Consider the following 57,194-nt stretch of genomic DNA (forward strand, 5'->3'; position numbering starts at 1 on the left):
TCCGCGAAGACGCCCGCGCCCACGCCCGCCAGCAGCGCCGCGCCCCAACATGCCGCATCGGTCACGCGCGGCACGCTGACCGGAATACCCGTAATGTCCGCTTTGAGCTGCACCCATAAGTCCGAACGCGCCCCGCCGCCGATAGCACGCAACTCCTCGATCGGCACGTCGCCGTCGCGAAGCAGGTCCAGGTTGAGGCGCAGCTCGTAGGTCAACCCTTCCAACAGTGCCTTGGCGACTTCGGTCTTGGTCGTGCCGAAGGTCAGGCCGAGGATCGCGCCCTTCGACGCCGTGTCAAAGGTGGGCGTGCCGCTGCCCGCGAAGTGCGGCAGCACCAGCAGCGACGACGGATCGCACGAGGCGTCGGCCAGGATGAGGTCGTATGCGTCCGCGCCATCCGTCCGCGCCCGGTCGATCTCCTCGTTGCAGAAGGCGTCACGGAACCAGCGCAGCAGCAGCCCGCCGCTGTGATTGAGCGTCATCGCCACGTACAGGCCGGGCACGACGTGCGTATAGATCGAGATGTTGCCCTCGTACAACGCCGCGTTGAGCGCGGGCTCGTCCAATGCCACCTCGACCACTTCCGCCGTCCCGGTAGACACCATCGCCAGGCCGGGCCGCGTCAGCCCGACGCCCAGCGCGCCGCAGGCCTGATCGTGCCCGCCCGTGACGATCAGCGGCGGCGCGGCGAAGCCCAACGCCTCCGCCAGTGCGTCCGTCATCGGCGCGACAGCCGATCCGGATGGCAGCACCGGGGACAACCGCCCCGGGTCCAGGCCCAGCGCGTCGAGGATTGGCGCGGACCAGTCGCCCGTGCGGATATCCGCGACCTGCGTGCGAGACGCGAGGCAGCGGCTGATGGCGCGCTGCCCGGTCATTTTCGAGATCAGGAAATCTTCGTACAGCAGGAAGTGCGCCGCGTCGCGCCAGATCTCCGGCTCGTGTTCCTTCAGCCACAGCAGCTTGGGCAGCGTGTTGATCGTGTGCACCGGCATGCCCGTATGCTCGAACAGCCATTCCGCGCCGAACCGCTCGCGCAGCCACGCGTTTTGGGCATCCGTGCGGGTATCCATGCCCAGGATCGCCGGACGCAGCGCGCGCCCGTTCGCATCGACCGGGATCACCGCTTCGCCCTGCACGGAGAGGCCGATCGCCGCGACGTCCGCCGTACCCGCCTTGACGAGCACCTCGCGCAGCGACGCCTGCGCCAGCGTCCACACGCCTTCCGCGTCCTGCTCCGCCCACGACGGGTGCGGGATCTCCACCCGGTATTCGCGGCTGGCGCTGGCGATCAGCGCCCCGTCCGCGTCGAACAGCGCCGCCTTGCAGCCGGTCGTGCCGATATCAAGCCCGATGAGCCGCACGTCTCAATCTCCTGAGCTGCTGACGATGCCGTGCCGCGCCGAATCCACGCGCGGCGGCTGTGCGGCGGTCCGGTCGGTGGGGATGCGGATGTAGCGGCGGCGCAGCTTGGTAAGACGCATCCCGCGCAGGCTGTCGAAGAACACCGCCAGGAAGATCACCGTGGCCTGGATCATCGGCTGGAGGTACAGATTCACGTTGGTAAACACCAGCCCGTTCTGCACCATCTGGACCAGTACCGCGCCGATCACTGCGCCGAAGGCGTTGCCGACGCCCCCGAACAGGCTCGCGCCGCCCAGCACCGCCGCCGCGATCGCGTCGAACTCGTCGCCCTTGCCGAACGGCGCGTCCAGCCGCCCGATCTGGCTCACCAGGATGAAGCCCGACAACGCCGCGCATAGCCCGCTGATGACGTATACACCGGCCAGCACGCGGTCGGTCTTGATGCCCGCCTTCTTCGCGGCTTCCACGTCGTTGCCCACCGCGTACACCTGACGGCCAAATGCCGTGCGGGTCAGCACGATGTGCCCGACAGCAACCACCACCACGAACACGACGATCGGCAGCGGAATGCCCAGCACTTCGCTGCGGCCAAAGTTCAGCACCGGCTGCGGGAAGTCCAGCGAGCGCGATTTCGTGATCGCCGTGCCCAGCCCGCGCCCGCCGACCATCGTCGCCAGCGTGGTGATGAACGGCGCGATGCGCAGCTTGACGATGCAGAAGCCGTTGACCGCGCCGAACAGCATGCCGACGACCATCGCTAGCAGCAGCGCCGGAAATACGCCGATGCCCTGGTGGCGGATCGCCTGCCCGGCCACCAGCGGTGCGAGGTACATGATCGAGCCAATGGACAGGTCGATCCCGGCGGTCAGCAGCACGAACGTCATGCCTACGGCGGCCATGCCGATGAACGACGCCTGCTTGATGATGTTTTCGATGTTCTGCGGCTGCAGAAACTGCGACGACTGCACGCCGAAGAACAGGAAGATCGCCACGAACAAAATCGGCGTCGTGTTTTGCAGCAGTAAGAGCGTCAAACGCTCGCGGCTAGAGGCTTTCATGACCGTTCTCCTCGCGGAAGGCAGACCGTAATATGTTTTCTTTGTTGAAGTCGCGCCGGGCGAACTCGCCCCGGATCTCGCCCCGGCTCATCACCAGGATGCGGTCGCACATGCCCATCAGCTCTTCCAATTCGGACGAAATGAACAGGATGCCTGTGCCCTGCCCCGCCAAGTCGTTGATGATCGAGTAGATCTCGTACTTCGCGCCGACGTCGATACCGCGCGTCGGCTCGTCCATGATGAAAATCGACGGGCGCGACATCAGCCACTTGGCGATCACGACCTTCTGCTGGTTGCCGCCGCTCAAACTCTTGGCGGGCTGGCTGGCGATGTTGCCGCACTTGATTTGCAGCGTCGCGGTGACGTCCTGGGCGGCTTGCGCCAGATCGTCCTGGCGGATGAACTGTGTCATACGCTGCTTGAACTGCGACAGCGACACCAGCGCCAGGTTATCCGCGATGGGCATTTCCATGAGCAGTCCCTCTTCGCGCCGATTTTCGGTCACGAAGGCGATCTGGTTTTTGATGCTGTCGCTCACGCCGACGTTGTAGGTGCTGCCGCCGTTCAACCGCACTTCGCCCGTGCCGAACTCGTCCAAGCCGAAGAGCAGCCGCGCCAGCTCTGTGCGCCCCGATCCCATCAGACCGAAGACGCCCAGCACCTCGCCCTTACGCAGCGTGAAATTGATGTCTTCCACGATCCCGGTCTGGCACACGTTCTGCACGTCCATCAGCACGTCGTCGGACGGTTCCGTCTCGCGGATTGGGTAAAGCTGTTCCAGGTTGCGGCCGACCATCAGCGCGATCATGCGGCTGACGTCGAAGTCGTCCTTCGGCCCCTGCGCGACCAGTTCGCCGTCACGCAGCACGGCGATGTCGTCCGCGATGTCCATCACGTCGCCCAGAATATGCGAAATGTAGATCATCGTTTTGCCCGCCGCGCGCAGCCGCTCGATGATGCCAAAGAGCTGCTCCGTCTCGCGCGCCGTCAGGGAGGTCGTGGGCTCGTCGAAGATGATGATGTTCGCATCGATACTCAGCGCCTTCATGATCTCGACCAGTTGGCGCTCGCCCGGCGAGAGCTTCTCGACCATGGTGTTCGGTGCGACGGCCAGCCCTACCGAGTCCAGCAGTTCCTCGGTACGTCTGCGGATCGTGCCCCGGTCGATGAGCGGCAGCGGCTTGCGGCGCGGCAGCGCGTCGATAAACAGGTTTTCCGCGATGCTCAGGTTGGTGAACAGGTTCAGTTCCTGATGAATGAACGCGATCCGGGCGCGCGTCGCGTCGGACGCGCTGCGCGGCTGGTAAGGCGCGCCGTCGAGTAGCATTTCGCCGCCGTCGGGACGGATTACGCCGCCCAGAATATTCATCAGCGTGCTTTTGCCCGCACCGTTCTGCCCAATCAGCCCCAGGATATGCCCGCGTGGGACCACCAGTGAAATGTCGTGCAGCGCGTGAACGCCAAAGAACGTCTTGGTAATCTCTCGAAATTCCAAAATGGTATCGGTCATCACCTTAAGCCTCCCGTGCCAGCAGCCGGGTACGGGTCACGTCGGTCAGCGCGGCCAGCAGGATGATCCCGCCCTTCACCATGTCGATGTAAAACGCCGACAGGTTCAGCAGGTTGAGCGAATTGGACAGCAGCACGAAAAACAGCACGCCCATGAACGTCCAGTGGATCTTGCCCTTGCCGCCGAACAGGCTCGTGCCGCCGATCACCGCCGCGCCCACCACGTCGAGCAGCAGGTTTTCGCCCAGCGTCGGGCGGCCCGCTTCCAGTCGCGCCGTATACAAAATGCTGGCGACCGCCGCGCAGAACCCGCTGATCACGAACACCAGCACGATCACGCGCTTCACCGGCACGCCGGAAACGGCGGCGGCAGCGCGGTTCGCGCCCACGGCGTAGATCTGCCGCCCCAACACGGTGCGCGTCAGCAGGATGTGCCCGACGAACCCCAGCGCCATCGAGATCAGCGCCGGATAGGTGATAAACGACAGGATGTCGCGCCGCGTAATCTTCGACGCTTTTTCGCCCACATAGAGCGAGATAATGTCGCCGTTGCCGAGCTTGAGGAAGCTCTCAGGGATGCCGCGAATATTTTCGGATTGGGTCAGGTAGATGGCGACGGCGCTGAAGAACGTCATCGACACCAGCGTCACCATGAACGCGGGCATGTTGAAGCGCGCCACGGCGATCCCGTTCAGCAGGCCGATGAACATCCCGATCAGCAGCATCACCAGCACCGCCGCCGCGACCGCGTAGGCACTACCCGCCAGCACGCCGCCTTCTTCGGTGAGCAGATGGCCCCACAGCGGGCTGCGCTCCAACACGGTCGCGCTGGCCGATTCGACCATGACGACCGCCCCTGCAACGCTCGTCATCGCCATCACCGACGTCTGCGACAGGTCGATGCCGCCGATGAGCAGCACGAAGGTTTGCCCGGTCGCAATCGCAAACAGCGGCCACGCGTTCGCCAGCATATTGCTCAGGTTGGCGGGCTGGTACAACGCCGGTTTGAAGATCGCCAGGATGAGGAAATAGGCGATGCTGATGTAGAGAATGAAGTACTCGGAGAATAACAGCCGTCTCAGCATCCGGCGCGCATTCTGTCTCGTGCCGGACTGAGCCAACGCGCGGCGCTGGCTGTTCATCTTCGCTTCCACGCCTGAAAACTTTTCTGCCGTTGCCATGAACGTATCCTTAGCCAAACCAAACGCCAAGCCTCTGTATTGCCGTGCGCGTTCCGCGGTCGCGGGCGCGGGGCGGGTCCGGAGGGCGGCATCACTGCGCGCCCTCCGGTGTTCCGCATCACTACGTCGTGCGGCTTACTGGTCGAGGAAGCCCTCAGAGTAGAGCACGCAGCCCCACATGTCCATCTCTTCGAAGTCCAGCGTGCTCAACGTGAGCGCGAAGCCGGGGTCCGGGATGATCTCGTTCGGCTGGTAGTTCTCTTCCTGAATCGCCTGCAGCAGCGCGTCCATGCTGGCCTGCGCCTCGAAGTACACGTCCTGAACGCCGGTCGCGTCCACGTAACCGTCCTTCATCAGCATGCACGCGGTCGCGTCGCCGTCCAGGCCGCCCAGGATCACGTGGCCCGGCTGCCCGGCGGGAACCCACTTGCCCATCGGTTCCAGCACGGAGCGGATGGTCGGGTACAGGAAGTCCGACGACGTGAAGATGAAGTTGACGTCGGGGTTAGCCTGCATCGCGGCTTCCAGGTTCGCCAGCGCGGTCGCCGCGTCCCACTCGGTCGCCACTTCGATCGGGGTTTCGAACAGGTCCGGGTACTTCTCGATCACGTTGTAGAAGCCATCACGACGGCCCACCGCGTTGGGGTCACCCAGGTCACCGACCAGGATGAGCGGGACGACCTTTTCGCCAGTGGTTTCGATCTGGCGCATCGCACGCTGAGCCATGAACTCGACGGCCTTCTGCGCGATGATTTCGTTGTCGGCCACGATCACGAGCGCGTTATTGGGATTATCGTCCGAGGGCGGGCGGTTGAAGATAGCGATCGGCACGTCGTTATCGTTCGCTTCACCGATGATGGTCACGGCGCTTTCGCCGTCCTGCGGGATCATGATGATGCCATCGACGCCCTGGGCGATGCAGTCACGCACCTGCTCCAACTGGCGGTTGGCGTCCTGGTTGCCGTTGACTTCGATCACGTCAACGCCCAGATCGGCCAGCGTTTCGGTGATGGCGCGGTGACCGGCCACCCAGAATTCGGTTTCCAGGTCCTGGAACGCGAAGCAGATGGTCAGGCCTTCCTGGGCGTGCGCCACAGGAGCGGGCTTGGCAAACGGCGCCGCGAACGACGCAGCCAGAACGGCCACAACGAGGGCAGCCACGGTCAGGAAATGGGTAAACTTTTTCACTTCTGGTATCCTCTCTTTAGTAGTGCACCGTAAGCGGATCTGTTTTTGAGCACGCGCCCAACGCGAAGTCGATCTCGACTCAGCTTCGCGGTTGGGTGCGCGCCATTTGAATAACCATCATCGTGTTGCGCCGCACCTCCTTGTGTCACGGTATGCCCAGCAGCCAGCTTCACACAGCGGAAGAAATTGTCAACTTAACATCAGGTGTTCTGCGCAGCGATCTCGTTGAGCGTTTGCAGCAGCGTCGGCTCGTCGATCTCGCCCGCCATCCAGCGATCCTGTAGTTCCCGCAGGCGGATCGCCACCGACCCCGACGGCAGTTGCACGTCGTCGTAGGTGATAATCTCGCCCTTCTTCACGGGATGGGTAATCACCGCGCCCTTGGCGAGACCGACCGGCAGCGCACGTTGGGCGGCGGCGACTTCGTAACGATCGGTCATGCTGTAATGCGTGTGCCCGCCGATGCGTTCCAGCTCGCGGCCCGGTTCCAGGTCCGTCTTGGCGACGGCGACCACTTCGGCCACCAGCCGGCGGCCTGGGGCCATCGTCGAGCGGCCCTGTACCACGGCCTGCGCCACCGACAGCGGCACTTCCATGCTGCACAGGTGGAACGGGCGCAGCAGCACGTAGTTGGGGCCGTGGCCCATGTCGCGCAGCACGAGCGCTTCGCGCAGGCGGGGCTTGTCGGTGGTGAAGACCAGGAACACGCCCGGCGCGAGGTCGCCAATCACGTAATCGACCACGCCGTTCTGATTCAGCAGCCCGCCCTGCGACTTCAGCGCGAAGACGTCCTTGAACTCAGCGATGTTAACGTGCGGGCCGTGCAGACCAAAGACATCCGGCACGAGGCCCGTCGCGTTCGCCACGCACGCCATCTCGATCATGGTCTTAGAGCCGTCCACGAACTCGATCAGCATTTCGGGCGTCAGGCCGCGCCGCGCGGCTTCCTCGGCCAGATCTTCCGGCACGGCGTCGCGGTTGAGCGGGTTGTTCTTGCCCTTGCCCGCCGCGACGATGGTCAGGCCCAGCGCCGTGGCGAAGTCGTACAGCTCGTACAGCGCGCTCGGCTCGTCGCCCGCACCGATGGCGTAGATCACGCCGTGCTGGTCCGCGTACCACTTCAGCAGCGGGCCGACCGTGATGTCCATCTCGACGCTCATCGTGACGAGGTGCTTGCGCTGGAACAGCGTGCGCAGCGCCGCGCGCGCGCTCACTTCGGGATGCCCGGTTGATTCGATGATCGCGTCGATCTGCGGCGCGTCGGTTACGAGGCGATAGTCGCCCACCGCCACGAATTTGTCCTGCATCCGCGCGCGGTTCACATCGTCGAGCGTTTCGGCCACGGCGACGCACTCACGATTGTGGCCCGCAATGCCGTAGGCGTTCACGGCGCGGTCGAGGTCGATGTCCGCGATGATCACGACGTGCTGCGACGGCATCAGCGACACCTGACTCACGATGTCCGTGCCCATCTGCCCCGCGCCGATCAAGCCCGTGCGGATGAAGCGTTCAGAAGTTTCGAGTGCTTTGAGATCTTCGGATAAGCCAAACATGGCGCTCTCTCAATCCAGATTTTCGTTAGGGGCCAGCACAACTTTTAACTCGGTGGCATCCATCGCCGCCTGGAACGCCGCCTGGACTTCGGTCAGCGGATAGACGGCGGTGATAATCTTGTCGGCCTCGATCAGACCGCGATCCAGCAGGTCGAGCGCGACCTGATGCATGCTGGGGTGATACGAGAAATTCCCCACGATGCTGAGTTCGTTGTAGTGGATGCGGTTGCTGTCGAGCTGCGTGATCGGGTCCGCTTTCGGCAGGCCGCCGAACAGTCCCACGCGCCCACGCTTGCGCACGATCTCGACCGCCTGCGCCTGCGCCGACTTCACCGGGCAGGCCACGATCGCCACGTCCGCGCCGCGCCCCTCGGTCAGATCGCGCACGTCCGCCACGACGTCCGTCAGGTTGTTGTCGAACACTTTCCACGTGCCCATGTCGCGGTTCTTGAAGATGTCCAGCCGCCCGCCCGTCACGCCGACCATGATCGGCTTCGCGCCGCGCAGCTTCGCCACCTGGACGTGCAGCGCGCCGATCGGCCCGTCGCCGATGATCACGACGACCTCGCCGGGCTGCACGTTGAGCGTTTGCTGCGCCCACAGCACCGACGACGCAGGTTCGGCCAGGGCCGAACGCCGGTCGGAGAGCGTTTCGGGGATGCGATGAATGATGCCGTGCTGCAAAATCGTCGCCGGAAGCTGCATGTAGTCAGTCATGCCGCCTGCATAATCCAGGCCCAGCAGCTTCCAGTCTTCACACAGGTTGTAGAACCCGGCCTTACAGTAGTAGCACTTGCCGCACGACACGTCCGCCGCCACGGCGATGCGCTCGCCCACCTTATAATCCGTGACCTCCGGCCCCACTTCCGCGATCACGCCCGAAATCTCGTGGCCGAGAATCTGGAAGTCGCGGTCGGCGCGCAGCCCATGCTTGTAGGCGCGCAGGTCGCCGCCGCAGATGCCGCACGCGGTCACCTTGAGGATTGCGCCGTCGGTGGGCAGGTCGGGATAGGGCACTTCCTCGCAGGCAATCTGGCCCGCGCCACGAAAGACGACCGCGTTCACCGTGCGCCGTCCTCTCGCTCCGATGCCAGCGCGTGTCCCACCGCGCCGCCGGGATGCGTCTGCCCGAAGGCTTCTTTGGTGTAGCCGCGCAGCCCCAACAGCACCACGCTTAGCGCGTCGGCCATTGCGCACACTGTCAGCGAGCTTCCCGTGGCGATCATGCCGTAGGGGTCCACGTCCGGCGCGGGGTGAATTTCGAGCACGTGATCGCTCATCCTCCCCAGCGTCGAATCCGGCTTTTCGGTGAAGGCGATCACGGTCGCGCCGCGATCCTTCGCGTATCCGGCCAGATAATTGACTTCGACCGTTTCGCCGCCTTTGGAAATGGCGATCAGCGTGTCGTTGGCCGTCACTGCGCCCGCCAGCCCGTGCTGGCTGTCGCCGGGGTGAATGAACAGCGCCGGTGTGCCGCAGCAGGTCAGCAGGTGCGCCGTGCGCGCCGCGACCGCGTGCGACGTGCCCGATCCCGCCACCAGGACGTGCCCGGTGCAGTTGAGCAGCGCGTAAGCCACATCGATGAAACACTCGTCGAGCTGCGCGGCCAGGGCCGCCACACTCGCGCTCTCCTTTTGGAGAACGTCACGAGCCGTCTCGAATATCGTCTCCGGTAACACCACCCAGCTCCTTACTTCGTGCCTGCGCACGTACCGTCAGCGTTCGCTTGATGAATTATTGAACATATTCTCATTAATGATGATTTGCTCAATATCCCCATAATATGCGCACTCGATCGCTTTGTCAACGACTTAATCAGCCTGGTTTTGTAGGGTGCGTACGGGAAGTAACGATGTCAAAATGGCGTGGAGGCATTGGCCTCAACGCGGATCGGTTTACGTGCGCTAAACCGTGCGTGGCGGCTGAAAACTGCCTCAAGCCGCCGGTTGTCGATTGAAAAACAGGTCTGCGGTTACATAAGGCTCTACCGTACTGTCTCGCCCAACACACTCTCGCGCAGCGCGGCGGTGTTCGCCACGACGCTGCCGGACCCGCCATAAATCGCCGTGCCCGCCACCAGCACGCTCGCGCCGCTGGTGACCACGTCCGGCGCGGTCCCGGCATGGATGCCGCCATCGACTTCGATCTCGATTTCGCGGCCCAGCGATTCGATCCGCGCGCGCAGATCGCCGATCTTGCGCAGCGTGGTGTCCACGAACCGCTGCCCGCCGTAGCCCGGATTAACGGTCATCACCAGCACCATATCTACGAACGGCAGAATATCGTCCAACAGGCAGACCGGCGTCGCCGGGTTGATCGCCACCGACGGGTGCGCTCCGGCTTCGCGGATCTGCTGCACGACGCGGTGCAGGTGGGGGCACGTCTCGTAATGCACCGTCACCCACGCCGCGCCAGCATCGACCATCGCCTCGATATGCCGTTCGGGGTGCACGATCATCAGGTGCACGTCCAGCGGCAGCGCCGTCACCCTGCGCGCCGCCTGGATGATGGGCAAGCCAAACGAAATCGGCGGCACGAACGTGCCGTCCATGACATCGACGTGAATCCAGTCCACGCCCGCGCATTCCGCCTGCTCGATCTGCTGGCCGAGCCGCGTAAAATCGGCGGCAAGCAGAGAAGCGGAAATCCTAACCGGCAGTGTCATCAGCGAATCCTCTTATTCATCCGGCGAACGATCCAACAAGCAGGTCGCCAGCGCGCGATCCGTGATCAGCACATTGATCAGCCGCCCACGCAGCGCGGCATACACGGCGGGCGCTTTGTTCAGCCCGCCCGCGACGCCGATCACGCGCTCGATGCGCTGGAGCTGTTCCAGCGTGATTCCGATCACCAGATCGTCCAGCGCGGACCGGACCGGAACGCCTTCCGCATCAAAAAATCGCAGGCCGATGTCGCCCACTGCACCCAGCGCGAGCACGCTGTCCAACTGCGCCTGCGTCATGATCGAGCCATCGCACATCACCACCGACGTTGGTTCCGGCACGCCGATCCCCACGAACGCCATCGTGATCGAGGGAAACAGGCCAAACGCGCTCTGCACGTGACTGTCCGACAGCAGCGCGGACTTGGTGCGCAGGTCGGCCACGATGCCCGGCGCGGGAATCAGCGTCAGTTTTGCGCCCAACAGGTGCGCCAACCGGCTGCTGATGTCCGTCGCGTGAATCTCCGCCTCTGGCGCGCCCAATCCGCCGATCACCTGCACGATGTGCACCCGGCGCGTCTCGTAGGGGCGCAGCGCGTTCACCATCGCGTTGAGCGTCGTGCCCCACGTAATGCCGAGCACGTCGCCATCTTCGACCATGCGGTGCAGATAGGCCGCGCCTGCCGCGCCCAGCGAGGTCACCACCGCGGCGGACGAGGCGTTCTCGTCCACGTCCACGACGATCGCTTCCTTCAGGCCGAAGCGCGCTTCCAGTTCATTTTCGATGTGGGCAAAACCGCCGGAAGGCATCACGATGCTGATTTGCACGATGCCTTGTTGTTCGGCCTGTTGGAGCAGGCGCGACACTTTGGAGCGCGACAGGTGCAGCCGCTCGGCAATTTGCTGCTGGGTGAGATGCCGCTCATAGTAGAGCTTGCTCACCTTGCTGAGAAGGCGTAAATCGGCGGGTTGGGAGAGAGCGGGCACGCTGTTTAACCTGTCTTTATCAGCATTATTGAAATTTTGTTCAGTAATGAGCATTGGTTCACTTACGCATTATCGTAATGGAGAAAGGGGCGGCTGTCAAGCGGTTCGCGGTCCACACGCAACAAAAAAAGCCGCCCCTGAGGGCGGCTCGCTGAGCAGCAGTAAACGGTGCCGGAGCGGATCAGACCAGAAGCGCCTGCGCGCTGAGGTGGTCGGTGATCAGCACGTCGATCAGGTGCCCCCGCATGGCGGCGCGCACCACGTCCACCTTTTCCGGCCCGCCGACCATCCCCACCACGCGATCGATCTGTTTCAGCTCGTCCAGCGTGATCCCGAGGATGCGGTCATTCAACGGCGTCTCGACTGGCTGGCCCTGCGCGTCGAAGAAACGCAGCGCCGTCTCGCCCACCGCGCCCGCCGCCCGCAGATCGTTCAATTCGGCGGTACTCAGTACGTCATTGCGCATGATCCACGACGTCGGGGAGGCCGCGCCAATGCCCAGAAACGCGACGGTAATCCGCGAAAACATCTGGAACGCATTGCGCACGTAGCTGTCGGAGAGCAGCACTTCTTTGACCTGCGCGTTATCCACCAGCCCCGGCGCGGGCAGCAGCGTCAGTTTGCCGTTGAGAAGCTGCGCCATGCGGCGGCACAACCCGGTCGCGTGTTCTTCCGCTTCCGGCGGTCCCAACCCGCCGACCATCTGGACGACGTGCACGTTGCAGGCGTCGCAGCGCTGCAGGGCGCTCACCATGTTGTTGAGCGTCACGCCCCAGAAGACGCCGATCACGTCGCCGTCCTGGATCGTCTGCTGGAGGTAGTCCGCCGCCGCAATGCCGATCTGCCGTGACACCGCGTCCTGCGGGGCGCTGCCGTCCGTATCGATCACCACGACTTCCTGCAGCCCGTACTTCTCCTCAAGCTGCTGCTCGAGATCGGTATAGCTGCCGGGCGGTGACACGACTGTGATCTGCACGATGCCTTCTTTGTGCGCCTGCTGGATCAGGCGCGACACCTTCGGGCGCGAAAGGCGCAGGCGTTCGGAAATCTCCTGCTGCGTCAGGTTTTGCTCGTAATACAGCTTGCTGACTTTGCCGAGCAGCCGGAGATCGACGGGATTGGGTTTGCGCGCCATAAGAATTATCGCCAGTAACGTACCACTGCACGGTAAAAAAGCTATTTTCTCGCTGCGTCCAGTCTACCAGGGGGCTGCGTGTTTGTCTAAGTCTTCCGTGGCACCACAAAATTATCCGGGGAACTCAAGGAAATTAGCCGTAACATTTCAGAGATCCCCCTCCTTTTTCCTACACTATTCTCGATTTTTTGTTGTATGCTAAGGGTGCGACTTTCTGTATTGGGCTAGGAGATGAGTAGTATGAAGACCATGCTCATAAAGAACGCTCGTTTCATCGTCCAGTCACTTCCGTTCAACATCCTTGAAAATGGCGCCATTTATATTGAGGACAGCCACATTCAGGCAGTGGGTCCCACGGCTGACCTGGCGCACTACGAACCAATGGCGGATGTGGTCATCGACGCCAGCGACAAGCTGGTGATGCCCGGCCTGGTAGACGCCCACAATCACGTGGGTGAGTGCCACATGTTTACCCTGTTCGGCTTCCTCGCTTCGCCCCTCACCGGTATCGGTGACGCGCTGGACCGCGTGGTATGGCCCGCGTGGTGCTGGATCCCCGAAGAAGCGGCCTACGATCTGGAAATGTTGGGGTTCATGCACCTGCTGAAGTCCGGTACGACGACCGTGCAGGACTGCTTCATGTGGCCCGATGAAGCCGGGCGCGCCGCGGTCGATTCCGGCCTGCGTGTCGAAAACTCGCCCACCCTGGTCACCAGCCTGCGCCTGAAGGACAGCAAGGGGCCCGAAGACGATCTGGCGCGGACCGAAGCCGCCATCCAGAAGTGGCACGGCGCCGCCAACGGGCGCGTGACGTACCGCGTGCACGCCTCGGCCACCTACAACTGCCACGAGTGGTTCCTCAAAGAGTGTGCCGCGCTCGCCAACCGGTACGACGTCGGTTTCGCCACGCACCTCGCGGAATCGGTGGACGAATCGAAGCGCGCGCGGTCGGTCTGGCCCGAAGGCGAAGTGCGCCGCGCCTACGACCTGGGGCTGATGGGGCCCAAGAGCCTGTTTTTCCACAGTTGTGTGCTGAACGACGAAGAAATGGCGCTCTACGCCGAAACGGGATCCTCCGCGGCGCACTGCCCGCCGACCAACTCGATGCTTGGCAACGTGGCCTACGTGCCCAAGATGATGGCGATGGGCGTCAATGTCGGCCTGGGGACCGATATGCCCACGCATGACATGTTCAAAGCGATGCTCTCCGTGTCGCAGCAGCACGCCATCATGCCGCGCGAGATGCGCGGGCTGATGCCCTGGACGCCGCTGGAAATGGCGACGGTGAACGGCGCGCGGGCGCTCAACCTTCAGGACGAGATCGGCACGCTGGAGCCGGGCAAAAAAGCGGACATCATCACGATCGACCTGTCGCGCAACACGCGCCTGTTCCCGCTGATTCCGCAGGTCCTGAGCACGTTCATCACGGTGAACGGAACCGGGGCCGACGTCGCGGACGTGATCGTGGACGGCGATCTGCTCATGCGCGATCAGCAGCTCGTACACCTGGACGAACAGGCGATCATGGCGCGCGCGCAGGGATGGGCCGACGAGTTCCTGGCCTATTACATGGACATGGTCGAGCGCGGCGAGCCTCTGATCCCCTACATTCACGACGAATTCCAGCCGTAGGGCCGCGTGTAAAAAAGAATGGGGCTGTCGAACTCGACAGCCCCGCTCATTTCAAATGGTCACACATAACCGGGATTGGCCCAGGGCCAGCCTCACTCCCACTGAACGTGGATCACCGTGCAGTCCCCACCCTCGTCATGCCGCAGCGTGTCGGCATCGTAGAACACATTGAATGAATCGCTGGACGGTAAAAATCGCCGTACGAACCCGTACGTGGTGCCATATTCGAGATCATCGGGATAGGGGACGCACACCGTCAGCTTGATGTGCGTGTCACTGACCTTTTCAGTTGCGATGTGGCCGACATTGCCCTGGTGCTGCATCTGGTAGACATCGTTAATGGCGAACAGGATCTGTTCGAGGGAAAGGTTCTCGGCGCCCGGCGGCAGGATCGCCGTTTCGGAAATCGCCGCGCCAATCGCAACCATGTTGAACATCGCGTTATTCTGCTCGGAGATTTCGCTCAGCACATTGAGCCATTGTTGCAGTGGGTACCATGTGCCGGGATCGATCTGCGACAGACCGTACTTTTTAAGGATGGGGAGGATGTCGTCCGAATTGACGTTCTGGATAAACGATAACGCGTTCTGGCCGATTACTTTAGCATCAGGATCGTAGCTTGTGAATGTGGGCACGGGCGTCTTCTCCTTTAGCCAATAAGAAACTCTCTTAGTATCATACACTTCGAATTAAGACACCATCAACGCTACATATGTACTAAAAAACACAAAAATTCAAGCTAGTTTATTTACAAAGTTTTTATAAGTGACGAACTAAAAACGTAAACGTCCCGTGCCATCGAGTGATAGTACGGGACGTCTGCTTCCTCATCCGATCTGGGCAGCGACGCGGGAATGCCGCGCCGAGCTAGAGGTACTTGTCGAAGAACGCGATCGTGCGCTCCATCGCCGTGTTGAAATACGGCACGTCGATATCGTGCCCCCCGCCCTCATATTCGTAAAACTCGTAAACCTTGTCGTGTGCTTGAAGCACGCTGACCAGATCGCGGGAATAGCCGACGTTCACCACCGGATCGTCTGTGGCATGGTGAAGCTGCAGCGGGCTTTCCAGGTAATCGATGTGCTCGGTGAGCGACACGGCCTGCCAGAACGGCTCGGCGCTGTTCGGCTCTCCATACGCCTCGCGCAGTTCCTGGCCGCGCAGGCGGCTGGGCGTTATGACGTCGCTCGGTGGGCCCGACGGGTCCGAGATACGATACGTTGTGAAATCGTCGTAGCTGTAGACCGCGCCCGCCCAGATCACCCCGGCCTTGATGCCCGGCTCGACTTCCATCGCGCGCAGCACGAGATTGCCCGCCATGCTGTGTCCCCACATCCCAATGCCGTCAGGATCGACAAAATCGAGGGTTTGCAGGCTCTTGAACGCGGCAATCGCGTCGATGGTATAGGCCGGAGAGAAGTACGTGCCGGTCGGCTCGCCCTCCGAAATACCATGCCCGCGCATGTCAATTTTGAACACCACGAAGCCGTGGCTCGCCAGCGTGCCTACATAAGCGACGTAGCGTTCCGTCGTCACGTAGCTCGTCGGCGGGATGTAGCCGTGATTGAACACGATCGCCTTGAACCCGCCCTCCGGCGGCTCGCCAAAGGGGATCGTCAGCAGCCCGTAAATCTTATTGCCTTCGGATACATAACTGGCGATGTACTGCGAGTAGTTGAATCCGTTAGCGAGCTGCTGCTCAAGCGTGATCTCGCTGCCCTGGATATCTATGTCGCGCAGCGCGTCGATCGTCAGGTCACTGCCGATTTCAAACGGTTCCGCCGTGCCGTCCTGTTCGCCGCCCTGGGCCAGCACCGGGCCGATCGCGCCGGAAACCATCAGCAGCGCCGCCGCCAACGCGAACAGCGCCCTGCGCCTGTGAGAAAACCATCCGGCCATACGCCACCTCGTATCCTCTACCATTACTGAGATGCTTCTCGGCATAACTTTTTCAGTTATAGCGGTTTTCCGCGCGGCTGCCCGCCCCCGCTACCCGTCGATTGCCCTATGTGATTTTCGTTCCCGCACCGCAGCAGCATCAAAAACGCCCGGCTTTTGACCGAGCGTTCTTCGTTCAGGCAGGTATCAGCAGGCGTTACGGCCAGCTCACCATCGGCAGGCTGGAGCAGCCGCCACTGAGAATTCCGGCGGTCCCCACGGCGTTGGGCCACCACATGCCGGAACTGGTTTTGTACCACGACGGATTGGCGTCCCACCGCCCGACCATGATCAGTTCGCCTCCGGCCATGATCTGGTCAAAGATGTAATCCGGCAGCGCTTCGGGCTGGGTGTAATACAGCTCGTCCGCCGTGAAGCTCACGACGCAGGGGCCGGACGGCATCGGCGTCGCAGTCGGGGCAGCCGTGGGCGGTGCGGACGGCGGCATCGTCGGCGCAGCGGTAGGCGCGTTTGTCGGCACAGCCGTCGGCATGGGCTGGCCAGCCGGAATCGCGGGCGGCGTCACGATCGGCAAGGTCGCACAGTCACCGGTGGCGACCAGGACGGACATCGCGGCCCAGCCGGTCATGCCGCTGTAGCTCACCTGGAACCATGCCGAATCGGGCGATACGCCGGTCACATCCGCCGACGCGCCCGAAGGCAGCACGGTCACGATGCTGGAATCAACGCTGATCGTCTGGCGGATGTTGACGCTGCCGCCGCCTGCCGGAGTCACCACGCAGGCCGAAGCGGGCACCGGCGAGGGTTCCCCGGTCGGCGGAACGGTTGCGCCCCCGGCGCAGCTATCCGCGCCGATCGGGCTGAAGCACAGGGTGAAGGGCTGGTCGGCGCCCGGCTCGCCATAGGTCATCTCAAGCTGGTATTCCGCGGTGCCCGCCGGAATCGTCAGGCGCGCGCCGGGCAGATCGCCGCTCAGGTCGGCGCTCACGTCGCCGGTCGTGACGTTCAATACGCGGAAATGCAGTCCCGTTTCCGGCAGCAGCGAATCGGCATACAAGTAGGCAGGTTCGCTCAGGGCGGTGAATGTATACACCGCAAACGGCGACTGCGTGCCTAGCGTGCCCGATGCGGGGCTGCCTGTGACCAGCGGCGTAGGCGTAACAGGCGTCTCGGTCTGGACGAGCACGACAACATCCCCGGTGCCGCCGTTCACGCCGCCCACCTCGACCGTATAATCCCCGGCGGGCAGGTACGCGTTCAGCGTGATGCTCAGCGCGCCTTCGGCGTTCTCAAGCGCGGCAACAGGCTTCCCGTCGCGCACCACTGCGAGCGTCGGCGGCACCGTCTGGCTGATCGCCAGCAGGGTCACGGCGCGGCCCTCGGCCACGCTGTAGCCCAGGCTGGCCGTTTCGCCCGCCGTGGCGAGCGTCACCGATACGGGTTGGCCCAAAACAAGTTGATCCGGTCCCTGAGCAGCAGCGGAGCCGGAAAGCCCGGCCAGCACGAGCAGGGCGGCAGCGAGCAATCCCCAAAAACGGCGTGTCGTGAGCATAGGAGTCCTTTCTTATCAGTCGTAGGCAGCTAGTATGCGGACGAGCGCGGCGGGCGTCGAAGCGGGCAGGCAGGCAAAGCGCCCTTCAGGGCAGGAAACACCCCAAAAGGACATCGCTGCATGGCATCGCATGTTTACCGGCGCCGCAGGATTTTTGCAGAGGCAGTAATCACGATCATTATAGATGAATTTAGAAATTAGTCTTCTAAATATTCAATAAAATCCGTGAAAAAAGTCGCATTCTTTCGGCGGTGCGTTTTGACAGTTCAGAACATACGGTCTAATATTCTGAATTACTATCACTTTTATGTAATAAACAAGAGAAAAAGAGGGAGGCCGTATGGGCTTCGACTTTGAGATGCGTCCATCCGATTCGCCGCTGGTCGAGATGATCTGGAGCACCCAAAGCGAGGGCGGCGGTTCGTTCATGTCGCGCGCGGCGGCCAACTGGGAAATGGTCGTGACGCGGCGGGAGGGCCAGATTGATCTCACCCTGCGCGGCCCGGAAACGAAAGCCCGTCCCGCCCCCATTCCGACCGACGCGGAATTTCTCGGCATCGTGTTCAAGATGGGCACGTTTATGCCCCACCTCCCTGCCCCCTCGCTGGTCAACGAAGAAGTCAACCTGCCTCGCGGTGTGGGCCGGACCTTCTGGCTGCACGGCTCGACGTGGGAATTCCCCAGCTTCGACAACACGGATACGTTCATCGCCCGGCTGGTACGGGAAGGACTGCTGGTGCGGGATGTTGTCATCGAAGCCGCCCTGCACGGCCAGCCCTCCGATCTGACACCTCGCACCCTGCGCCGCCATCTCTTACGCGCCACCGGGCTGACATACAGCACAATCCGGCAGATCGAGCGCGCACAGCGCGCCGTGGCGCTGCTGGAACGGGGCGCATCGATCCTGGATACGGCCTACGACGCGGGCTACTTCGATCAGGCTCACATGACGCGCGCCCTCAAACACTTCGCCGGGCAGACGCCCGCGCAGCTCGTCCGTGCCGCCCAGGCCGGATAGTGTCCGTTTCATACAATACAACGCGCCGGGGCTGGCGTATCCTGAGAACAGTGAACGGCACGAACCAAAGGAGAACTCCCCATGCACAAAATCATCGTGTCGCAGTTCATCACCCTCGACGGCGTACTGGACGAGCCGGATAAGTGGTCTTTAGACTACTGGAACGACGAGATCGCGCAGTTCAAAGGCGACGAAATGATCAACGCGGGCGGCTTGCTGCTGGGCCGCGTGACGTATGACGGCTTCGCCGCCGCGTGGCCGGATCGCCCCGCCGAAGAAGGCGGCGAGCAGATGAACGGCATGCCCAAGTACGTCGCCACGACCACCCTCGACCGCGCAGACTGGCAGAACACAACGCTGCTCAAGGGCGACATCATCGGCCAGATCAAACAGCTCAAGGCCGCGGATGGCGGCGACCTGCTGGTCTACGGCAGCGGCACGTTGATCCAGACGTTGATCGCGCACGACCTGATCGACGAATACCGGCTGCTGGTCTATCCCGTCGTAAGGGGAACCGGATCGCATCTATTCGAGGACGGCGCGCAAACGAAACTAGATCTGGTCGAGGCAAAGCCGGTCGGTTCCGGTGTGGTGGCGCTGACCTACCGCGCCCGGCACGACGCCTGACGCCTTCTGAAGCACCCCGAAACCTCTACACGAAGGAGCGCGGCAGGGCGCTCCTTTTTTTGCATTCCTCGGTTCTCCGTTTTTCTACCTTGATTCTTATGCGGCTCTGGTATAAATCTAATGCGTCACTATGTATAACAGCGTTGGAACTTGAACAAAGCTAGGAGTCTGCGCGATGGCAGAAACCCATACCTTTCAGGCTGAGATCAAACAGCTTCTCAATATTCTTGTGCACTCGCTCTACAAAGACCGCGAGATCTTCCTGCGCGAGATCATCTCCAACGCCTCAGACGCGCTCAACCGCGTGCGCTTCGAGATGCTCACCAACGAGGACGTTTTCGACCGCGACGCCGATCTGGCGATCCACATCACCGTCGACGAAGCCAACCACACGATCCTGATCAGCGATACGGGCATCGGCATGACCGCCGACGAAATCGTGGACGGCCTGGGCGTGATCGCCCGCAGCGGTGCGCGCGCCTTCCTCGATCAAGTTGGTCAGGGCGAAGCCGCCCCCACCGCCACCGAGATCATCGGGCAGTTCGGCGTTGGCTTTTACAGCGTCTTCATGGTCGCGGATCGCGTCGAGGTCACCTCGCGCTCGTACCGGCCCGACGCGGAAGCCGTGCGCTGGATCTCGTCCGGCGGCGATGAAGGTTACGAGATCGAACCGGCGGAAAAAGAACACCGGGGCACGGACATCCTGATCCGGCTGCGCGACGATGCCGCCGAGTTCGCCTCCGAATGGCGGCTGCGCGACATCATCAAGCGCCACTCCGACTACGTGAACTTCCCGATCTACCTCGGCAAAGTCGCCGCGCCCGACGAGGAAGAAACGCCCGACGATCAGGAGGAGACCGCCGAGGAGCACGCGGCGGAACCCGTCAACCAGCAGACCGCGCTCTGGCGCAAATCGCCGGACGAGATCGACCAGGACGCTTACAACAGCTTCTACTCATCCCTGACGCTCGACTTCGAGCCGCCGCGCCGCGTGATTCACACCCGCGCCGACGCGCCGCTCCAGTTTTACGCCCTGCTCTACATCCCGCACAGCGCCGAGCGCTCGATGTTCACGCCGCGCAAGGAACCGGGCCTTAAGCTCTACGCGCGCAAAGTGCTGATCGATGAGTACAACACCGACCTGCTGCCGGAATATCTGTGGTTCGTGCAGGGCGTGGTAGACAGCGAAGACCTGCCGCTCAACGTCAGCCGCGAGACGGTTCAGGACAATCCGCTGGTCGGCAAGCTCAAGAACGTGCTGGCGCGCAACGTGATCAACGACATCAAGGCGCTGGCCGAACAGTCACCCGAAGACTACACCGCGTTCTGGCACGAGTTCCGCGCCTTCCTCAAGCACGGCGCGGTCTCCGACTACGCCAACCGCGATCGCCTGCTGCCGCTTCTGCGCTTCGCGTCCAGCCAGGGCGAGGGGCTGGTCACGCTGGATGAGTACGTCGAGAATCTGGCGGAAGGGCAGGACGCGATTTATTACGTCGTGGCCGACAACGAGGAAGCCGCCGCGCGCAGCGTGCACCTCGATGCGTTCCGCGCGCGCGGCATCAACGTGCTGTACCTGACGGATACCATCGACGGGCTGCTGGTCCCCAGCCTGATGAACTACAAGGGACACGCCTTCGTCGCCGTGGATGCGGACGACCTTAGCCTGGAAGGCGTCGGGCAAACGCCGGAGGAAGCGCCGGACGAGGAAACGGTCGAAGCGGGCGAGCTGGATGACCTCGTGAGTTACATCACCGGGCGGCTGGGCGAGCGCGTGAAGTCGGTGCGGGCCAGCAAGCTGCTGGCGCGTGGACCGGTTCGCCTCGTGACGCCCGCCGGGACGATGGACCGCCACCAGGAACGGCTCTACAGGATGCTCGACAAAGAAGTGACCGACACCGCGCGCATTCTGGAAATCAATCCGCACCACCCGCTGATCGCCAACCTCGCGGAACGGCTGCACGCCGATCGCAGCGATCCCGTGTTGGAACGCGGCGTCGATATGCTCTACGAGCTGGCGATGCTGGCGGACGGCATCCACCCCAACCCCGGCGTGCTGGCCTCCGACCTGCTGGACATCCTCCAGCTTGCCACGCGACCTAACACGGACGGCACAAACTGACCTCAACGCAAACCGCCGCCGGATCGCGCGATCCGGCGGCGGTTGATTTTCCTCGAACAACAGCCTGCCCGTGCTACTTGTCCATACCCAACCGGGACTTGATCGAAAACACAAAGATGTCGCGGATGTACCGCGAAAAGTCCATCTTGGAGTAGCCGCGCACGCGCGGGTGCATCGTCATCGGCACTTCTTTGGCGGAAGCGCCCGCGTCGATCATGCGCACCAGGAACACCGGCACGGCGATGAACGACTTTTCTTTGCGCCACGGGACCGAATCGGGATCGACCTTCAGGAAGATCGCCTTGGTGAACGCGCGATACGACGTCGTGATCTCGGTGATGTGCTTCAGACCCAGCATGGTGCGGATGACGAGGTTCGCCCCCACGCTCAAAATGCGGCGGTGCAGCGGCATCTGGTTGACGCTGCCCGGCACGAAGCGCGAGCCGATCACCACGTCGTAGCCCTCGCGGATGCCCCCCAGCAGCGCGGGGATGTCCGACGGGTTGTGCTGGAAGTCCGCGTCGATCTCGATCAGCACGTCCGCGCCCAGATCGTTGATCGCGTGCGTGAAGCCGCTGTACAGGCCCAAGCCGATGCCGCGTTCGCGCACGTCGAGCAGGTGAACCTTCGGGTTCGCCGCGCCGATCTCGGTCACGATCTCGCGCGTGCCGTCCTGGGAATGGCTGTCGGATACCAGGACTTCCAGGTCGAAGCCTTCACACTTCGGCTGCTGGCTCAAGATATCGGCGATCAGGTCCGCGATGTTGTCTTTTTCGTCGTAGGTAGGAATCACCACGACGACCAGACGCCGGTCCTCGTGGGGGGAAGCTGTGGGTTGGGATTGCACGGGAAATCTCACCTTCTGTTCGCGTAACAGTCGAAGTCACCCCTATTTGTATGAATGCGGGAGCGGCTTCACGATAGACAGTGTGAATAATACCCCAGAGTGCAAAATCCACACCTCCCAATTACGTTTCAAAAAAGTAATCTCTTGCGCGCCAAAAATCCAGCATGACGATGGATCCCCGTGCGGAATGCAGCGCCTCTTTCCGCCCCCTCTACGCCCGGTATGTGGCGCGCGGCGCATACCGCGCCCGGCGCGGCAGGATCGCGCGGACCACGTTCGCCTCGTAGATCACGTCCATCGCCATGTCGTAGGCATCGTTCAGCACGTCTTCGGTCAGCACGGCCTGCGGCGTGCCCAACGTGGTTATGTGCCCGGCTTTCATCACCGCCACGTAGTCGCCATACAACAGCGCGCTGTTGGGATTGTGCGAGGAGATCACGAACGACACGTCCTGGCTCGCCAGATCGGCGATCATTTCCAGCACGGTATGCTGGTTGCGCGGGTCCAGGTGCGCGGTCGGCTCGTCGAGCAGCAGCACGCGCGTTTGCTGCGCCAGCCCGCGCGCAATGAGCGCCAGTTGGCGCTCGCCGCCGCTCAATTCGGTGTAAGCGCGGTTGCGGAACGGGCCAAGCCCCGTCCGCTCGATCGCCTCGTCCACGATCTCGTAGTCGGCGCGTCCCGGCGTGCCCAAAAAGCCCATATGCGGCGTGCGGCCCATCAGCACCACGTCGCGCACGGTATAGGCGAACGCAGGCGCGTGAATCTGCGGGACCAGCCCCACGCGCTGCGCGCGCACGGCGGGCGGCAGGCGGTGCAGAGCTTCGTCACGAAAAAAGACCTCACCCTGCTGAACGTCGCGCACCCCGCTCAGAATTTCGAGCAGCGTCGTTTTGCCACAGCCGTTATGCCCCAGCAGAAACATCACCGACTGCGCCGGAACGGACAGGCTTACGTCGTGCAAGATCTGGCGTTCGGGCGTGTAACGGTAATTGATCGCCTCGGCGCGTAACAGGCTCGGCCCAACTATGGAAGGCAAATTCGCCCCAGCCTCATCATACACGGCCAACGCCCTCCGGCAGCTTGCGCCCCTTCGCCCTGAGGGAGAAGGGGTCGGGGGATGAGGGTTTCCGACATAGGGTCATTTCCATCCGGTTTTATTCACCCGCAAAATGATCAGCAGCAGCGGCGCGCCGACAATGCCCGTGAAGACGCCCAGCGGCACCTCGCCCGGCAGCATCGTGCGCGACAGGGTATCGATCAGCAGCAAAAACACCATACCCATCGCAATCGTCGCCGGGATCAGGCGCAGGTGGCTCGGCCCGACCAGGGTACGCGCGGCGTGCGGCACGACCAGCCCGACCCAGCCGATCACCCCGCCCACCGACACCGCCGCCGCCGTCATCAGCGTGCTGAACAGGATGATGATCACCTTGAGCCGGGTGGGGTTCAGCCCCAACGCCAGCGCCTCGCTGTCTCCCATCGAGAGCACGTTCAGCCGCCAGCGCACCAGCCACAGCGAGATCATGCCCGTGATGGAAATCAACCCCAGCATGGGAAGATCGCGCTGCGTGACGGACGTCAGCCCGCCCATCAGCCAGTACGTGATCGCGGGCAGCGCGTCGAGCGGATCGGCGACATATTTCAACAGGGACGTCAGCGAGGAGAAAAACGACCCGATCACGATTCCGACCAGGGTCAGCATCAGCAGCGGGGCCGTGTGGTACAGGCGGCTGGCGGCGTAGGCCGCCAGCACCGCTAGCATCCCGAAGAAAAACGCGGACATCTGCACTTCCAGCGTGGACCCCTTCAGCAGCAGCATCAGCGCCGCGCCGAAGCCCGCGCCGGACGTCACGCCCAGGATGTTGGAATCGACCAGGGGATTCCGAAAAATCCCCTGGAAGGCCGCCCCGGTCACGGCGAGATTGCCGCCGATGAGCATCGCGGCGGCGATACGCGGCAGGCGCACGCGTATCACGATGTCGTAGGCCAGATCCGGCAAGTCGCTGGCGTTGTGGCCCACGGTCACCCAGTCCGCCAGCGCGCGAACCACATCTCCCGGCGCGATCTCGTATCGCCCCAATCCGATGGTATACACGGCCAGCGGCAGCGGCAGGACCAGCAGCAGAATGTAGAGAACTGCCTGGCGGCGTTCCACACTCATTTGCGCGCCAGGCAGCCGACGAGAAGCCGATCGAATCACGGGCACATGCTCTGCAGGTCAGATTCCGTCACGGTATAGCCATAGAAGCGGCTGTAGAAATTGGTCGCTTCCACCGGGCAGTCGAGATCGACCTGATCCGGGTAGAGCGTTTCCGCCATCCAGATGATGCCCAGGATCGAGTCCGGCACGGGCGTATCCCACGGCGCAACGAGCTTCGGCACGCCGTAGACTTTGCCGTCCTGCACGGCCTTGATGCTCGCCCATTCCGGCGCTGCGAAGGCGTCCGCGCTCGCGCCGCCGTAGGGCGGGAAGAAGATCACGTCAGGATTCCACACCGCGATCTGTTCCAGGTTCACGTCGTTCCAATAGCCGGCCAGATCGCTGGAAACGGACACGCCGCCTGCCGCTTCGATCATCATGGTCTGGTACATGTCGGCGCTGGCTGCGCGCAGCGCATCCGTGCCGGAGAAGTACACGCGCACCGGGTTTTCGATGCCTTCGGTCTGCGCCAGGATGTTCGCCAGCGTTTCGTCGTAATAAGCGTTGAACTCGTCGGCGCGATACGCCGCGTTCGGACCCAAGACCGCCCCCAGCAGGCTCATGGCTTCCTTCAGTTTTTCCGGCGATTCGCCATCGAAGCGGATGATCGCCAGCCCCAGCTCGTCGGCGGCGTCCAGCCAGTCCGTGCGCGCGCTCGCCAGCAGCAGATCCGGCTCCAGCGCGGCCAGTTCTTCGATGTTGGCTTCCTTCTGGCTGAGCGTCGATACGGCGGTCGAGAGCGCGTCAAAGTTCGGATCGATCGCGCGCATGACGTCCTTCGTCGCGTCGCTGTTCACGCCCAGATAGCCCGCCACCACCAGACGATCCCCCGCGCCTACGCCGTAGACGTAGAAGGTCGCCATGCTGTACGGCGACGCGATGCGGCGCACCGGCTGCGGAATGGTGACCGTCATGCCCGCCTGATCGACGATCTCGACCGATTCGGGCAGCGCGCCCTGATCGATGGCAACCTGCTGGCCGTCCGCCGAGACGATGAAGGCCGCGAAGTCCAGCGCCGCCGCATCGATCGGATCGACCGACCCGCCGCACGAATTGGACGCGATCACCCATGCGCCCACGCCGGGCAGCGGCACGTACACGTCGCTGATAAACCCGCACTCAAAGTCCAGTTCCGGCGCGGCAGCGGGATCGTCGGTGAGGATCACGCTCGCGTTGGCGGCACGGCTAAGGATCTCTTCGGAGGACTCGACAAACTCAACATTCAGGGACACATCCGTATGGGCCTCGCCAAACGCCGCCGCCCACGCCTCGACTACGGGCTGCACGGATGTGGGAGCCAGCACGGTCAGGCTGTTCCCCGATTGGGCCACTGCCGGAGCAACGCCGCCCACCAGCAGCGCGATCACCGCCAGAAACAGGGAGAAACGCTTCAACATGGAAAACCTTCCTCAAGGTGCAAAGCATGGTGCAAACGCGCAGATTTGCCCCTGCCCGGAAGCCCACTCCGGACGCAGTGCGACAAACAAAAAGCCGCCAGTAGAGAACTGGCGGCAGCAGACAACACCTTGTTGGGCACCGATTCTCCTTTCCAAGTCTGCCCGAAGGCATCGGGAGGCAGCCGCGTTTCCGCGACTACCCTGCTCGAATTCATCCAGGAATCCGAGGTCCTCGCTTGGAGGCGAGGCGGTGGCGGCCCATGACCGGATACGGTTTTAGGGCGAACCACTCGGAGAAATACAGCTATTCAATTTTGAAGATGTGTGAATGGTATCACAAGAAATACAACCTTACAATGCGAACCTGGGCCGGATCGCTCAGCTTGTCCTGTACAGCCGGACCTGCTCGTCATCGGTCACCTCGACGCGCAGCGTGGGCAGCGCATCCGAGGCCGGGCCGCGCCGGGCCACCCCCGCCGCGTCGTAGCGCGATCCGTGGCATGGGCACACGTAGCCATCCCCCGCCGCGTCCGGCTCGACAGTGCAGCCCAGGTGCGTGCACACCAGACTCATCGCGCGGAAGCCCGCCTCGTCGTGGATCAGCACGGCGGGCACGTCCGGCAGCACGACCGAGGAGCCGGGCGGATAATCCGCCGCTGCGCCCAGCTCGAACACCTCCGGCGGTGCGGTTTCGCCCTGGAAGTCCAAGTAGCGCACCAGCCCGCCCAGGCCCAGCAGGCCGCTGATCCCCAGCAGGCTCTGGGTCACCAGCCTCAAAAAGTCACGGCGCGGCATCTCGTCCATAGCTCTCAGCGCTCCACCGCGTGGCATTCGTGGCACGCCGCCGACGATTGCTCGTCGGGGTCCTGCTGGCAGGCCGCGCCCATCACCGGATTAAACGTGAACGTCTGCCCGGTCGCCTTGCCCACCAGCGTATACGTGCCGTCCGGCATCACGCGCGTATTCCACAGCGGCTCGCCCTGTTCGGTCATCAGGATCGTATCACCCACCTGCAAATCCGTCACGGGATTCAGGAAGGCCAGCTTCAGCGCGAGGTCGTCCTCGTCGGTGATGGTGTACGTCGGCGGCAGTTCGGTCAGCGTGCCGTGACAGGTGCGGCACTGCACGTATTCGATCTCCGCCTGGTTGGAGTGAATGTCGCCGTCGCCCATCGCCTCGGTGCGCGTGTGGCAGTCGATGCAGTCCAGCGTGTATTCACACTGCGTGAACTCCGCGATCGGCTGGTAATAGTCGTGCAGGCGATCGGTCGGCGTGTCGGTCCGCTCGACGAATTCCATCGCGCGCAGGTCGTAGTTGCCCCGGTTGTGGCAGGTGTTGCACTGCGTATAGGGGATCGCGGTCGTCAGACGGTGGACCTGCCGCTCCTCCATACTGCCGATATCCGGCGTGTGGCACGCCGCGCAGCCGGTCAGCCGCGCGTAGGTCTCGCCTTCCGGCGGCTCGGCACTGAGGTGGCACGTCAAGCAGCGTTCCCCAAACGCCTGCACGAACGGATTCGTCTCCGCCGCCGGATCGAACGCGTCAATGGCGAACACGCCCGACTCGCTGGTGATCACCTCGTCCGCGATGGCGTAAATCCCGGTATGCGCGATCAGATCCGGCTGCGCGCCGAACGTGTAGCGGATATTGGCGATCGCCCCGGTATAGGTCGCCTGCACGCTGGTCATCACCCGCTGGATATGGTCGCGCTCGTCGTCGGGATCGCCGCTGTGGCAGTTCGATCCGCCGCACGACTGCTCGACCACCGCCAGATCGGACGGATTCGCGCCGCCGCGCATCGTGCTGTGCGCCAGATCCGCGTCCAGCGCCAGCCGCTCCCCGCCGTGGCAGATCACGCAGCCGAACGTCTCGACCGGGTGCGACGGACTGATCTCCGGCAGATCCACGTGGCAGGTGACGCAGTACTCGGTTTCTCCGGTCAGCGAGGGCGTCAGCCCAACCGGATCGGCGCGGCGAGCGTCCGACCACCATGCAGCAACCAGCGCGGCCAGAAACAGCAGCGACGCAAGCGCGATATACCGGCGCACCATCATTTACATGCCTCCCAGCCAGCCGAGCACGGTCAGCACGACGACGCCCAGCGCGACGATGCCCAGCACGCCCTGCGCGATCCGCCCGGAGCGCGGAAACCACTGCCCCAGTTCCGCGTCGGCGGGGCGCGGCAGCACGTACGGAATCGCGGCCAGCACGATCAGCACGATCAGCGGCACGGCGACGCCCCACACGAACGGATCGCCCCAGCCCAGCATGTGCTGCACCCACAGGAAGAACCACGGCGCGCGCGCATCAGGGGACGGCGCGCTGATGTCCGTAATCGGCGCGGCGATGGGCGCGGGCACGAACGCCGCCAGCACGATCAGAATCGCGCCAGCGACCAGCATGGCGAGCACTTCACGCCGCACCAGCTCGTAACGCGTGATGCGCGCCGGATCGGGACGCAGCGTCGGCGGCGGGACCGCAATGCCGCCGTTGCGCCGCACTTTGAAGATGTGCCAACCCGTGAAAAAGATCGCCACCAGCCCCAGCCCGAGGATGTGCCACGCGTAAAAGCGGGTCAGCGTGGCGGGGCCGGGCCGCGTCCCGCCGACGGTCACGCGGTACAGCGTCTCGCCCACGCCGGGGATCGACTTGATCAGGTTCGTGCCGACCACCAGCGCCCACTGCACGCCTTGATCCCAACGCAGCACATAGCCCGTGAAGTCCAGCAGGATCAGCGCCACGAACAGGATCAGGCCCAGCAGGTGGTTGAAACGGCGCGGCGGCGCGTAGGCCCCGGTCATCACGACGCGCACGAGGTGCACCGTCGCCACGACCAGCAAAAGCTGTGCCGCCCAGTAATGCACCCCGCGCACTAGCCCGCCGAGCGCGACGTGATACGTCAGCGTCTGGACGGAGAGCGCGGCCTCGTCCGGCGTCGGCACGTAGTAGAACATTTCCAGCGCGCCCGTGATGCCCAGCACCAGCACCAGGAAGATCGCCGTGCCGCCCGCACCCAGCGTGTAACGCCACCGGGACTGCTGGGCGGGAATCGTCGGCGGGTGTAGATGGTGAAAGAAGTTTGGACGCATCGGGAGTATTTGTTTGTAGGGGCGTATCGTTAACGCCCCTGCGGAAACCACAGTCTAGGTTGTCGAGATATTGTACCGGCTGTCGCGCGGCAGCGCATAGGCGCTCCGTAGGGGCGTGGCTTGCTCCGCCCGTTTTTCCGTCGAAAAACAACGCCTGTGTAGGGGCGTATTGCGATACGCCCCTACCGAAACCGTTCTATGCTGCGATCACGCTTCCGCCGGGCGCGCGCCGTCGAGGGCGGGCGCAGGCGCGGCCTTCGCGGCGCGTTCCACGGCATACGTCTCTTCATACACCGGGAAGTACCGCGCGATCAGGCTGTATACCAGCACCACGCCGGACAGCACACCCACCAGCAGCGCGACTTCCATCCAGTGCGGCGTATAGCTCGCCCCGCTGGCCTTCATGCCGAACCACGTCACGTCGAAGCGGTTCAGGATCACGCCGCCCAGCACCAGCGACGCCCCGAACAACGACGCCGCACGGCTGGTGCGCACCTGCTTCATGGCGAACAGCATGATCGGGATTGCCGCGCCGATGATCAGTTCCGTCCAGAACAGTGCCGTATAGCGCCCGCCCTCGGTCAGCAGATCGAGTTCGTTGGCGATGATCAGCTCGCCGAACTTCAGCACGAGGTAGAAGCCCAGGATCCACGGCAGAAACCAGCTCAACTGCGAGAGCGTCTTGATCTTCAAGCTCCGCCCGAACAGCCAGTAGCTGACCGTCGCCCCGGCGAGGACCATCGAGATCCCCGCCGCCAGCGAGCTGACCAGGAAGAATACCGGCAGCAGCATCGAGTACCACAGCGGGTGCACGCGCGGCGACATGATCACGAACAGCGTGCCGAGCGACGACTGGTGCATGGTCGAGAGCGTCACGCCCACGATCACCAGCGGGATCAGGTACTTCTTGATCGTCGGCAGCAGCCACTTCAGCCGCGAGTTTTGCAGCAGCACCGGGCTGAACTCGTAGATCAGGATCGTCGAGTAGGCGGCGATACACCAGCTCACTTCCAGCAGCGCCGAGCTGAAGTTCGGGTGCAGGAACACGTTATAGAAGCGGTCCCAGCGCCCCAGGTCGAAAAGCAAAATCACCAGCACGGAGCTGTAGCCGAGCAGCCCGGCCAGCACGGTCGGACGCACGGCGGCATGCAGGCTGTCGAACTGGAAAACGTACACCAGCGCGGCCAGCGTAAACGCCCCGCCCGACAGCGCCACCGTCGCCAGGTCGAAGCTGATCCAGATGCCCCAGGGTGACTCGTCCGTCAGGTTGGTGGTCGGCCCCAGGCCCACCGCCATACGGTAGAGGCCCACGCCGATCCCGAAGGCGGCAATCGCGGCCAGCACATAGATGAACTTGGGCATGGCGCGCAGTTCGGCAATCACTCGTCGTAAAATCATTCGTGGTCCTCCCCGGCGTGCGCATGTTCAGCCTCGCGGCGCTCCGCGGCGGCCTCTTCCTTCAGATGTTTGATGGTCAGGTACGCGCCGGACAGCCCAACGAGCATCGCCCCGGCGACCAGCGGCGTGCCTTCCGTCACCAGCCGGTTCGAGTAGGCCGGGGACGACGTGCCCGCCATGGGGAAGCCCAGTTCCTCGAACGGCACGGGCGAGATATAGAGCGTCGCCGTGCCGCCGTTTTCTTCTTCGCCGTAGACGTGGTTGACGTACTTGCCGGGATTCTCGTTGATCATGCGGTGCGCTTCGGCCAGCATATCCTCGTACAGCCCGAAGCGGATCGCCCCGGTGGGGCACGTCGTGGCGCAGGCGGGCTGCTGGCCCTCGTCCAGGCGGGCGGCGCACATGTCGCACTTCACCACCAGCGGCAGCGTCGCTTCCCACTCATAGTTGGGCACTTCGAACGGGCACGCGTACATGCAGTAGCGGCAGCCGATGCAGATATCTTTGTCGTAGGTGACGATGCCTTCCTCGTTGCGGTGCAGCGCGCCCACCGTACACGCCGACGCGCACGAGGGGTCTTTGCAGTGCATGCAGTGGTAGGGCACGGTGTAGCGCTTCAGGTCGGGGAAGGTCCCCGTGACGCCCGTCTCTTCGATCCAGATGCGCGTCGTGTCCATCGAAACGTTGTTCTGTACACTGCACGACACCATGCAGGTACGGCAGTCGATGCACAGCGAGGCGTCGATCAGAAAGCCATAATGCGGCGCGGTGATTTCGTGAGCCATAAGGTTTTATACCTTTCGGATCGTGACGAACGTCTGGGTCAGCGCCTGGCTGCCGCTGGCCGGATCGGTGTAGGTGACGTGCAGCACGGAGTCGCTCGCGCCCACGCCGTACGCGGTGGTCAGCCCCTTGGAGAGATGGCCGTAACCGGGCGTCATGTACACGCAGTCGGGCCGGATGCCGGGCGTCGGCAGCAGGCGGACGTGCACCTGCCCCACCTCGCTCGTGACCTCCACCCAATCGTCGGCCTTCAGCCCGCGATCCGCCGCCACGTGATCGTTGATCCACAGGCGCGGCTCGTCCGCATACTTGAACAGAAGCTGGTTGTTCTGCGAGGCGAACTGCGTCGCCTGCGCGACCTTGCCCGTCAGCAGGTAGAACTGCCCGTCGCCCGGCTCCGGCGGCGCGTCCCAGGTGGGCACGCCGGGGAACCCGACCTTCGCCAGCGTATCGGAGAAGATCTCGATCTTGCCGCTGGGTGTGTCCCACGCGTATTCCGGCTCCGCTTCTTCTGACGCGGGCAGATCGATGTACCCCGTCTCGCGCATGTCATCCAGCGTCACGCCGAGCGGCGCAAGCTGCTGGTTGATGTAGTCCTCTTCGTCTTCGTACTGGAAGTAATCGCCCAGGCCCAGACGCTCACCAAGCTGCTTGTAGATCCACAGCGCGGACTTGGCGTCGCCCTGCGGCTCGATGGTCGGCTGGCGCAGATACACGCGGTTGCCCACCGGCAGCAGCGGATCGTAGCGCTCCAGGTACGACGCTTCCGGCAGCACCACGTCGGAGAACCACGCCGTGTCGTTCAGCATGATGTCCACCGTGACGATGAAGTCCATCTTCTCGAACGCCGCCAGCGTCTTGCTGCGATCCGGCAGCGACATGACCGGGTTCTGGCGCGAGATGAACCAGCCGTGCGCCTCGTAGGGCTGCCCGGTCAGGATGCTGTCGCGCAGTTCCTGGAACACGCCGATCTTCAGCGGCACGACCGGGAACTTGTACGGCACGCCGTCCAGGCGCAGCGCCGATACACGCGGGTACGGCGGCTGTTCCGGTTTGCCCAGCCCGCCGCTCGATTCGCCCGCCGAGGCGCGCATGGTGACGTTCCAGTTGCCGACCAGCGCGTTCAGGATGGCGATGGCGCGCTCCGTCTGGAACGAGTTGATGAAGTTGGACGTGCGCCAGCCGTTGTGCGCCAGCGCGTGCGGCGCGGCAGCGGCGAACTCGCGCGCGATGCGCCGGATCGTATCGGCGGAGAGTTCGGTCAGCGGCGCGGCCCATTCGGGCGTGAAGGGCGCCACTTCCGCCGCCAGCTCGTCGAAGCCGATGGTGTAGCGCTCCACGAAACGGTGATCGTACAGGTCTTCGGTCACGATCACGTTCAGCAGCGCGAGATGGAACGCCAGATCCGTGCCGGGCTTGATCGGCAGCCACTCGGTTGCTTTGGCCGCCGTCTTGGTGAAGCGCGGATCGAGGTACACGACCTTCATACCGCGCTGGATGGCCCGGCTCAGATCGCCCGTCTCCGAGGTCGAGATCGCCTCGAACAGGTTGCGCCCGGTCAGGATCACGTATTGCAGATCCGCGTCGTAGATGCGCTCCGGCTCTTCCATGCCATACGTCATCGTGTTGGCGACGATCATCGCGTTGAAGCACAGGCTGCGCTGTGTGCCGTAATTGGGCGATCCGTACGCATAGAGCAGGTTTTCGAACTGCACCTGGCTGAGGTTGTGCGTGGACGAAAAGACCATCGCCTCCGGCCCGTACGTGTCCTTGATTTCCTGCATCTTGCTGGCGACGAGATCGAGCGCCTCTTTCCACGACGCCTTGCGGAACTTGCCCTCGCCGCGCTTGCCCACGCGGATCAGCGGTGTCAGCACGCGGTCGGGATCGTAAGTGTTCATCAGTCCCGACTGGCCTCGCACGCACAGCCGCCCGCGCGAATGGGGATGTTCGGGGTTGCCTTCCAGCTTGACGACGCGCCCGCCTTCGACCTTCGCCAGCAGGCCGCAGCGCCACACGCACATCTCGCACATCGACGGCACGACGCCATCGCCGTGCGCGTTGATCAGGCCCGCGTCGCGCGCCGCCTGCGCCACCGGCAGGTCGCCAATCGCCAGCGCACCCGCCGTGATCGCGCTTAACTTTATAAAGCCTCGTCTTGAAAGTGCTGTTAAAGCCTGAGTCATTCGGAATCTCCAGTCCTCAAAGGTCAGTTGTTTTCAGACAGCGGCACGATGAAAACTGGTTAACTCTTCGCCTTGCGCTGCAGCCCCGCCCGGTCGATCAGGTAGAACAGGAAGGTCGCCATCAGCGCGAAGAAAACGACCGTCAGGAACGGACTGAGATCCCACAGATCCGGGATGACCGTCGCGCCGTAGTTGGCGATCTTCGAAATGGAGGGAAACACGTCCTGGTACGTCAGGCCGTATAGTCCCGCGCCCACCAGGAAGCCCGCCACACCGGGGATCAAATAGTCGAGCTTACCCTCGCCCGCGCCCGCTGCGCAGGTGCCGGGGCAGTAGCCGCTGAGTGCCATGCCGACGCCGAACAGCAGCCCGCCGACCAGATTCCCCACGACGTACGTCGCCGGGACGTTCGGGAAGGTCACCAACCCCATGCCGCGCAGCAGGTACAGCCCGCTCATGGACACCACCAGCGCGGTCATCATGAACTTGAGCACGGCCATGTCGGTGAAGCGGAAGACGTTCACGATCTTGTGATACTTGGTCAGTCCGGCCTTGTTCAGCGCGAACCCAAACCCCACACCCAGCAGCAGCGCCGCGATATCGCTTGACATGATTAGTATCTCCTGCGGTAAATCACCATCGCGGTGACGATGCCCGAAAGGAACATTCCGGCGATGAACAGATAGGCGGACGGAGCGAGCAGCATCCCGCCCGAAATGGCGAGGCCGCTGGTGCAGCCGCCCGCGATCCCGGCGGCATATTCGAGGATGATCGCGCCGACGAAGGCCAGCACCCAGCGCTTCCACGTCTGCGGGCCAAAGATGCTTTTCCACTGCGCGTCGCTGTTGACGGATTCCTTTTTGCCCCACTGCAGCGTGCCGCTGGTGGCCGCGCCGAGCATCCCGCCGAAAAACATGCCGATCACCAGCACCACGCCCCAGGTGATGCCGGGCGGCATGATGTAGTTGAAGTACAGGTTGTCAAACGTCTTGGGCGCGACGGCATCACCGATCATGCCGACCACGTTCTCGAACGCGCCCGACGCGCCCAACAGGGTGTTGCTCAAAGCGACGGACAAAATGCCCACGATGCCGAGCAGCGTTCCGGCCACGTAGGGCGACCATTCGTCGCGGCGGATATAATTCAGAATGAAGCGCATGGGTTACTCCTCCGTCTCGTCCGAGACGACCGAGTCGATCAGGCCGATGACTTTGTCCGCTTTCTTGGGGTTTTCGATGATGCGGCGCAGCGTCTGGCGCGTCTGGACCTTCAGCCGGGCCAGCGCGGGCAGCATGTCCACCACGTCCGCCGGGTAGGTCGCGCTCGTCTCCACCGGGAGCGGCTTTTCGGCGCTGGCACTGATATGCATCTCGTTGTAGACGACGAACCCGCCGCCGCCCACCAGCATCAGCCCGATCAGCCCGGCCAGCACGATATTGCCCCAGTTGGTCGGGTGCTTGCCCAGCACGATCTCGTCGTAGCGTTCGACATAGTCCACCACGTTGGGATCGTTGAGGTCGATCTGGTTGTTCGCGGGAATATTCGTCGTGATGTGCTCGACCACGGACGGCGCAGCGGATTCCGTCGAGTCGTCCACCGTGGCCTCGCCGCCGGACGTATCACCAGCGGGCGTATCGGCTGCCGGGGCCGCCGGGCCCGACCCGGACGACAGGCTCGCCAGATCGATGCCGAGTTCGTCGGCGTAAACCTGGGCGCGCGCGTCGAGATCGTCGGCATGGCACATCTGGCATGACGCGTTGATGTCCGAGAGCGGATCGACCATGCCCGTATGCGCAGCATCCATATCGGTCGCCTGCTGGTTGCCCGCGTGGCAGATGTAGCAGAAGTCCCCAAACGCGTGCGATTCGTGCCAGCCCGTGCCGTCACTATTGACCGGCATCTCGCCCTGCACCTCGTGGCAGCTTTTGCACGAGGACGCCTGCGAGCCGCACTGCGCCGCCGCGGGCTGGGATGGGATCATCCAGAACACCGCGGCGGTCAGGATCAGCACGAGGCCAAAGGAAGATAAAAGGAACGGCGATCTTTTGTAAAGCATTTATTTCCCCCTCACCACAAAGTGATCCGCACAAACAGGGCCGTGGTCATCATTCGACCTCGTCCATCAGGCTGGCGCGATGGGCAAGCCGGTCGCGCAAGATCGATCGCAGGATGTCAAGAGCTTCAATCAGGCGCGGATCCGCGAGATGGTACTGAACGCTCGTTCCCTGCCGCACGGTGCGGACCAGCCCGCGATCTTTAAGCACCTTCAGGTGGCGCGAGGTTGACGACTGGGGGATATCCAACTCCTCCGCCAGATCGCCCACGTTGCGCGGGGCGTCGTTGAGTGCATATAGAATCAAGATGCGAGTGGGATCGGCGAAGGCCGAACACAGGTCGGCTTCCATCTGCGAGACTTCACGTGCGAGGGACTGCTCAATCATGACGACTCCTTACATCCTGGGCATTCATCCGCATGAGCGGATATACCAATACTCGTATATTAGGCTTTTAGGGTGAATCGCAGCAGTGTGATCTATCACGCGGGGTGCGTGAAGAATGACACAATCGCCGTTCGATACTCTGTTTGCCCGTCCTGCGCCCCTTATGCGCCATGCGCTAACCCTGGTCGCCCGTGCTCCTGTGCAGCTTGCCCCAACAAATTGCCCGCAATCTCGGCATTCCACCTGCTAGACAACGCGCGAATCTGTCATATAATGAAAGCAAAGGTATATACCACCCTATACCAATAAACAGACTTAAAAAGAGCCGCCCATGACGATTGACCGCGATTCCACCGTTCCGCTCTACATCCAGCTCAAAGAGCACCTACGCCAGCAGATCGAAAACGGGTCCTACGCGCCCGGCTCGCGCCTCCCCTCCGAGCGCGAACTGGCCGACACGTTCCAGGTCAGCCGCATGACTGCGCGCCAGGCGATCCGCCTGCTGGCAACGGATGGCTTCATCTCCGCGCACGTCGGCAAAGGGACGTTTGTGCTCAAGCCCCGCATCGATCAAGAGCTTCTGCTGCTGACCAGCTTCACCGAAGACATCCGCCAGCGCGGCATGACGCCTCGCAGCCGCATCATCCGCGCGGGCATCGAGCGCGCCAATCAGGAAGAGGCGGAACAGCTCAAAGTCTCCGAAGGCGCAGAAGTGATCATGCTCAGCCGCGTGCGTCTGGCGGACGAAGATCCGATCGCCTGGGAGATCTGCACCATCAACCACCGCATGTGCCCCGGCATCCTCGACCGCCACAACTTCGGCCAGGACTCGCTATATCAGGTCATGCGGGACGAATACGGCATCCGGCTGCTGTGGGCCGACCAGCTCATCAGCGCGCGTATGCCCTCGCGGGAGGAGCGGGAAGCGTTAGACCTGGACACGAAAACGCCGGTGCTCAGCCTGACGCGCGTCACCTACACCGATCACGATCAGCCCGCCGAGTATGTGCGCTCGGTCTACCGCTGCGACCGGTACCAGCTTCGAACCATCTTGCGCTATACGAACGGATAAACCATGACCGATCAACTTCATTTACAAGGCGCGGAAGCCTATATGACGGCGGTTCAGGAACGGCTTGATGCCATCGTGCACAGCCAGTCCGAAGGGATCGATCGCGCCGCCACCGTGCTGGTGCAGGCCATCCGTGACGGCGGCCAGATTTACCTGTTTGGCACGGGCCATTCGCACATGCTGGCCGAAGAAGGGCACTACCGCGCAGGGGGATTGGCGGCGGTCTGCCCGGTGCTCGCCTCCAGCCTGATGCTGCACGAGGGTGCAGTCGCCAGCACGCAGCTTGAGCGCACCAGCGGGTTGGGTCCCATCGTGCTGTCGCGCTACCAGCCCGCGCCGCCCGACGTGCTCGTGATCTTTTCCAACAGCGGCGTGAACGCGGTCCCGGTCGAAACCGCCGCCGCGGCGAAGGAACTCGGCCTGACCGTGATCGCGGTCGTCGCGCGGGACTACGCCGCCCGCGCGGTCGCCGGACCCAGTGGGCAAAAGCTGACCGACATCGCAGACATTTTGCTGGACAACCAGGGCGTACCGGGTGATGCCCTGGTAACCATCGGAAGCAGCGATCTGCGCGTCGGCCCGCTCTCGACCATCGCCGGGGCGTTCCTCCTGAACGCTATCCTGACCGAAGTCGCGTGGCGGCTCTACGAAGATGGCGAAACGCCGCCCATCTATATCAGCGCCAACATGCCCGGCGCAAAGGCGCACAACGACGCGCTCATCGAAAAATACCGGCTGCGCAACCCGCATCTGTGATGCGCGGCCCTTTCTTTGGCACTAGTCGGGTGATTCACCCGTCCACTGCAAAAAGTCGCCTTAGGTAGTGTGTAAAGGAGCCTGTTATGAGAAGCAAGTTCGCCCACGTCCTCGTCCTGCTGCTGATCGCAGCTATGGTAATCCCCGCCATCCCGGCCCAGGCACGGCAGGATAAGGTCCAACTCACGCTCTGGCACATGGAAGGGACCACGAACCGCATCGAGCGCATCCAGACCCTGCTCGATGAGTTCAACGCCTCGCAGTCCGAGATCGAAGTCACCCAGGAACCGCAAAACTGGGGCGAGATCTACACCAAGGCTCCCGCCGCTATCGCAGCCGGGAACGCGCCCGATATGCTGTTCGCCATCCCCGACTTCACCCCGATCCTGAAGGACCTGGGCGCGGTTCAGCCCGTGGAAGATTTTGTGGCCGAGCTGGACGCCGAGCACCCGTTCTACCCGGCGATGGTCGAGCAGTACACCTACGACGACCACACCTGGGCCGTGCCGCTGTACAACATGGCGCAGAACATGTGGTATCGCAAGAGCGTCCTCGAAGCCGCCGGGATCGAAGTGCCGACGACCTGGGACGAGTGGCTGGCCGCTGCCGAAGCGCTGACCACTGACGAGCAGTACGGCGTGGGCCTGCCCGCCGCCAAGAACCTCTACACCGATCAGGTGGTGTACGACTTCATGATCGGCGCGGGCGCGTCCGAAATCTACAACGACGACGGCTCGCTGCGCTTCAACAACCCCGAGACGGTCGAAGCGTACGACATGTACAACCAGCTGCTCCAGTACTCGCCCGCCGACAGCCCCAACTGGGCCTGGGGTGAGGCCGAAGCCTGCTTCGCCAACGCCACCTGCGCAATGGTGATCCAGTTCACCGTCATCAGCACCTACGACACGCAGGCCGAAGGCGACGCCGCCGACCTGGGTGTTGCGCCCATCCCCTACAAGGAAGGCGTCGAAGATCCGGGCACGATCGCGTACGCCAACGCCGTCATGCTGCTGACCGACGATCCGGCCAAGCAGGAAGCTGCGAAGACCTTCATCAGCTGGCTGCTCCAGCCCGAGAACTATGGCCGCTTCCTGAACATGGAACCGGGCCTGTTCCTGCCGGTGACCGAAGACGGCGCGACCGCTGACAGCTTCTGGGAAGATCCGCTGGTAGTCAAGTACCACGATCAGGTCCAGACCATGATCGACAACTCGACCAGTGGCCGCCTGTTCGGCTTCACGAGCGGCAGGACGTTCCCCAGCATCGCCTCGATCTCCGCGCAGAACCTGCTGGCGCAGACGCTTCAGTTGGTCGCCATCGACGGCAAACCGGCGGCGGATGCCGTAGCCGAAGGGCAGTCCATCATGGAGTCTGCTATCGAAGACTAAGCCTGGCTTATAAGGCAGCCGGGGGAGCGGACCGCTCCCCCGGCGTGTTGTACGGGAGACACCATGAGGGAAATCACGCACGACGAGGCGCCCGTACGGCGGCGATCGAACTGGCGGGCGGAATGGTTCAGGACCGAAACGCTGATGGGGTACGCCTTCGTGCTGCCCTTGATGCTGTGGCTGGCCGGGACCATCCTCTATCCACTGATCGCGTCGGTCGATCTGAGCCTCCAGAACATCAAGATCATCGGCTCGCCGGGCGAATATGTCGGCCTGGAAAACTACCAACGCGCGCTGGAATCGCCCGACTTCCGCGACGCGCTCAAAAACAGCGGCGTGTGGGTCGTGGCGAACGCGGTCATACAAACCGTGCTGGCGTTCGGCGCGGCGGTGATCCTCAAGCAGCGCTTTAAGGGCAACGGCATCGCGCGTATCTGGATCATCCTCTCGTGGGTCGTGCCGACGGTCGTCGTGGTGATCATCTGGCGCTGGCTGCTGAGCGCATCCGGCGGCGTGGTGAACTACCTGCTGGTCAATCTGGGGCTGGCCGATAAGCCCGTGGGCTTTTTCTCGACCGGTAACATGGCCTTTTTCACGGTGATCATGATCAACTCGTGGCGCTGGTTCCCCTTCAACGCGGTGATCCTGCTGGCGGGCTTGCAGCGCATCCCCGAAGAACTGTACGAAGCCGCCTCGGTAGACGGCGCGACCACGCTCAAGAAGCTGCGCTACATCACGCTGCCCAGCTTGCAGCCGGTGCTGTTCGTGATGGGCTTGATCGGCACGCTGCTGTCGTTCAACGTCTTCGACGTGATCTGGCTGCTGACGGCGGGCGGGCCGTCCGGCGCGACGACCACGCTGCCCGTCCTGATCTACGAGACGGCCTTCAAGCGCTACCGGCTCAGTCAGGCCGCCGCGATGTCGGTCATCACCGGGGTGATCCTGCTGGTGTTCGCCGCCATTTTCATTCGCTTCATGTCGCCCGCCGCCGATGCCGAGGAGGACTGATCGATGACGCCCCGTCTGCGCCACAACCTTGTGCTCGGCATTTCGCTTTTCCTGCTGATGGCGTTCATCCTCGCGCCGTTTTACTGGATCTTCTCGTCGTCGATCAAATCGCCGCAGGAGATCATTTCCGCCACGCCGACCTTAGTCCCGCACTCGTTCACGCTGGAACATTACGACAAGCTGCTGAACGAATCGGCCTTCCCCACCTATCTAAAGAACAGCCTGCTCGTCGCGGTGGGCACGATGGCGATCACGGTCATTCTCTCCACGCTGGCCGCCTACGGCCTCTACCGCCTGCGTTTTCCGGGCCGGATTATGCTGTTCCGCATCATCCTGATCACCTATGCGTTCCCCGGCGTGCTGCTGCTCGTGCCCATGTACCAGATGATGAGCAAGCTCAAGCTGGTGGACAGTCTCGAATCGCTGGTGATCGTCAACGTCACGCTCTCCGCGCCGTTCGCGGTGTGGATGCTTCAGGCGTTTTTCCGCACCATCCCGCGCGAGCTTGAGGAAGCCGCCGCCCTCGACGGCGCGACGCGCCTGGGCATCATCGTGCGCATCATGCTGCCGCTGGCCGCGCCCGGCGTGGCGAGCATCGCTATTTTCGCGTTCATCATGTCGTGGACGGAATACCTCTTTTCGTCCATCCTTATCATCAGCGAGGCCAACCGCACGCTGCCGGTCGGGCTGGCGGGCATCATCGGCCAGTACCAGATCGATTGGGGCTTCGTGCTGGCAGGCGCAACCGCCACGACGCTGCCCGTGCTGGTCTTGTTCGGCCTCGTGGGGCGTAATTTCGTAGAAGGGCTGACCGCCGGAGCGGTCAAATAGGTCAGGGACGGCAGGAATGGGAGCCAGTCAGGGCTATTTGCTCGGTGTAGACGCGGGCACATCGGTCGTCAAAGCGGCATTGTTCACGGCGGACGGGCGCGAAGTGGCGGCAGTTGCGCGGCGCACCACGGTCAAGACGCCGCATCCGGCCTGGGCCGAAACCAGCATGGACGAAACGTGGGCGATGGCCGCCAGCGCGATCCGTGCGGTGCTGGCCGAAAGCGGCATTCCCCCCGTGCAGATCGCCGCCATAGGGTTGAGCGGCAATATGGTCGGCGCGTGGCTGATCGATGGACAGGGCCGCCCCGTACGCGACGCGATCCTGTGGGCCGATGGCCGCACCCAGCCGTTGATCGACCGCTTCAGCGCGGCGCAGCCCGGTTTCATGTCGCACATCTTCGACCACTCCGCCAGCGTCATGCAGCAGGGCTGCACCCTGCCCGAACTGCGCTGGCTGGCCGAAAACGAGCCGGACGTTTTAGCGCGCGCCGCAACGCTCGTAGGCTGCAAAGACTGGCTGGCCTACAACCTCACCGGCACGATCCAGATCGATCCGACCGAAGCGCCCGGTATGCCCGGCGACATCCGCGCGCGCGGCTACAGCGACGCGATGATCGCGCTCTTCGGCCTGGACGACTACCGCCGCCTGTTCCCGCCGATCCGGCCCTCGGAGCAGGTGATCGGGACGGTGCAGCCCCGCGCCGCCGCGCTAACCGGCCTGATCGCCGGGACGCCCGTCGTGCTGGGCGCGGGCGACGTGCCCGCCTCGGCGTTGGGCGTCGGTGCGGTCGATCCCGGCGTGGCGTGCTCGCTGCTCGGCACGAACTTTTTGAACTGCCTCGTGGTCGATCAGCCCATGTTCGAGCCGCGCGACGTAGGTGTGTCGTTCCTGCTGCCCGGCGATCGCTGGCTGCGCGCCACGATCAACGTTTCCGGCACGACCAGCCTGGATTGGGCCATCGAGCAGTTCTGTTCAGGCGAAAAAGCCGCCGCACCGTCTACCACCGCGCTGTTCGAGCAGGTCGAGTCGCTGGCATCGGCCAGCCCCCTCGGCGCGAACGGCGTGATTTACCTGCCCTACCTGAGCGCGAACGGCATCATCGCGCCCATCGTCGAACCGACCGCCCGCGCCGACTTCTTCGGCCTGACCAACGAGCACACGCGCGGCGATCTGCTGCGCGCCGTGTACGAAGGGCTGGCCTTCTCGATCCGTGACGGCTACGACGTCATCCCGGCGGACATCCACGAGATCCGGCTCTCCGGCGGCGCGGCCAAAAGCGCATTCTTCTGCCAGATGGTCGCGGACGTCACCGGCAGGCGCGTGCTGGTCCCCGAAGGCAGCGAGTTCGGCGCGAAGGGCGCGGCGCTGCTGGCGGCAGTCGGCATCGGCTGGTTTCCGTCCATCGCGGACGCGGTGCACCAGACCGCCAGCGACTGCCAGCGCTACGACTGCGATCCGGCGGCGCAGTGCGCCTATGAGGCCACCTACAGCACCTATTCCCACCTGCGCGACGCGCTGCGCGACGTCTGGCGCGAGCACGCCGCCCGCACCGCCTGACCGATCTCCTTCATTCTGCGAACCAAACGGGTAAGGCACGACCTTGCCCGTTTTTTTGGCTTTTCCCCTACCCATTCTCGTAGCGCCCACCGGCTACAAAATCTTGTAGTTTATTTGCGAAACGGCCTCCGCTTCTGCTGTACAATGAAACCTGTAGGCGTCAGGAGGACAATCGTGTCGAGAAAACAGCCCCCAAATCCGAAGTTCGGCAAACTGCTCACCGAGGCCGTTTCCAGCGTCGCCAAGCGCAAGCACATGAACATGGAAGTGGTCGAAGAAGAGATCGCGCTGGCCGTCAGCCTGTCCGAAGACCGCAACGATCCGTTGAGCTTCTACACCGTTCAGCGCTGGATGCGCGGCTACCCGCCGGACGAGCGGCGCTTGATGACCATCCTGAACTTCTGCGCGCGTTATGGCCGCATCCGGCACGATCTCGCGCGCAGCATCGTGAACGAAGCGGGTTATCACCACCTGCTCCACGAGCTGCGCGGGCAGGCCGAAGAAAGCGACGTGCCAGGCGCCTCCCGGTTCTACAGCAACCTCCCGCGCCGTCACGCCTCGTTTTGGGGCCGCGTGCAGCAGATCAGCGAGCTTCACCAACTGCTCTCGCCCGAAAATCGCGCGGCGGTCCTGGTCGTGTACGGCATCGGCGGCGTCGGCAAAACCTCGCTGGTGGTCGAAGCCATTCACCAGATGCTTGCCGACCGCCCGCCGTACGAAAAGCCGCCCTACGACGCGGTGATCTTCACCTCCGCGCGCGACGGTCAGCTCCGGCTCGTGGACGTGTTGGACGAGATCGGGCGCGTGCTGGAATTCCCGACCGTTCTACGCCAGTCGGACGACGAAAAGCTGGCGTTCGTGCAAAACCTGCTGCGCCAGTTCCGCGTGCTGCTGATCATCGACAACTTCGAGACGATCGAAGACGCGCGGCTGCGGCGTTTCGCGCTGGAAGGCGTGCCGGAATTTAGCAAGGTGATCATCACCACGCGCGATTACCACCCCGGCCTGTGGCCCGCGACGCACGCCCTGCACCTGACCGGCCTGGACGACGACGAAGCGCTGGGTCTCATCCGCGACTGGGCGCGCGAGCACAACCTGTCGCCGGTCGTTGCCGCCGCCGATGTCGAAGTTCAGCCGCTGCTGGAAGCAACCGAAGGCAACCCCTGGGCGCTGCTGATGTCCCTGGGTTTCATCGCCCACCGCAAACAGCCGCTCGATCTCGTCCTGCAAGATCTGCTGCAAGGGCATGGGGCCATCTTCGAGCACATGTTCAGCACCATCTGGGAGTTACTGGACGAAGACGAGCGCCGCATCCTGCTGGCCTTATCGTGTTTCGCCAGCACCGGCACGCGCGACGCCATCGGCACGACAGCGGACGTCGAAGGTTACAAGCTCACCGCCGGGTTGGGTCGCTTAACCGAGCTGTCGATGATGTCGGTAGAAGACGTGCGCGCCGGGTCGGATGCGCGCTATCACTTACACCCGCTCACGCGCGCCTTCGCGCAGTCGATGGCCGAGCGCACCGGGCAGCTGGACACGCTGCGGATGCGGTGGCTGGCGTGGTGCGTCGATTTTGCGGAGCCGTTCGGCGGTGAAAGCTTCGACGTGGTGACGCTGCACACGCTGAGCGCCGAGCAGGAAAATCTGATGGCCGCCACGCGCTACGCGCTCCAGATCGGCGCCTTCGACGAATGCATCCGGCTGGTGACGGCGATCTGGCATCATCTCTACGTCGTGGGCGACTGGAACCGCCTGATCCAGCTCATCCTCGACATTCTGAACGCCGACGGACTGCCCAGCCCCAGCGAACAGCCGCGCCTGCTGACGCTCAAGAGCTTCCTGGAGTATTTCTACTACCTGAAGGAGCCGACCTCGCACGAGGTTCTCGACCAGCTTCGAGACATCGAGCAGGCGATCCGTGCGCTGGGTGACGAATCGCTGCTGTTAGACTCGAACATCCTGAACTATCTGACGCAGGCATACCTCACCGCCGGGGAGCACGAACAGGCGCGCAAATACGCGGAGCAGCACATTGCGCTGTGCCAGCGTTTCATCAACCTGCGCGGCGTCATCTCCGGCCAGTACAACTTAGCACGCGCGCTGCACGACCTGGGCGAGCTGGACAAGGCCCAGCAGATTCTCACCTCGCTGATCCGCGAGGCGGGCCTGATGCAGTGGGAGCGCGCCGTCGGGCACTGCAACCTGTGTCTGGCGCAGGTCCTGCGCGACCAGGGCCGCGAGGAGCAGAGCCACAAGCATTACGAGGCCGCGCTGCAAATCGGGGAGCGATGGGGCGAGCTGCTGCTTCAGGAAATGGTGCTGATCGATCTGGCGATGCTGGCCTGGCGCAACGCCGATAACAACGCCGCGCTCGAATATGCGGAGCGTGCGCGCGACCTCGCCATCCGCCTCGATCTCGAATTCGACAAGTCCAAAATGGACGAGATGGTCGCCGCCATCAACGGCGTCCCCAGCCTCGACGATCAGGCGATGACGTGGGCCAGTGATGGACAGGCAACGATGTTTGCGAAGATGAATGCCGCGCGAGGGTTGATATGAATGCCAGCTTGAGTTCCCGTATGACCGTTGTGATCATTGCCAATCCCGGCACGCTGCGTACGTTCGTCGTCAAAGAGGCGGACGCGCCGCCCGCCGTGCAGCCGGGTGAAACGCACCTCGCGCCCGGCGACGTGATCCGCGTCGAGCGCGCCAACCAGACCGTACGTGTCGTGTCCGGCTGCGCGTGGATCACGCTCGACGGCGAAGACATACTGCTCGAACCGGGCCAGCAGGCAAGCCTGGGCTGCGGGGACGACGCGCTCATCTCCGCGCTCGGTGACGAGCCGCTCGTCTACCGGCTGCACCCGGCCCTTTAGCCATATAGACCTCAGTCACACACGAGCGCGTACCCGCAGCCCAAACAAGGTCCAGGTACGCGCTCCGTTTACTCTCCCTCGCCGAACCTGACGCTCATACTACCCCACCGCACGTACTACCCCGCCGCGTGCAGCGATGCCAGGAACGCATCGACGGCAGCGGTCGGGGCGTCCCCTTCCGCCCCCAACTGGCGGTTCAGTGATGCATGTGTGTGATCGGTCGCGCTAACGACCTCCGCGCGCACGCCCGCATCCTCCAACGCCTGCGCGAACGCGGTCGTTTCCACGCCATGCGCATCCGTCGCGCCCGTATAAACCAGCAGGAACGGCGGGATACCCTTGTCCGGCGCGACATGCAGCGCCGGCGACGCCTGCGCCCAGACAGTTTCATCTGTGCCGAAGGCATTTTCGTACAGCGGCCCCAATCCCCGGCGGCTTTCCCCGCGCGTCACAACGTTGTATGCTGCGCTGTCCAGCGCGATCACGCCGCTCAAAGCGGGCAGATCCGTCCCGGCGGCCTGAAGATACTGCCCGTCCGTGGCTACCAGCGAGATCAGGTGCGCGCCCGCCGAATGGCCCATCAGGTATATCTGGCCGCCGTCGCCGCCATAGGTGGCTATGTTTGCCTGCACCCAGGCGATCGCGTCCGCGACGTCTTGCGCATTATCGGGGAAGGCGATATCGGGGACCAGCCGGTAATTGACACTGACGAACACGTAACCCATCGGGATGAAATGATCGGGCTTCAGGTACACGCTGGTCTTATCGCCCAGACTCCACCCGCCGCCGTGCACGAACACGATCACCGGCGCGTTGGATGCGTCGGGAGCCGCATAAATATCGAGACTGGTATCCTGCGGATCAAATCCGTCGTGCTCGGCATACACCATGTCGCGCGTGATCGATGCCGTCGGTCCGACCTGCGCCGGGGTCATGCCCATCCCAAACAGAAGCGCTGCCGCCAGTAACCACTGAACGATCATAAGGAATCCTCCCCACCTTGAACGATACCAACAACCTACGCCCGAGATGTTAAAAAATATCCGCATCATCGTAAAGGGTCTGTAAAGCAGCAACCACTCATACCAACGATCCCCCTTGACACTGCTTCGGAAATCCGCTACTCTTTGTTATGGGGAACGTTCCCATTTTTGAACCGACTTTGAACGACTCTTGAAAGATTGTTTTGAATGCGCTCAAAACAGCCTACGATTAAAGATGTTGCGCGTCTGGCAGGTGTCTCCAAGACGACCGTCGGGCGGGTCATTAGCGGCGAGCAGGACCGCGTGAGCGAAGACACGCGCGAGCGGGTCAATGCCGCGATCCGTATGCTGGGCTACGAGCGCAACGTCATCGCCACCAGTCTGCGCACGGACCAAACCTTCATCGTGGCGCTGTCGATCCCCGATATCATGAATCCCTTCTGGCCCGAAGTCGCGCGCGGCGTGCAGGACACGTTCGAGGCGCAGGGCTATACCGTCGCGCTGCTCAACAGCGATTGGGACGCCACGCGTGAGGCGAATCACCTCCAGACCGTGCGCCGCAACCGCTTCGACGGCATCGTGCTCAACCCCATCAAGATCACCAACAACGAGCTGAAGTCGCTCAGCACCCCGGCGGTGCTGCTCGGCTCCGGCGACGATTATCCCGATTTCGACTCGGTCGGCAGCAACTCGACCGGCGCGGTCTATACGGCCCTGCGCCATCTGATCGAGTTGGGACACACCCGCATCGGCCTGATCGCGGGCGTCTCGCAGCGCAGCCGCCGCGACACGCGCTATCACTGCTACGCGGACATGCACTACCAGTCCGGCCTGTCGCTCGACGAATCGCTGGTCGTGCGCGCACCCTATTCACGCACCGGCGGCGCGGACGCCATGCGTCAGCTCTTGAGCCTGCCCCACCCGCCCACTGCGGTCCTGGCCGGGAACGACATTCTGGCGATCGGGGCGCTGCTGGCCGGGCAAGGCGCGGGTCTCACCGTGCCGGATGATCTGTCGATCATCGGCATCGATGACATTTATGCCGCCGCGACGACCTCCCCACCGCTGACCACCGTCGCCAAACCCAAATACGAGATCGGCGTGCAGGCCGCAGCCCTGCTGCTCGAAAAAATCCGGGGCGTCACGCACGACGTCCCTCAGAAGCTGCTGCTGGACGGGCATTTACAGGTCCGGCAGACGACCAGCCCGCCCGCCTGATGTTTTTTTGTGTGAAATGGGGAACGTTCCCACTCCTACCCTAACGCTAAAGGACGACGTATGCGCACGCAGGACGAGCTGCACCAGGATAAAGCACTCTTCACCAGTAAAGCCAAAGGCTGCCTGATCGGACTGGCGATCGGGGACGCAATGGGCGACCTTGGGCGCAGCGACGCCTACCGCAGCCGCTATGGCATCGTCACCAATCTCTATCCTGGCGCCAAGAGCACCGACGACACCGAGTTCGGCCTCCTGACCGCCCGCGCCCTGCTGGACTGCGGCGGCGACCTCACGCCCGAAGCGGTGCTGGCCGCGTGGCAGACCCACATCATCGACCAGGGCGGCATCTTCGATCGCGCGGGCAAACCGCTGTACGGCGCGGTGGAAAACATCAAGCGCGGCATCCTGCCCCCGCTCTCCGGCATCGACAACGTGCAGAACAACGATGACGGCGCGGCGATGCGCGTCGCCCCCATCGGCATCGTCGCGGCTGGCGATCCGGCGCGCGCGGCGGAGCTGGCCCGCATCGACGCGGAAATCAGCCACACCCGCGACGGCGTATGGGCGGCGCAGGCGGTCGCGGCGGCGATGGCCGTGGCGATGGTGGACGGCTCCACGGATGAAATTCTCGACGCGGCGCGAACCTACATCCCGACCGACAGCTGGCTGGGCCGCGCGTACGACCGCGCGATGGCGATCTGCGACGCGGCAAACTCGGTCGAAGCTGCCTGGGAAGACCTGCACACCGCGCTCTGGACCCCCGTGCACTCGATGAGCGCCGAAGCGGTCCCGCAGACCTTCGCCCTCTTCCGTCTGACGGACGGCGACTTCCACAAGGGCATGTTCTGGGCGTGCAACTTTGGCCGCGACGCCGACAGCATCGCCGCCATGTGCGGGGCGCTCTCCGGCGCGCGCCACGGCCTGGACGCGATCCCGGCGCGCTGGGTCGAGCAGGTCCGCGTGGCGAGCGGTGTCAGCCTCAAGTTCGTCATGAACGAAGACGTGATCGCGCTGGCGGAGGCGCTGGTCGAGCTGGCGCTCTAGCCGCGCCGGTCCGGTCGGCAGACGCCCACAGGAGAATGGTATGAGTGTCCTGACCAAACGCCTCACACGGAGTTGGACGCAGCTTTCCGACAGCGAGCGGCGTGAAGCTCTGGCCGGTTACATGTTTATCTCGCCGTGGATTATCGGCTTCATCGTGTTTTTCGCGGGGCCGATCATCGCCTCGTTCATCCTGAGCTTCACGCGCTGGAATATCGTCGGCACGCCCAAGTGGGTCGGGCTGGACAACTACCAGCGCATCTTCACCGCCGACCCGTACTTCCGCAAAGCAGTGATGGTCACGCTCAAGTACGCCGTGATCTACCTGCCACTGGAAGTGATCTGCGGCATCCTGATCGCGGTCGTGCTCAACCAGAAGCTGCGCGGCATCGGCCTGTTCCGCACCATGTATTACATGCCCTACATCGTGCCCAAGGTCGCCAGCTCGCTGGTATGGGTCTGGGTGCTCAACCCGCGCTACGGGCTGGTAAACACGATGCTGAGCTGGCTGGGCATCGAGGGCCCGCGCTGGTTGAGCGATCCCAACTGGGTGCTGCCCAGCATCATCCTGATGTCGCTGTGGGGCGTGGGCGGCAGCGCCGTGATCTACCTCGCCGGGCTGCAAAACGTGCCCGACCAGCTGTACGAGGCCGCCTCAGTCGATGGCGCGAACCGCGTGCAGAAGTTCATCAAGATCACGCTGCCGATGCTTTCCCCGACGATCTTCTTCCAGCTCGTGCTGGGGCTGATCGGCACGTTCCAGACCTTCACCCCGGCCTTCATCGCCGCGGGACGCAGCGGCGGACCGCTGCAATCGGGCCTGTTCTACATGCTCTACATCTATAACCGATCCTTCGAGTCGATGCGCATGGGCTACGGCTCGGCCCTGGCCTGGATCATGACCGCGTTCATTATGGTGGTCACGCTGCTGGTATTCCGCAGTTCGAACTATTGGGTTTATTACGAGGCGGAGCGCAAGAGGACCAAATAATGCAGCTAAGCAATCGTCTTCATATGGGTTTGCGCGGCCAGCAGCGCTTCAACAACATTTCCGGCTACACGGTCCTGATGGTGCTGGCTGCCGTGTTCATGGTCCCGCTGTACTGGATGTTCTCGACCGCGCTGAAAACGCAGAACCAGACGTTCGCCATCCCGCCGGAATGGATTCCCAACCCGGCCAAGTGGGATAACTTCTCCGCGGTGTTCGACGAAGTGCCGTTCGCGCGGTTCTACGCCAATACGCTGTTTCTGGTCGCCGCCAACATCGTCGGCCATCTCGTGTCGGTGACGGCAGTCGCCTACGGGTTTGCGCGGCTGCGCTTTCCTGGCCGCAATATCCTGTTCCTGGTCATGCTCTCGACGCTGATGATCCCCTATCAGGTGACGCTCGTCCCGCGCTTCATCATGTTCTCGAAGCTGGGGCTGATCAACACCTACTGGCCGCTGATCTTGCCCGCCTTCACGGGCAGCCCATTCCTGATCTTTCTGGTGCGGCAGTACATGATGAGCATCCCGTTCGACCTGGACGAAGCCGCCTACATCGACGGCGCGAGCCGCTTCGACGTCTTCTGGCGCATCATTCTGCCGCTCACTCGCCCCGCGCTGATGCTGGTCATCGTGTTCACCTTCATCGACGTGTGGAACGACTTCTTGCAGCCGCTGATCTATCTCAACGATCCCAACATGTTCACCGTGTCTCTGGGCCTCAGCTTCTTCCAGGGCGCGCGCGAAACCAACTGGAACCTGCTGATGGCCGGTTCGGTCCTGGCGATGATTCCGCCGCTGATCCTGTTCTTCTTCGCACAGAAACAGTTGATCGGGGGCATTTCGGTCGATGGTTTGAAAGGCTAATGCACGGGTTTCCGTATGCACATCGTGGCGACAGCCCGAAGGAGGTGAAGGCCACGGAGGGAAACAGAATCGCACGTTTTTCAGCAACTTTTCCGAGACATTTTTAGGAGACTGCTCACAATGAACAAGCGCACATGGATTATTCTGCTGGTGATCGTCGCCATGCTCGTTCCGGCGGCAGCGATCCAGGCCCAGGATGACGAACCCGTCACCATCACGTGGTGGAGCACCGAGCGCGGGCGTGATACCGCCGCCACGCGCGACCTGCACTTCCAGTTGGCCCGCGCCTTCGAAGAATCGCACCCCGGCATCAGCGTCGCGGTGTCGCTCTTCCCCAGCCGCGCCTTTAACACCCGCGTCGCCACCGCCATCGCGGCGGGCGAAGGCCCCGACATCTGGACCACCTACTATGCCGCCGACGTGGCCGATCAGGGCTTCCTGGAAGACCTCACGCCCTATATCGAAGCGTCCGAGCTGATCAACCCCGCAGAAGACTGGTTCCCCATCGCGCAGCAGCGCACGGTCTACGAAGGCGACTACTACGGCATCCCGCGCGATGCGGTGGCGTCGTTCATCGCCTACAATAAGGACATCTTCGACGCGGCAGGCGTGGCCTACCCCGAAGACGGCTGGACGGTCGAAGACTACCGCCAGCTCGCCCTCGAACTGACCGACGCAGAGAACGACCAGTACGGCGTCGGCGCGATCAACGGCGGCGAAGGCTGCATGATGTGGTCGGCCATGTCGTTCAACCTCGGCACGGACGTGATCAGCCCCGATGGTAAGGACGTCGTCGGCTACATGGACACGCCCGAAGCCGCGCAGGCGTGGAGCTACTGCCTCAGCCTCGTGACTGAAGACAAGGTTGCGGCCCCGGCGGAGCTTCAGGATCAGTACGGTGAATTGGTGTTCCTGTCCGGCAACGTCGCCATGCAGTCCGTGTCGAACTGGGAACTGCCCTCGCTGACGGATGACGCCACCTTCAACTGGGGCGTCGTCGCGCCGCCGCGCTACAGCGCCGACGAGCCGGGCATCGCCTGGACCGACTCCTACGCCCACTACATGTGGTCGGACAGCAAGCACAAGGACGCCGCGTGGCAGTTCATCGAGTGGCTGGGCGCGCACGACGCGCAGCTCATGGCCGCCGAAGCGGGCATCTGGCCGTCGAACAGCCCCGCCGTCTGGCAGGAACTCGGTTGGGACACCGACCCGGTCCTGAGCGTGCCCTATGCCGAGCTGCAAAAGGAAACGCACGTCGCCAACTACCTGCGCTCGCAGTACTTCTGGGACTGCGTCTATCCCGCGTTCGACAACGTGCGCGTGCGCTGGATTCAGAACGGCGAGCGTGACCTCGAATCGATGTTGAGCGAAGAAGCGCAGACCGCCCAGTTCTGCCTGGACGACAACTACGACTTCTAATTCCACCGTCTAAACCGGAACGACGTGCGGCCCCTTTTTGTCCCCGGAGAGGGGCCGCGCGCTGAGTAAGTCCCCACCCCACGCACACGAAAAAGCAGCAAACAGAGATTGGGGAACAGGGGATAGGGATCAGGGAAAAGCAAGCGCGACGCTCGGCCCCGCCAACCCTGTTGAACAGGGATCCGAAAACAGCAGCCGGGCGGGTTGATGCGGGTTGATTGTTCAAGTCGGAACCGCTAGAGGACGGGTTGCAAACCCGCCTCTACAAATCCCGGTGAGTTTGATTGTCTCCCCTCTCCAACCTGGATTGGAGAGGGGCCGGGGGTGAGGTCGCGGTGATCCGCATTCATTTGTTAAATAGCATCAACCCCGCCCCACCAAAACCCAATGGGCGCTGTTTCTCCCCTCTCCAACTTGATTGGCTGAGGGGCCGGGGGTGAGGGTCGTAACAGACACGATTTAAGTGCAGGGAGCGAAACGAAGGCGAGGCATGGTAAGCATACCTTCTGACTACGATGAACGGGTCTATGCAGGTTGGGTCGGCAAGTGTATCGGCGTACGGTTCGGCGCGCCGCTCGAAGGCTGGACCTACGACGACATCCGCAGCAACCTGGGCACGGTAGACACCTACCTGAACGAAGCGCCCGGCAAGCTGTTCAAGCCCGACGACGACACGGCCCTGCCCATGATCCTGATCCGCGCGCTGCAAGACGCCGGCGCATCGCCGGACCTGACCGCGCAGCAGGTCGCGGACGCCTGGCTCAACTACCTGGGCGACCAGCAGGGCACGCTGTGGTGGGGCGGCTACGGCGTCTCGACCGAACACACCGCTTACCTCAACCTCGCCAGCGGCATTCCCGCCCCGCGCAGCGGCTCGATCACGCAGAACGGCGCGGCGCTCGCGGAACAGATCGGCGGGCAGATCTTCAGCGATATCTGGGGCCTCGTCGCGCCCGGCGATCCTGCGCTGGCGGCAGATCTGGCCGCGCGCGCGTCGAGCGTCTCGCACGACGGCAACGGCATTTACGGCGGGCGCTTCATCGCGGCCCTGGTCAGCGCCGCGTTCGCGGAACACGATCCGCTCACCCTGATCGAGATCGGCCTGTCGCTCGTCCCGGCGGAGAGTGAATTCGCCCGCGTCACCCGCGCGATGGTGGACTTTTACAGCGCGCATCCCGGCGACTGGCACGCTTGTTACGCCTATTTGAAGGCCAACTTCGGCTACGACCGCTATCCCGGCGAGGTGCACATCATCCCCAACGCGGGCGTCGTGGCGATGGCCCTGGCCTACGGCGAAGGCGATTTCACACGCACGATCCAGATCGCCAATATGGCCGGGTGGGACACCGACTGCAACGTCGGCAACGTCGGCGCGATCATGGGCGTGGCCGTCGGCCTGGACGGCATCGAATGGCGCTGGCGCGAGCCGATGAACGATCTGTTGGTCGCGGCCAGCATCATCGGCACGCGCAACCTGCTGACTATTCCCCAATGCGCGGACCTGTTCTGCACGCTGGGTCGCGCGCTGGCGGGCGGACCCGCAGCCCCGGCGCGTCCCCGCTACCACTTCCACTATCCCGGCTCGACCTCGAACTTCCACGCGGAAGGCGAGCGCGGGCGCGTGATCGAGCTGCGACAGTCCATGCTGGCCGATCCGAACGGGACATTGCAAGCCAGCGTGCGTAAGCTCAACAAAAAGGGCGAGCTGCGCATCTACACCGACACCTACCTGCGCCCCGGTATGCTCAACGGCAACTACTACGGCGCGACCTTCACCCCGCTGATTCACCCCGGCCAGACCGTCACGGCGGAGGTCTTCGTCCCTGCGAACGCGCCGGACAATCTGCACGCGGGCCTGTTCGTCTATGACGATAATTATAAGGAGACGCACCAGTCTCCCGGCGAGCTGCTCACCCCCGGCGCATGGCACACCCTGCGTTACACCGTGCCGGAGCTGGCGGGCGCGTGCCTCTCACGCGTAGGCGTCGTGGTGCGCAACCTGGGCGAGAATTGGGAAACGGGCGCGTTCCACCTGCGCGCGCTGGACTGGTCCGGCGATCCGGCCTATGCCGTCGATTTTGCGCGGGAGCGCGCCGAAGGCAGCTGCATCAGCCAGTGGACCAAGCTGCGCGGCTATTGGCGGCTCGAAGACGGCGCGTATCACGGCAGCGGGATCGGCCTGTGCGAGACGTACACGGGCGACATTATTTGGCGCGACTACACCGTGACGGCGGTCCTCATCCCGCTGATTGGCGATCACCACTACGTCAACGTGCGCGTGCAGGGCGCGCAGCGCTCCTATGCCTGCGGCCTGGGGCCGGATGGCACTCTGGCGATTTATCGCAAACAAGGCCAGGACTACGAGCGCGTCGCGGAGGCGGCGTTCGCGTGGCATCACGGCGCGCGTTATACGCTGCGCGTCACGGCGCAGGAAAGCATCATCACGGTCGAGGCGCACGGCGACGAAGGCCGCACCGTGCTGGCCTTCACCGATCCCGCGCCCTATCTCAGCGGTCAAATCGGCCTTTCGACGTGGCACGGCAGCCATACCCGCTGCGAAGCGTTCAACGTTGCGCCCGCCGTGGGTGAAATGGAAGCGTAAACGCATGGCAAAACTGCACGAATATCAGGGCAAGGCGCTGCTGGCACAGTTCGGCATCCCGATCCCGCGCGGCGGGGTCGCGGCCAGCGCTGGTGAGGCGCGCACGCTTGCGGCGGAGATCGGCGGACCGGTCGTGATCAAGGCCCAGGCGTGGGTGACCGGGCGCGCCGGGATGGGTGCAATCCGCTTCGCGGACGATCCGGCGGCGGCGGGCGATGCGGCAGCGGCCATCCTCGGCATGACCATCGGCCACTTCCCCGTCGAGCAGGTGATGGTCGAGGAGCGGCTGGACATCGCCCAGGAATTTTACGCGGGCGTGATCATCGACGACCAGTCCCGCGCTCCGGTCATGATCTTCAGCAGTCTGGGCGGCTCCGGCGTGGAAGTCATCGCGCGCGAGCATCCCGACCGCGTTGCGCGGCAGGCCATCGACATCCGCCTCGGCCTGCGCGATTTCGAAGCACGCGAGCTGGTCCGGCGCACCGGGCTGCACGGCGATTTGCTGCTCAAGCTGGGCGGCTTCCTGCCGAAGCTCTACGACGCCGCCCGGCACTACGACGCGCGTGCGGCGGAGATTAACCCGCTGGTGCTGACCGCCGATGGCCGTCTGATGGCGGCGGACTGCCGCTTCACCATCGACGACTACGCCGTGTTCCGCCACCCGGAGCTTGAGATCAGCTTCGCGCGCGAGCTGGATCGCCCCCCGACGCCGCTGGAAAAAATCGCGTGGGACGTGGAGCGCGGCGACTATCGCGGCACGTTCTTCTTCATTCAGATGGAGCAGGATTTCGCCTCTGGTGAGGGCGTGGTCGGCTTCCACGGCGCGGGCGGCGGCGGAAGCATGATGAGCATGGACGCGCTGCAAGCGCACGGCCTGCGCATCGCCAACTTCGTGGACACGAGCGGCAATCCCCCGGCCAGCAAGGTTTACCGCGCGGCGCGCATCATCCTCAGCCAGCCCGGCATCGACGGCTATTTCGCCAGCGGCAGCGGCGTCGCCAGCCAGGAGCAGTTCCATTCCGCCCGCGCGCTGGTCAAAGCGTTTATGGAAGAACCGCTGGCCGTCCCGGCGGTGATCCGGCTCGGCGGCAACGCGGAAGAACAGGCCATCGCCACCTTGCGACGCGCCCAGCCGGAACTGCCCGTACCGGTCGAAGCCTACGGCAAGGACGACTCGCCCGATTTTTGCGCCGCGCGTCTGCGCGACCTGATCGCGGAAGGCAGCGCCGCGCCCGGCGCGACGTCCGGTTACGCCCGGCGAAATCCGCAGGAGCCATACAGTTTCGAGACGATCACGGGCGGCACGGTGACCTACGACTACGCACGCTGCCGCGACTGCGAAAGCAAAGCCTGTATCACATCGTGCGTGCCGCAGATCCTCTCGCTCGACGGCGACGTGCCGGTGCTGAACATCACCCGTGACGCAGCCAAACGCGGCGGCTGCATCGAGTGCCTGGCCTGCGAAGTCGAGTGCTATTTCGAGGGCAACAAGGGCGGTTACGTCGATCTGCCCATCGCCGGATTGGACGCGTACCGCGCGCAGCAGGAGAAGGTGACACATGGCGATCCTCATTGATGCGACGAAACGCGTGCTGGTGCAGGGTATCACCGGGCGCGAAGGGCTGGCGCGCACGCGCCTGATGGCGTCCTATGGCACGCAGGTCGTGGCGGGCGTCACGCCGGGCAAGGGCGGCCAGACGATCGAGGGCATCCCCGTCTACGACACCGTGGGCGAAGCCTGGGAACAGTCCGGCCCCATCGACATCAGTGTGCTGTTCATCCCCGCGCCGCTGGTCAAAAGCGCCGCGCTGGAATCCATCGCCGCCGGGATAAAACTGCTGGTCATCGTGCCCGACCGCGTGCCGATCTACGACGTGCTCGAAATCGCGGACGCCGCACAGCGCGCCGGAGCGTTGTTCGTCGGCCCGAACACCCTCGGCGTGCTCAGCCCCGGCCAGGGCGTGCTCGGCATGATGGGCGGGCGCGCCGCCAGCGCCCGCGAATGGTTTTTCCCCGGCCCGGTAGGCATCTCTAGCCGCAGCGGGGGCATCACCACCAGCATGGCGTACTATCTCGCCCAGGCGGGCATCGGCGCCTCGACGCTGGTGCACGTCGGCGGCGACCCGATCGTCGGCCTGCCCCATCCCGCCGTGATGCGCCTGTTCGAACAGGATCCGGCGACGAAAGCGATCGTGATGTTCGGGGAGATTGGCACGTCACAGGAGGAGCAGGTCGCGGACTTGATCGAGGCGGGCGCGCTGACCAAGCCCGTCATCGCCTACATCGGCGGCAAGAGCGCGCGCAGCGGCACGCGCTTCAGCCACGCGGGCGCGATCATCGAGGGCGGGCGCGGCACGCACGAGGGCAAAGTCGCCCGGCTGCGCGACGCGGGTGCGACGGTCGTGGACGCCTTCAACAACATTCCCGCCGCCACGCGTGACGTACTGGCGCGCATCGGCGCACTGGAACCGAAAGGGGCTGTTTCGTGAGCGAGCACGACGATTTGCACTGGAATTCGGCCATCACGCAGGTGCAGCCCAACGAAGTGCGGCTGCGCGGCTACCGCATCGATGAGCTGATGGGCCGCGTCACTTTCGCGCAGGCGATCTACCTCGCGCTGACCGGTACGCTGCCCACGCCCGAAACGGGCCGCCTGCTCGACGCGATCCTGGTCGCCTCCATCGACCACGGCGCGACGCCGCCCTCCGCCCTGGCCGCGCGCACCTCCGCCAGCACGGGCGCGCCGCTCAACGCGGCGATCGCGG

The 57,194-nt window shown here is 63.6% G+C and carries 49 protein-coding genes, 1 pseudogene and 1 riboswitch; of the genes and pseudogenes, 21 read left to right on the forward strand and 29 right to left on the reverse strand.

Annotated features, from left to right (window positions below; translation table 11 throughout):
- The 11 genes from V7116_RS09800 to V7116_RS09850 form a co-directional block, all read right to left on the reverse strand.
- Window positions 1-1,364, reverse strand: a 1,364-nt coding sequence (locus tag V7116_RS09800) for an FGGY-family carbohydrate kinase (protein ID WP_324391735.1), incomplete at its 3' end; no start/stop codon positions are given.
- Between the two features lie 3 nt (window positions 1,365-1,367).
- The gene (locus V7116_RS09805) at window positions 1,368-2,423 is read right to left on the reverse strand and encodes an ABC transporter permease (protein WP_324391736.1); all 1,056 of its coding nucleotides are present in this window, start codon (window positions 2,421-2,423) and stop codon (window positions 1,368-1,370) included.
- Window positions 2,410-3,933 carry a sugar ABC transporter ATP-binding protein gene (locus V7116_RS09810; RefSeq protein WP_324391737.1) on the reverse strand — a complete coding sequence of 508 codons (1,524 nt, stop codon included), beginning with the start codon at window positions 3,931-3,933 and terminating at the stop codon, window positions 2,410-2,412. The genes V7116_RS09805 and V7116_RS09810 overlap by 14 nt, the downstream gene beginning before the upstream one ends.
- A 4-nt stretch (window positions 3,934-3,937) precedes the next feature.
- Window positions 3,938-5,113, reverse strand: a complete 1,176-nt coding sequence (locus V7116_RS09815) for an ABC transporter permease (RefSeq protein ID WP_324391738.1) — start codon at window positions 5,111-5,113, stop codon at window positions 3,938-3,940.
- Window positions 5,114-5,248: 135 nt separating this feature from the next.
- Entirely contained in the window at window positions 5,249-6,301 is a 1,053-nt protein-coding gene (locus V7116_RS09820; RefSeq protein WP_324391739.1) for a sugar ABC transporter substrate-binding protein, read from the reverse strand.
- 200 nt (window positions 6,302-6,501) lie between these two features.
- Window positions 6,502-7,854, reverse strand: a complete 1,353-nt coding sequence (locus tag V7116_RS09825; protein ID WP_324391740.1) for an NAD(P)H-dependent oxidoreductase — start codon at window positions 7,852-7,854, stop codon at window positions 6,502-6,504.
- Between the two features lie 9 nt (window positions 7,855-7,863).
- Window positions 7,864-8,919 carry an alcohol dehydrogenase catalytic domain-containing protein gene (locus V7116_RS09830; RefSeq protein ID WP_324391741.1) on the reverse strand — a complete coding sequence of 352 codons (1,056 nt, stop codon included), beginning with the start codon at window positions 8,917-8,919 and terminating at the stop codon, window positions 7,864-7,866.
- Window positions 8,916-9,473 (reverse strand): SIS domain-containing protein, encoded by a 558-nt coding sequence (locus V7116_RS09835; RefSeq protein WP_324391742.1) that lies wholly within the window; start codon window positions 9,471-9,473, stop codon window positions 8,916-8,918. The genes V7116_RS09830 and V7116_RS09835 overlap by 4 nt, the downstream gene beginning before the upstream one ends.
- 365 nt (window positions 9,474-9,838) lie before the next feature.
- Window positions 9,839-10,519, reverse strand: coding sequence for a ribulose-phosphate 3-epimerase (gene rpe / locus V7116_RS09840; RefSeq protein ID WP_324391743.1), 681 nt, complete (start codon window positions 10,517-10,519; stop codon window positions 9,839-9,841).
- Window positions 10,520-10,531: 12 nt separating this feature from the next.
- On the reverse strand, window positions 10,532-11,503 hold the full coding sequence (locus tag V7116_RS09845) for a sugar-binding transcriptional regulator (RefSeq protein WP_324391744.1): 972 nt from the start codon (window positions 11,501-11,503) through the stop codon (window positions 10,532-10,534).
- Window positions 11,504-11,684: 181 nt separating this feature from the next.
- Complete coding sequence (locus V7116_RS09850) at window positions 11,685-12,638, reverse strand: sugar-binding transcriptional regulator (RefSeq protein WP_324391745.1); 954 nt, start codon at window positions 12,636-12,638, stop codon at window positions 11,685-11,687.
- A gap of 240 nt (window positions 12,639-12,878) precedes the next feature.
- Between V7116_RS09850 and V7116_RS09855 the strand changes: the two genes are divergently transcribed.
- On the forward strand, window positions 12,879-14,270 hold the full coding sequence (locus V7116_RS09855) for an amidohydrolase family protein (protein ID WP_324391746.1): 1,392 nt from the start codon (window positions 12,879-12,881) through the stop codon (window positions 14,268-14,270).
- Between the two features lie 92 nt (window positions 14,271-14,362).
- Here the strand turns inward: V7116_RS09855 and V7116_RS09860 are convergent, their stop codons facing one another.
- The 3 genes from V7116_RS09860 to V7116_RS09870 all read right to left on the reverse strand — a co-directional run bounded on the left by V7116_RS09860 (window position 14,363) and on the right by V7116_RS09870 (window position 17,721).
- Window positions 14,363-14,905 (reverse strand): hypothetical protein, encoded by a 543-nt coding sequence (locus tag V7116_RS09860; RefSeq protein WP_324391747.1) that lies wholly within the window; start codon window positions 14,903-14,905, stop codon window positions 14,363-14,365.
- Window positions 14,906-15,137: 232 nt separating this feature from the next.
- Window positions 15,138-16,169 (reverse strand): alpha/beta hydrolase family protein, encoded by a 1,032-nt coding sequence (locus V7116_RS09865; RefSeq protein ID WP_324391748.1) that lies wholly within the window; start codon window positions 16,167-16,169, stop codon window positions 15,138-15,140.
- A gap of 196 nt (window positions 16,170-16,365) precedes the next feature.
- Window positions 16,366-17,721, reverse strand: coding sequence for an SH3 domain-containing protein (locus V7116_RS09870; RefSeq protein ID WP_324391749.1), 1,356 nt, complete (start codon window positions 17,719-17,721; stop codon window positions 16,366-16,368).
- Between the two features lie 340 nt (window positions 17,722-18,061).
- Between V7116_RS09870 and V7116_RS09875 the strand changes: the two genes are divergently transcribed.
- The 3 genes from V7116_RS09875 to htpG all read left to right on the forward strand — a co-directional run bounded on the left by V7116_RS09875 (window position 18,062) and on the right by htpG (window position 21,485).
- Window positions 18,062-18,739 carry a helix-turn-helix domain-containing protein gene (locus tag V7116_RS09875; protein ID WP_324391750.1) on the forward strand — a complete coding sequence of 226 codons (678 nt, stop codon included), beginning with the start codon at window positions 18,062-18,064 and terminating at the stop codon, window positions 18,737-18,739.
- 81 nt (window positions 18,740-18,820) lie between these two features.
- Window positions 18,821-19,366: a dihydrofolate reductase family protein gene (locus V7116_RS09880; protein WP_324391751.1), complete on the forward strand. Its 546-nt coding sequence runs from the start codon at window positions 18,821-18,823 to the stop codon at window positions 19,364-19,366.
- Window positions 19,367-19,541: 175 nt separating this feature from the next.
- Window positions 19,542-21,485, forward strand: coding sequence for a molecular chaperone HtpG (htpG, locus tag V7116_RS09885; RefSeq protein WP_324391752.1), 1,944 nt, complete (start codon window positions 19,542-19,544; stop codon window positions 21,483-21,485).
- 73 nt (window positions 21,486-21,558) lie between these two features.
- Here the strand turns inward: htpG and V7116_RS09890 are convergent, their stop codons facing one another.
- From V7116_RS09890 to V7116_RS09955, 14 genes are all read right to left on the reverse strand, one after another.
- The gene (locus tag V7116_RS09890; RefSeq protein ID WP_324391753.1) at window positions 21,559-22,332 is read right to left on the reverse strand and encodes a glycosyltransferase; all 774 of its coding nucleotides are present in this window, start codon (window positions 22,330-22,332) and stop codon (window positions 21,559-21,561) included.
- A gap of 211 nt (window positions 22,333-22,543) precedes the next feature.
- Window positions 22,544-23,368, reverse strand: coding sequence for an ABC transporter ATP-binding protein (locus V7116_RS09895; RefSeq protein WP_324391754.1), 825 nt, complete (start codon window positions 23,366-23,368; stop codon window positions 22,544-22,546).
- A gap of 102 nt (window positions 23,369-23,470) precedes the next feature.
- Window positions 23,471-24,493: a FecCD family ABC transporter permease gene (locus tag V7116_RS09900; protein ID WP_324391755.1), complete on the reverse strand. Its 1,023-nt coding sequence runs from the start codon at window positions 24,491-24,493 to the stop codon at window positions 23,471-23,473.
- Window positions 24,494-24,528: 35 nt separating this feature from the next.
- Window positions 24,529-25,929 carry an ABC transporter substrate-binding protein gene (locus V7116_RS09905; protein WP_324391756.1) on the reverse strand — a complete coding sequence of 467 codons (1,401 nt, stop codon included), beginning with the start codon at window positions 25,927-25,929 and terminating at the stop codon, window positions 24,529-24,531.
- A gap of 129 nt (window positions 25,930-26,058) precedes the next feature.
- A riboswitch (molybdenum cofactor riboswitch) is annotated at window positions 26,059-26,237 on the reverse strand.
- A 70-nt stretch (window positions 26,238-26,307) separates the two neighbouring features.
- Window positions 26,308-26,733, reverse strand: coding sequence for a QcrA and Rieske domain-containing protein (locus V7116_RS09910; protein ID WP_324391757.1), 426 nt, complete (start codon window positions 26,731-26,733; stop codon window positions 26,308-26,310).
- 5 nt (window positions 26,734-26,738) lie between these two features.
- Window positions 26,739-27,983, reverse strand: a complete 1,245-nt coding sequence (locus tag V7116_RS09915; protein WP_324391758.1) for a multiheme c-type cytochrome — start codon at window positions 27,981-27,983, stop codon at window positions 26,739-26,741.
- Window positions 27,984-29,018, reverse strand: coding sequence for a cytochrome b N-terminal domain-containing protein (locus V7116_RS09920; protein WP_324391759.1), 1,035 nt, complete (start codon window positions 29,016-29,018; stop codon window positions 27,984-27,986). It lies immediately after the preceding gene.
- A gap of 207 nt (window positions 29,019-29,225) precedes the next feature.
- Entirely contained in the window at window positions 29,226-30,416 is a 1,191-nt protein-coding gene (gene nrfD / locus V7116_RS09925) for an NrfD/PsrC family molybdoenzyme membrane anchor subunit (protein WP_324391760.1), read from the reverse strand.
- On the reverse strand, window positions 30,413-31,201 hold the full coding sequence (locus V7116_RS09930) for a 4Fe-4S dicluster domain-containing protein (protein WP_324391761.1): 789 nt from the start codon (window positions 31,199-31,201) through the stop codon (window positions 30,413-30,415). The genes nrfD and V7116_RS09930 overlap by 4 nt, the downstream gene beginning before the upstream one ends.
- Window positions 31,202-31,207: 6 nt before the next feature.
- Entirely contained in the window at window positions 31,208-33,385 is a 2,178-nt protein-coding gene (locus tag V7116_RS09935) for a molybdopterin-dependent oxidoreductase (protein ID WP_324391762.1), read from the reverse strand.
- 59 nt (window positions 33,386-33,444) lie between these two features.
- Window positions 33,445-33,996, reverse strand: coding sequence for a YeeE/YedE thiosulfate transporter family protein (locus tag V7116_RS09940; RefSeq protein WP_119070752.1), 552 nt, complete (start codon window positions 33,994-33,996; stop codon window positions 33,445-33,447).
- 2 nt (window positions 33,997-33,998) lie between these two features.
- Window positions 33,999-34,544: a YeeE/YedE thiosulfate transporter family protein gene (locus V7116_RS09945; protein ID WP_324391763.1), complete on the reverse strand. Its 546-nt coding sequence runs from the start codon at window positions 34,542-34,544 to the stop codon at window positions 33,999-34,001.
- 3 nt (window positions 34,545-34,547) lie between these two features.
- A complete protein-coding gene (locus tag V7116_RS09950) occupies window positions 34,548-35,441 on the reverse strand; it encodes a hypothetical protein (protein ID WP_324391764.1) in 894 nt (297 codons plus the stop codon).
- Between the two features lie 49 nt (window positions 35,442-35,490).
- Window positions 35,491-35,826 carry an ArsR/SmtB family transcription factor gene (locus V7116_RS09955; protein ID WP_324391765.1) on the reverse strand — a complete coding sequence of 112 codons (336 nt, stop codon included), beginning with the start codon at window positions 35,824-35,826 and terminating at the stop codon, window positions 35,491-35,493.
- Window positions 35,827-36,157: 331 nt separating this feature from the next.
- On the opposite strand from V7116_RS09955, the gene V7116_RS09960 reads away from it, so the two are divergent.
- The 8 genes from V7116_RS09960 to V7116_RS09995 all read left to right on the forward strand — a co-directional run bounded on the left by V7116_RS09960 (window position 36,158) and on the right by V7116_RS09995 (window position 45,315).
- Window positions 36,158-36,898: a GntR family transcriptional regulator gene (locus tag V7116_RS09960; protein WP_324391766.1), complete on the forward strand. Its 741-nt coding sequence runs from the start codon at window positions 36,158-36,160 to the stop codon at window positions 36,896-36,898.
- Window positions 36,899-36,901: 3 nt separating this feature from the next.
- The gene (locus tag V7116_RS09965) at window positions 36,902-37,654 is read left to right on the forward strand and encodes an SIS domain-containing protein (protein ID WP_324391767.1); all 753 of its coding nucleotides are present in this window, start codon (window positions 36,902-36,904) and stop codon (window positions 37,652-37,654) included.
- A gap of 86 nt (window positions 37,655-37,740) precedes the next feature.
- Window positions 37,741-39,042: an ABC transporter substrate-binding protein gene (locus tag V7116_RS09970; protein WP_324391768.1), complete on the forward strand. Its 1,302-nt coding sequence runs from the start codon at window positions 37,741-37,743 to the stop codon at window positions 39,040-39,042.
- A 63-nt stretch (window positions 39,043-39,105) separates the two neighbouring features.
- Entirely contained in the window at window positions 39,106-40,050 is a 945-nt protein-coding gene (locus tag V7116_RS09975; RefSeq protein ID WP_324391769.1) for a carbohydrate ABC transporter permease, read from the forward strand.
- Between the two features lie 3 nt (window positions 40,051-40,053).
- Window positions 40,054-40,881 (forward strand): carbohydrate ABC transporter permease, encoded by an 828-nt coding sequence (locus tag V7116_RS09980; RefSeq protein ID WP_324391770.1) that lies wholly within the window; start codon window positions 40,054-40,056, stop codon window positions 40,879-40,881.
- Between the two features lie 16 nt (window positions 40,882-40,897).
- Window positions 40,898-42,439 carry an FGGY-family carbohydrate kinase gene (locus tag V7116_RS09985; RefSeq protein ID WP_324391771.1) on the forward strand — a complete coding sequence of 514 codons (1,542 nt, stop codon included), beginning with the start codon at window positions 40,898-40,900 and terminating at the stop codon, window positions 42,437-42,439.
- A gap of 174 nt (window positions 42,440-42,613) precedes the next feature.
- Window positions 42,614-44,998 (forward strand): tetratricopeptide repeat protein, encoded by a 2,385-nt coding sequence (locus V7116_RS09990; RefSeq protein ID WP_324391772.1) that lies wholly within the window; start codon window positions 42,614-42,616, stop codon window positions 44,996-44,998.
- 20 nt (window positions 44,999-45,018) lie between these two features.
- Window positions 45,019-45,315: a DUF2917 domain-containing protein gene (locus V7116_RS09995; RefSeq protein ID WP_324391773.1), complete on the forward strand. Its 297-nt coding sequence runs from the start codon at window positions 45,019-45,021 to the stop codon at window positions 45,313-45,315.
- 116 nt (window positions 45,316-45,431) lie between these two features.
- Here V7116_RS09995 and V7116_RS10000 read toward each other — a convergent pair whose 3' ends face one another.
- The gene (locus V7116_RS10000; RefSeq protein ID WP_324391774.1) at window positions 45,432-46,298 is read right to left on the reverse strand and encodes an alpha/beta hydrolase; all 867 of its coding nucleotides are present in this window, start codon (window positions 46,296-46,298) and stop codon (window positions 45,432-45,434) included.
- A gap of 207 nt (window positions 46,299-46,505) precedes the next feature.
- Between V7116_RS10000 and V7116_RS10005 the strand changes: the two genes are divergently transcribed.
- The 9 genes and pseudogenes from V7116_RS10005 to V7116_RS10045 form a co-directional block, all read left to right on the forward strand.
- Window positions 46,506-47,516, forward strand: coding sequence for a LacI family DNA-binding transcriptional regulator (locus V7116_RS10005; protein ID WP_324391775.1), 1,011 nt, complete (start codon window positions 46,506-46,508; stop codon window positions 47,514-47,516).
- A 60-nt stretch (window positions 47,517-47,576) separates the two neighbouring features.
- Window positions 47,577-48,560, forward strand: a complete 984-nt coding sequence (locus V7116_RS10010) for an ADP-ribosylglycohydrolase family protein (protein WP_324391776.1) — start codon at window positions 47,577-47,579, stop codon at window positions 48,558-48,560.
- 40 nt (window positions 48,561-48,600) lie between these two features.
- Window positions 48,601-49,548 (forward strand): carbohydrate ABC transporter permease, encoded by a 948-nt coding sequence (locus V7116_RS10015; RefSeq protein WP_324391777.1) that lies wholly within the window; start codon window positions 48,601-48,603, stop codon window positions 49,546-49,548.
- Window positions 49,548-50,408 (forward strand): carbohydrate ABC transporter permease, encoded by an 861-nt coding sequence (locus V7116_RS10020; protein ID WP_324391778.1) that lies wholly within the window; start codon window positions 49,548-49,550, stop codon window positions 50,406-50,408. Before V7116_RS10015 ends, V7116_RS10020 begins: the two co-directional genes overlap by 1 nt.
- A gap of 120 nt (window positions 50,409-50,528) precedes the next feature.
- Window positions 50,529-51,827 (forward strand): ABC transporter substrate-binding protein, encoded by a 1,299-nt coding sequence (locus tag V7116_RS10025; protein ID WP_324391779.1) that lies wholly within the window; start codon window positions 50,529-50,531, stop codon window positions 51,825-51,827.
- A 490-nt stretch (window positions 51,828-52,317) separates the two neighbouring features.
- Window positions 52,318-54,429: an ADP-ribosylglycohydrolase family protein gene (locus tag V7116_RS10030; RefSeq protein WP_324391780.1), complete on the forward strand. Its 2,112-nt coding sequence runs from the start codon at window positions 52,318-52,320 to the stop codon at window positions 54,427-54,429.
- A gap of 4 nt (window positions 54,430-54,433) precedes the next feature.
- Window positions 54,434-56,005 carry an ATP-grasp domain-containing protein gene (locus V7116_RS10035; protein ID WP_324391781.1) on the forward strand — a complete coding sequence of 524 codons (1,572 nt, stop codon included), beginning with the start codon at window positions 54,434-54,436 and terminating at the stop codon, window positions 56,003-56,005.
- A complete protein-coding gene (locus V7116_RS10040; RefSeq protein ID WP_324391782.1) occupies window positions 55,989-56,918 on the forward strand; it encodes a succinate--CoA ligase subunit alpha in 930 nt (309 codons plus the stop codon). The genes V7116_RS10035 and V7116_RS10040 overlap by 17 nt, the downstream gene beginning before the upstream one ends.
- Window positions 56,915-57,194: pseudogene (locus V7116_RS10045) on the forward strand (citryl-CoA lyase); the annotation flags it as partial. The gene V7116_RS10040 and the pseudogene V7116_RS10045, both read left to right, overlap by 4 nt.

It is taken from the genome of Aggregatilinea sp. (genome assembly GCF_036822615.1).
Taxonomy (GTDB): Bacteria; Chloroflexota; Anaerolineae; order Aggregatilineales; family Aggregatilineaceae; genus Aggregatilinea.

Excerpts from the sequence above, each read along its gene's own strand:
- V7116_RS09855 (WP_324391746.1), top strand. The coding sequence starts at position 12,879 with ATGAAGACCATGCTCATAAAGAACGCTCGTTTCATCGTCCAGTCACTT.
- V7116_RS09900 (WP_324391755.1), bottom strand. The coding sequence starts at position 24,493 with ATGAGTGTGGAACGCCGCCAGGCAGTTCTCTACATTCTGCTGCTGGTC.
- rpe (WP_324391743.1), bottom strand. The coding sequence starts at position 10,519 with ATGACACTGCCGGTTAGGATTTCCGCTTCTCTGCTTGCCGCCGATTTT.
- V7116_RS09915 (WP_324391758.1), bottom strand. The coding sequence starts at position 27,983 with ATGATGGTGCGCCGGTATATCGCGCTTGCGTCGCTGCTGTTTCTGGCC.
- V7116_RS09825 (WP_324391740.1), bottom strand. The coding sequence starts at position 7,854 with ATGTTTGGCTTATCCGAAGATCTCAAAGCACTCGAAACTTCTGAACGC.
- V7116_RS09930 (WP_324391761.1), bottom strand. The coding sequence starts at position 31,201 with ATGGCTCACGAAATCACCGCGCCGCATTATGGCTTTCTGATCGACGCC.
- V7116_RS10030 (WP_324391780.1), top strand. The coding sequence starts at position 52,318 with ATGGTAAGCATACCTTCTGACTACGATGAACGGGTCTATGCAGGTTGG.
- V7116_RS10000 (WP_324391774.1), bottom strand. The coding sequence starts at position 46,298 with ATGATCGTTCAGTGGTTACTGGCGGCAGCGCTTCTGTTTGGGATGGGC.
- V7116_RS10020 (WP_324391778.1), top strand. The coding sequence starts at position 49,548 with ATGCAGCTAAGCAATCGTCTTCATATGGGTTTGCGCGGCCAGCAGCGC.
- V7116_RS10040 (WP_324391782.1), top strand. The coding sequence starts at position 55,989 with ATGGCGATCCTCATTGATGCGACGAAACGCGTGCTGGTGCAGGGTATC.
- V7116_RS09880 (WP_324391751.1), top strand. The coding sequence starts at position 18,821 with ATGCACAAAATCATCGTGTCGCAGTTCATCACCCTCGACGGCGTACTG.
- V7116_RS09945 (WP_324391763.1), bottom strand. The coding sequence starts at position 34,544 with ATGCGCTTCATTCTGAATTATATCCGCCGCGACGAATGGTCGCCCTAC.
- V7116_RS09815 (WP_324391738.1), bottom strand. The coding sequence starts at position 5,113 with ATGGCAACGGCAGAAAAGTTTTCAGGCGTGGAAGCGAAGATGAACAGC.
- V7116_RS09950 (WP_324391764.1), bottom strand. The coding sequence starts at position 35,441 with ATGCTTTACAAAAGATCGCCGTTCCTTTTATCTTCCTTTGGCCTCGTG.
- V7116_RS09960 (WP_324391766.1), top strand. The coding sequence starts at position 36,158 with ATGACGATTGACCGCGATTCCACCGTTCCGCTCTACATCCAGCTCAAA.
- V7116_RS09850 (WP_324391745.1), bottom strand. The coding sequence starts at position 12,638 with ATGGCGCGCAAACCCAATCCCGTCGATCTCCGGCTGCTCGGCAAAGTC.
- nrfD (WP_324391760.1), bottom strand. The coding sequence starts at position 30,416 with ATGATTTTACGACGAGTGATTGCCGAACTGCGCGCCATGCCCAAGTTC.
- V7116_RS09905 (WP_324391756.1), bottom strand. The coding sequence starts at position 25,929 with ATGTTGAAGCGTTTCTCCCTGTTTCTGGCGGTGATCGCGCTGCTGGTG.
- V7116_RS09920 (WP_324391759.1), bottom strand. The coding sequence starts at position 29,018 with ATGCGTCCAAACTTCTTTCACCATCTACACCCGCCGACGATTCCCGCC.
- V7116_RS10035 (WP_324391781.1), top strand. The coding sequence starts at position 54,434 with ATGGCAAAACTGCACGAATATCAGGGCAAGGCGCTGCTGGCACAGTTC.
- V7116_RS09805 (WP_324391736.1), bottom strand. The coding sequence starts at position 2,423 with ATGAAAGCCTCTAGCCGCGAGCGTTTGACGCTCTTACTGCTGCAAAAC.
- V7116_RS09955 (WP_324391765.1), bottom strand. The coding sequence starts at position 35,826 with ATGATTGAGCAGTCCCTCGCACGTGAAGTCTCGCAGATGGAAGCCGAC.
- V7116_RS10025 (WP_324391779.1), top strand. The coding sequence starts at position 50,529 with ATGAACAAGCGCACATGGATTATTCTGCTGGTGATCGTCGCCATGCTC.
- V7116_RS09965 (WP_324391767.1), top strand. The coding sequence starts at position 36,902 with ATGACCGATCAACTTCATTTACAAGGCGCGGAAGCCTATATGACGGCG.
- V7116_RS09975 (WP_324391769.1), top strand. The coding sequence starts at position 39,106 with ATGAGGGAAATCACGCACGACGAGGCGCCCGTACGGCGGCGATCGAAC.
- V7116_RS09875 (WP_324391750.1), top strand. The coding sequence starts at position 18,062 with ATGGGCTTCGACTTTGAGATGCGTCCATCCGATTCGCCGCTGGTCGAG.
- V7116_RS09980 (WP_324391770.1), top strand. The coding sequence starts at position 40,054 with ATGACGCCCCGTCTGCGCCACAACCTTGTGCTCGGCATTTCGCTTTTC.
- V7116_RS10005 (WP_324391775.1), top strand. The coding sequence starts at position 46,506 with ATGCGCTCAAAACAGCCTACGATTAAAGATGTTGCGCGTCTGGCAGGT.
- V7116_RS09940 (WP_119070752.1), bottom strand. The coding sequence starts at position 33,996 with ATGTCAAGCGATATCGCGGCGCTGCTGCTGGGTGTGGGGTTTGGGTTC.
- V7116_RS09870 (WP_324391749.1), bottom strand. The coding sequence starts at position 17,721 with ATGCTCACGACACGCCGTTTTTGGGGATTGCTCGCTGCCGCCCTGCTC.
- htpG (WP_324391752.1), top strand. The coding sequence starts at position 19,542 with ATGGCAGAAACCCATACCTTTCAGGCTGAGATCAAACAGCTTCTCAAT.
- V7116_RS09995 (WP_324391773.1), top strand. The coding sequence starts at position 45,019 with ATGACCGTTGTGATCATTGCCAATCCCGGCACGCTGCGTACGTTCGTC.
- V7116_RS09865 (WP_324391748.1), bottom strand. The coding sequence starts at position 16,169 with ATGGCCGGATGGTTTTCTCACAGGCGCAGGGCGCTGTTCGCGTTGGCG.
- V7116_RS10015 (WP_324391777.1), top strand. The coding sequence starts at position 48,601 with ATGAGTGTCCTGACCAAACGCCTCACACGGAGTTGGACGCAGCTTTCC.
- V7116_RS09810 (WP_324391737.1), bottom strand. The coding sequence starts at position 3,933 with ATGACCGATACCATTTTGGAATTTCGAGAGATTACCAAGACGTTCTTT.
- V7116_RS09910 (WP_324391757.1), bottom strand. The coding sequence starts at position 26,733 with ATGGACGAGATGCCGCGCCGTGACTTTTTGAGGCTGGTGACCCAGAGC.
- V7116_RS09935 (WP_324391762.1), bottom strand. The coding sequence starts at position 33,385 with ATGACTCAGGCTTTAACAGCACTTTCAAGACGAGGCTTTATAAAGTTA.
- V7116_RS09985 (WP_324391771.1), top strand. The coding sequence starts at position 40,898 with ATGGGAGCCAGTCAGGGCTATTTGCTCGGTGTAGACGCGGGCACATCG.
- V7116_RS09970 (WP_324391768.1), top strand. The coding sequence starts at position 37,741 with ATGAGAAGCAAGTTCGCCCACGTCCTCGTCCTGCTGCTGATCGCAGCT.
- V7116_RS10010 (WP_324391776.1), top strand. The coding sequence starts at position 47,577 with ATGCGCACGCAGGACGAGCTGCACCAGGATAAAGCACTCTTCACCAGT.